The 57,671-nt window shown below is 45.7% G+C and carries 53 protein-coding genes and 1 other RNA gene (2 of these 54 only partly in view); 50 read left to right on the top strand and 4 right to left on the bottom strand.

Going from position 1 to position 57,671, the window contains the following annotated elements:
• The 31 genes from addA to rnpB all read left to right on the top strand — a co-directional run.
• On the top strand, positions 1-493 hold the end of the coding sequence (gene addA / locus OIU26_RS03710; RefSeq protein ID WP_264215962.1) for a helicase-exonuclease AddAB subunit AddA. The gene continues 3,527 nt to the left of window position 1, outside the view; 493 of the gene's 4,020 nt are visible here — the last part of the coding sequence; its start codon lies off the left edge, out of view; its stop codon occupies positions 491-493.
• Between the two features lie 30 nt (positions 494-523).
• Entirely contained in the window at positions 524-1,708 is a 1,185-nt protein-coding gene (locus OIU26_RS03705) for an exonuclease SbcCD subunit D (RefSeq protein WP_264215961.1), read from the top strand.
• Positions 1,705-5,094 (top strand): AAA family ATPase, encoded by a 3,390-nt coding sequence (locus OIU26_RS03700; protein ID WP_264215960.1) that lies wholly within the window; start codon positions 1,705-1,707, stop codon positions 5,092-5,094. The genes OIU26_RS03705 and OIU26_RS03700 overlap by 4 nt, the downstream gene beginning before the upstream one ends.
• 262 nt (positions 5,095-5,356) lie before the next feature.
• Entirely contained in the window at positions 5,357-5,770 is a 414-nt protein-coding gene (locus OIU26_RS03695; protein WP_013372154.1) for a hypothetical protein, read from the top strand.
• A gap of 348 nt (positions 5,771-6,118) precedes the next feature.
• The gene (locus tag OIU26_RS03690; RefSeq protein ID WP_264215959.1) at positions 6,119-7,462 is read left to right on the top strand and encodes a PLP-dependent aminotransferase family protein; all 1,344 of its coding nucleotides are present in this window, start codon (positions 6,119-6,121) and stop codon (positions 7,460-7,462) included.
• Positions 7,463-7,624: 162 nt separating this feature from the next.
• Positions 7,625-7,984 carry a histidine triad nucleotide-binding protein gene (locus OIU26_RS03685; protein ID WP_013372152.1) on the top strand — a complete coding sequence of 120 codons (360 nt, stop codon included), beginning with the start codon at positions 7,625-7,627 and terminating at the stop codon, positions 7,982-7,984.
• A gap of 170 nt (positions 7,985-8,154) precedes the next feature.
• Positions 8,155-8,328 carry a 30S ribosomal protein S21 gene (gene rpsU, locus OIU26_RS03680; RefSeq protein ID WP_005547957.1) on the top strand — a complete coding sequence of 58 codons (174 nt, stop codon included), beginning with the start codon at positions 8,155-8,157 and terminating at the stop codon, positions 8,326-8,328.
• A gap of 16 nt (positions 8,329-8,344) precedes the next feature.
• Positions 8,345-8,788, top strand: coding sequence for a GatB/YqeY domain-containing protein (locus tag OIU26_RS03675; RefSeq protein WP_013372151.1), 444 nt, complete (start codon positions 8,345-8,347; stop codon positions 8,786-8,788).
• A 281-nt stretch (positions 8,789-9,069) separates the two neighbouring features.
• Positions 9,070-10,437 carry an NfeD family protein gene (locus tag OIU26_RS03670; RefSeq protein WP_264215958.1) on the top strand — a complete coding sequence of 456 codons (1,368 nt, stop codon included), beginning with the start codon at positions 9,070-9,072 and terminating at the stop codon, positions 10,435-10,437.
• Between the two features lie 42 nt (positions 10,438-10,479).
• Positions 10,480-11,481, top strand: a complete 1,002-nt coding sequence (floA, locus tag OIU26_RS03665) for a flotillin-like protein FloA (protein ID WP_016821594.1) — start codon at positions 10,480-10,482, stop codon at positions 11,479-11,481.
• 43 nt (positions 11,482-11,524) lie between these two features.
• Positions 11,525-12,103: a hypothetical protein gene (locus OIU26_RS03660; RefSeq protein WP_264215957.1), complete on the top strand. Its 579-nt coding sequence runs from the start codon at positions 11,525-11,527 to the stop codon at positions 12,101-12,103.
• Between the two features lie 422 nt (positions 12,104-12,525).
• Positions 12,526-13,935, top strand: a complete 1,410-nt coding sequence (locus OIU26_RS03655) for an amino acid permease (RefSeq protein ID WP_165079578.1) — start codon at positions 12,526-12,528, stop codon at positions 13,933-13,935.
• 340 nt (positions 13,936-14,275) lie between these two features.
• Complete coding sequence (gene yqfC, locus OIU26_RS03650; RefSeq protein ID WP_025679631.1) at positions 14,276-14,569, top strand: sporulation protein YqfC; 294 nt, start codon at positions 14,276-14,278, stop codon at positions 14,567-14,569.
• Positions 14,566-15,759 carry a sporulation protein YqfD gene (gene yqfD / locus OIU26_RS03645; RefSeq protein WP_090738724.1) on the top strand — a complete coding sequence of 398 codons (1,194 nt, stop codon included), beginning with the start codon at positions 14,566-14,568 and terminating at the stop codon, positions 15,757-15,759. The genes yqfC and yqfD overlap by 4 nt, the downstream gene beginning before the upstream one ends.
• Before the next feature lie 6 nt (positions 15,760-15,765).
• Positions 15,766-16,737: a PhoH family protein gene (locus OIU26_RS03640; RefSeq protein ID WP_013372143.1), complete on the top strand. Its 972-nt coding sequence runs from the start codon at positions 15,766-15,768 to the stop codon at positions 16,735-16,737.
• 95 nt (positions 16,738-16,832) lie between these two features.
• On the top strand, positions 16,833-19,079 hold the full coding sequence (locus OIU26_RS03635) for an HD family phosphohydrolase (RefSeq protein ID WP_025679636.1): 2,247 nt from the start codon (positions 16,833-16,835) through the stop codon (positions 19,077-19,079).
• A 55-nt stretch (positions 19,080-19,134) separates the two neighbouring features.
• Entirely contained in the window at positions 19,135-19,632 is a 498-nt protein-coding gene (gene ybeY / locus OIU26_RS03630; RefSeq protein WP_013372141.1) for an rRNA maturation RNase YbeY, read from the top strand.
• The gene (locus OIU26_RS03625) at positions 19,632-20,006 is read left to right on the top strand and encodes a diacylglycerol kinase family protein (protein ID WP_016324558.1); all 375 of its coding nucleotides are present in this window, start codon (positions 19,632-19,634) and stop codon (positions 20,004-20,006) included. The genes ybeY and OIU26_RS03625 overlap by 1 nt, the downstream gene beginning before the upstream one ends.
• 45 nt (positions 20,007-20,051) lie before the next feature.
• Complete coding sequence (gene era / locus OIU26_RS03620; RefSeq protein WP_025679640.1) at positions 20,052-20,954, top strand: GTPase Era; 903 nt, start codon at positions 20,052-20,054, stop codon at positions 20,952-20,954.
• A 514-nt stretch (positions 20,955-21,468) separates the two neighbouring features.
• A complete protein-coding gene (locus OIU26_RS03615; RefSeq protein WP_013372137.1) occupies positions 21,469-21,606 on the top strand; it encodes a YqzL family protein in 138 nt (45 codons plus the stop codon).
• Between the two features lie 42 nt (positions 21,607-21,648).
• Positions 21,649-22,401 carry a DNA repair protein RecO gene (gene recO, locus OIU26_RS03610; protein ID WP_129549630.1) on the top strand — a complete coding sequence of 251 codons (753 nt, stop codon included), beginning with the start codon at positions 21,649-21,651 and terminating at the stop codon, positions 22,399-22,401.
• 403 nt (positions 22,402-22,804) lie between these two features.
• The gene (glyQ, locus tag OIU26_RS03605; RefSeq protein WP_013372135.1) at positions 22,805-23,692 is read left to right on the top strand and encodes a glycine--tRNA ligase subunit alpha; all 888 of its coding nucleotides are present in this window, start codon (positions 22,805-22,807) and stop codon (positions 23,690-23,692) included.
• Positions 23,685-25,760 (top strand): glycine--tRNA ligase subunit beta, encoded by a 2,076-nt coding sequence (gene glyS / locus OIU26_RS03600; RefSeq protein ID WP_264215956.1) that lies wholly within the window; start codon positions 23,685-23,687, stop codon positions 25,758-25,760. The genes glyQ and glyS overlap by 8 nt, the downstream gene beginning before the upstream one ends.
• A gap of 122 nt (positions 25,761-25,882) precedes the next feature.
• Positions 25,883-26,359, top strand: a complete 477-nt coding sequence (locus OIU26_RS03595; protein WP_264215955.1) for a YaiI/YqxD family protein — start codon at positions 25,883-25,885, stop codon at positions 26,357-26,359.
• Positions 26,352-28,226 (top strand): DNA primase, encoded by a 1,875-nt coding sequence (dnaG, locus tag OIU26_RS03590; protein ID WP_264215954.1) that lies wholly within the window; start codon positions 26,352-26,354, stop codon positions 28,224-28,226. Before OIU26_RS03595 ends, dnaG begins: the two co-directional genes overlap by 8 nt.
• A gap of 42 nt (positions 28,227-28,268) precedes the next feature.
• Positions 28,269-29,402, top strand: a complete 1,134-nt coding sequence (rpoD, locus tag OIU26_RS03585; RefSeq protein ID WP_007431230.1) for an RNA polymerase sigma factor RpoD — start codon at positions 28,269-28,271, stop codon at positions 29,400-29,402.
• Positions 29,403-29,489: 87 nt separating this feature from the next.
• On the top strand, positions 29,490-30,329 hold the full coding sequence (locus OIU26_RS03580; RefSeq protein ID WP_264215953.1) for a hypothetical protein: 840 nt from the start codon (positions 29,490-29,492) through the stop codon (positions 30,327-30,329).
• Positions 30,326-31,087: a tRNA (adenine(22)-N(1))-methyltransferase gene (locus OIU26_RS03575; protein ID WP_264215952.1), complete on the top strand. Its 762-nt coding sequence runs from the start codon at positions 30,326-30,328 to the stop codon at positions 31,085-31,087. The genes OIU26_RS03580 and OIU26_RS03575 overlap by 4 nt, the downstream gene beginning before the upstream one ends.
• Positions 31,063-32,178: a Nif3-like dinuclear metal center hexameric protein gene (locus OIU26_RS03570; RefSeq protein WP_264215951.1), complete on the top strand. Its 1,116-nt coding sequence runs from the start codon at positions 31,063-31,065 to the stop codon at positions 32,176-32,178. Before OIU26_RS03575 ends, OIU26_RS03570 begins: the two co-directional genes overlap by 25 nt.
• A 62-nt stretch (positions 32,179-32,240) precedes the next feature.
• Positions 32,241-32,807, top strand: coding sequence for a flavin reductase family protein (locus tag OIU26_RS03565; protein WP_025677683.1), 567 nt, complete (start codon positions 32,241-32,243; stop codon positions 32,805-32,807).
• 79 nt (positions 32,808-32,886) lie between these two features.
• Positions 32,887-33,285, top strand: an RNA gene (gene rnpB, locus OIU26_RS03560) — RNase P RNA component class A.
• Positions 33,286-33,562: 277 nt separating this feature from the next.
• Here the strand turns inward: rnpB and OIU26_RS03555 are convergent.
• The gene (locus tag OIU26_RS03555) at positions 33,563-34,783 is read right to left on the bottom strand and encodes a PLP-dependent aminotransferase family protein (protein ID WP_264215950.1); all 1,221 of its coding nucleotides are present in this window, start codon (positions 34,781-34,783) and stop codon (positions 33,563-33,565) included.
• A 116-nt stretch (positions 34,784-34,899) separates the two neighbouring features.
• On the opposite strand from OIU26_RS03555, the gene OIU26_RS03550 reads away from it, so the two are divergent.
• Both OIU26_RS03550 and OIU26_RS03545 read left to right on the top strand, forming a co-directional pair.
• Positions 34,900-36,375: a PLP-dependent aminotransferase family protein gene (locus OIU26_RS03550; protein WP_264215949.1), complete on the top strand. Its 1,476-nt coding sequence runs from the start codon at positions 34,900-34,902 to the stop codon at positions 36,373-36,375.
• A gap of 88 nt (positions 36,376-36,463) precedes the next feature.
• Positions 36,464-36,694 (top strand): hypothetical protein, encoded by a 231-nt coding sequence (locus tag OIU26_RS03545; protein WP_013372124.1) that lies wholly within the window; start codon positions 36,464-36,466, stop codon positions 36,692-36,694.
• A gap of 57 nt (positions 36,695-36,751) precedes the next feature.
• Here OIU26_RS03545 and OIU26_RS03540 read toward each other — a convergent pair whose 3' ends face one another.
• Complete coding sequence (locus OIU26_RS03540; protein ID WP_058829886.1) at positions 36,752-38,632, bottom strand: S8 family peptidase; 1,881 nt, start codon at positions 38,630-38,632, stop codon at positions 36,752-36,754.
• A gap of 186 nt (positions 38,633-38,818) precedes the next feature.
• Here OIU26_RS03540 and OIU26_RS03535 point away from each other — a divergent pair, with 186 nt between their 5' ends.
• The 6 genes from OIU26_RS03535 (at position 38,819) to thiI (ending at position 43,571) form a co-directional block, all read left to right on the top strand.
• Entirely contained in the window at positions 38,819-39,325 is a 507-nt protein-coding gene (locus tag OIU26_RS03535; RefSeq protein WP_025677687.1) for a YpuI family protein, read from the top strand.
• Positions 39,326-39,514: 189 nt separating this feature from the next.
• Complete coding sequence (locus OIU26_RS03530) at positions 39,515-39,742, top strand: DUF1540 domain-containing protein (RefSeq protein ID WP_013372120.1); 228 nt, start codon at positions 39,515-39,517, stop codon at positions 39,740-39,742.
• 41 nt (positions 39,743-39,783) lie between these two features.
• Complete coding sequence (locus OIU26_RS03525; protein WP_264215948.1) at positions 39,784-40,179, top strand: hypothetical protein; 396 nt, start codon at positions 39,784-39,786, stop codon at positions 40,177-40,179.
• A gap of 162 nt (positions 40,180-40,341) precedes the next feature.
• Positions 40,342-41,040: a lytic transglycosylase domain-containing protein gene (locus OIU26_RS03520; RefSeq protein WP_264215947.1), complete on the top strand. Its 699-nt coding sequence runs from the start codon at positions 40,342-40,344 to the stop codon at positions 41,038-41,040.
• A 155-nt stretch (positions 41,041-41,195) separates the two neighbouring features.
• A complete protein-coding gene (locus OIU26_RS03515) occupies positions 41,196-42,344 on the top strand; it encodes a cysteine desulfurase family protein (protein WP_264215946.1) in 1,149 nt (382 codons plus the stop codon).
• Positions 42,345-43,571, top strand: a complete 1,227-nt coding sequence (thiI, locus tag OIU26_RS03510) for a tRNA uracil 4-sulfurtransferase ThiI (RefSeq protein WP_264215945.1) — start codon at positions 42,345-42,347, stop codon at positions 43,569-43,571.
• Between the two features lie 71 nt (positions 43,572-43,642).
• On the opposite strand, the gene OIU26_RS03505 is transcribed toward thiI, so the two are convergent.
• The gene (locus tag OIU26_RS03505; protein ID WP_013372115.1) at positions 43,643-44,338 is read right to left on the bottom strand and encodes a TerC family protein; all 696 of its coding nucleotides are present in this window, start codon (positions 44,336-44,338) and stop codon (positions 43,643-43,645) included.
• Positions 44,339-44,554: 216 nt separating this feature from the next.
• On the opposite strand from OIU26_RS03505, the gene OIU26_RS03500 reads away from it, so the two are divergent.
• The 5 genes from OIU26_RS03500 (at position 44,555) to OIU26_RS03480 (ending at position 50,823) form a co-directional block, all read left to right on the top strand.
• The gene (locus OIU26_RS03500) at positions 44,555-45,214 is read left to right on the top strand and encodes a TerC family protein (RefSeq protein ID WP_137078889.1); all 660 of its coding nucleotides are present in this window, start codon (positions 44,555-44,557) and stop codon (positions 45,212-45,214) included.
• A gap of 162 nt (positions 45,215-45,376) precedes the next feature.
• Positions 45,377-45,868, top strand: a complete 492-nt coding sequence (locus OIU26_RS03495) for a hypothetical protein (protein WP_013372112.1) — start codon at positions 45,377-45,379, stop codon at positions 45,866-45,868.
• A 293-nt stretch (positions 45,869-46,161) separates the two neighbouring features.
• Positions 46,162-48,003, top strand: coding sequence for a translational GTPase TypA (gene typA / locus OIU26_RS03490; RefSeq protein WP_013372111.1), 1,842 nt, complete (start codon positions 46,162-46,164; stop codon positions 48,001-48,003).
• A gap of 125 nt (positions 48,004-48,128) precedes the next feature.
• Positions 48,129-49,190, top strand: a complete 1,062-nt coding sequence (locus OIU26_RS03485; RefSeq protein ID WP_013372110.1) for an LCP family protein — start codon at positions 48,129-48,131, stop codon at positions 49,188-49,190.
• 301 nt (positions 49,191-49,491) lie between these two features.
• A complete protein-coding gene (locus tag OIU26_RS03480; RefSeq protein WP_013372109.1) occupies positions 49,492-50,823 on the top strand; it encodes a PhoH family protein in 1,332 nt (443 codons plus the stop codon).
• Between the two features lie 58 nt (positions 50,824-50,881).
• On the opposite strand, the gene OIU26_RS03475 is transcribed toward OIU26_RS03480, so the two are convergent.
• Positions 50,882-51,967: a hypothetical protein gene (locus tag OIU26_RS03475; protein WP_264215944.1), complete on the bottom strand. Its 1,086-nt coding sequence runs from the start codon at positions 51,965-51,967 to the stop codon at positions 50,882-50,884.
• A gap of 296 nt (positions 51,968-52,263) precedes the next feature.
• Between OIU26_RS03475 and OIU26_RS03470 the strand changes: the two genes are divergently transcribed.
• The 6 genes from OIU26_RS03470 to OIU26_RS03445 all read left to right on the top strand — a co-directional run.
• Entirely contained in the window at positions 52,264-52,914 is a 651-nt protein-coding gene (locus OIU26_RS03470; RefSeq protein ID WP_264215943.1) for an RsfA family transcriptional regulator, read from the top strand.
• A gap of 103 nt (positions 52,915-53,017) precedes the next feature.
• Positions 53,018-53,998: a 2-dehydropantoate 2-reductase gene (locus tag OIU26_RS03465; RefSeq protein ID WP_264215942.1), complete on the top strand. Its 981-nt coding sequence runs from the start codon at positions 53,018-53,020 to the stop codon at positions 53,996-53,998.
• A gap of 4 nt (positions 53,999-54,002) precedes the next feature.
• The gene (locus OIU26_RS03460; protein ID WP_013372105.1) at positions 54,003-54,392 is read left to right on the top strand and encodes a DUF3397 domain-containing protein; all 390 of its coding nucleotides are present in this window, start codon (positions 54,003-54,005) and stop codon (positions 54,390-54,392) included.
• Positions 54,393-54,545: 153 nt separating this feature from the next.
• Entirely contained in the window at positions 54,546-56,246 is a 1,701-nt protein-coding gene (locus tag OIU26_RS03455) for a peptide ABC transporter substrate-binding protein (protein ID WP_040103323.1), read from the top strand.
• A gap of 197 nt (positions 56,247-56,443) precedes the next feature.
• Entirely contained in the window at positions 56,444-57,376 is a 933-nt protein-coding gene (locus OIU26_RS03450; RefSeq protein WP_016821554.1) for an ABC transporter permease, read from the top strand.
• A 4-nt stretch (positions 57,377-57,380) separates the two neighbouring features.
• Positions 57,381-57,671, top strand: partial view of an ABC transporter permease gene (locus OIU26_RS03445; RefSeq protein ID WP_016821553.1) — the beginning only. 660 nt of this gene lie beyond the right edge of the window; only the first 291 of its 951 coding nucleotides appear in the window; its start codon is at positions 57,381-57,383; its stop codon lies beyond the right edge, outside the window.

The raw sequence follows: 57,671 nt of genomic DNA, 5'->3' as shown, positions 1-57,671 counted from the left end.
CATGAGCGCTGAGGTTATCGAGGAAACAAAAGCTCGTTTGCTGAATCACCGCATCTTATTGGATGTTCATGCAGAGGCGTTGGATACGGATAAAATATTAAGATTTTTCTCAAGTGAGCTGGGGAGCAGAATGTTGCGTTCATCCCGTATTCAGCGTGAGCTTCCGTTTACTTATACCATGCGGGCAACCGATTACTGGAATCACAGTTTACCTGTGATGCTGTCAGAACAGAAGACAGTTACGGAAGGCGGGCAGGACGATAAAGTGCTGATGAACGGGATCATTGATTGTCTGTTCGAAACTCCCGAAGGACTGGTGCTGCTGGATTATAAAACAGACCAGGTCTCCGAATATCGTACGCTTTCACATTTAACGGACCAATATCGTTTTCAATTGGAGCTGTATGCCCGTGTGATTGAAGAGATTACAGGCAATAAGGTTGCTGAGAAATGGTTGTGTTTTATAGAAGCTGAAGAGAGTGTGCGGTTGTAGTTATATATAGATAGGGAGAGGGGGAATAGCATGCGGATTTTGCATACAGGTGATTGGCATTTGGGTCGCACGTTGGAAGGGCGAAGCCGCCTGAAGGAGCAGGAGGCGTTTTTGGAAGAATTGGTGAAAATGGCTGACGACCAGCAGGCTGATTTGATTATGATGGCTGGAGATGTGTACGACTCAGTCAATCCTTCGGCCGCCGCAGAGCAATTGTTTTATGAAGCATCTGCGCGTCTTACGGCTGGAGGAAGACCGCTAGTCGTCATTGCCGGCAATCATGATCAGCCGGAAAGGGTAGCCTCGGTCACCCCGCTGGTGAGCGGGCGTGGAATTACATTGCTGGGACTGCCTCATGGGGAAGCAGTACGCGTTCGTACACCGCGAACGGGCGAAATGGCATGTATTGCAGCCTTGCCATATCCCTCCGAGTCTCGTTTGAATGAGCTATTGTCTGAAGACGGAGATGAAACCATATTACGCGAGGCATATAGCCGCCGTGTAGGGATGCTGATGTCGCAGTTAGGTACAGCGTTTCAGCCCGATACCGTTAATTTGTCGATGAGCCATATTTATGTACTTGGCGGGCTGGAGTCGGATTCGGAACGCCCGATTCAGGTCGGGGGAGCTTATACCGTAGATCCGTCTGCTTTGAGCATTGGAGCGCAGTATACGGCTCTGGGTCATTTGCATCGTCCCCAATATGTGAAGGGCGATGGGCTGATGCGTTATAGTGGCTCTCCGCTGGCTTATAGCTTTTCCGAAGCTGGACAAGCCAAATCGGTTACGTTAATTGACGTGATTGCCGGCAAGCCAGCACAGGTTGAGGAATTGTATATTACCAGTGGACGACCATTAGTGAGGTGGCGAGCACGGGGAGGTCTGGAAGAGGTATATCGCTGGCTGGATGAAGGACTGGATGCTGATGCCTTTATTGACCTGGAAATTATGCTGGATGAAGCGATGTCAATGGGAGATATTCAACGGTTGCGCAAAAGCCGTGAAGGCATCATTCATATTCGTCCCGTGTACCCAGAAATGGCTGCGGCACAGTTGGAACAGCAACGTTCAGAACTGCCGGTTCATGAGCTGTTCCGGGCGTTTTACCAACGACAGACGGGCGGAGCACAGCCGGATGACGGATTAGTACAGTTGTTTCTGGAATTGGTAGAACAGGATGATGCAAGAGACCAAGCTGAGGAGGATGAGGTATGAAGCCGATCCTTCTGAAACTGGCAGGATTGCAAAGCTACCGGGAGTCGCAAGAAATTCGCTTTGACGATTTGACCGAAACGGGACTGTTCGGAATTTTTGGTCCAACGGGTAGTGGTAAATCAACGTTGCTGGATGCCATTACGTTGGCTATGTACGGTAAAGTGGAGCGGGCGGTGAATGGTACACAAGGCATTATGAATCATGCCGAGGATACGTTGTCTGTAGCATTTACGTTTGAATTAATGTCAGCTCAAGGACCTCGCCGTTACCGTGTAGAACGACGTTTCAAACGTGCAGGAGGCGTATCGGTTAATAATACGCTTAGCCGTTTTATTGCGTATACAGAAGACGGCGAGGAAGTGCTTGCCGACAAGGTACAGGATGTGACACGCTGTGTGGAGGAGTATATCGGCCTGAAAATGGACGATTTTACGCGCGCTGTCGTATTACCGCAGGGGAAGTTTGCGGAGTTTTTATCCTTAAAGGGCAGTGAACGCAGACAGATGCTGCAGCGTTTGTTCCATCTGGAGAAGTACGGAGATCAACTTGCACAGAAGCTGAGCCGCCGTGTGAAGGACAACGACATCGCCCTGAAATCGTTGGAAGCGGAGCAGCAAGGGCTGGGAGATGCGAGTGCTGAAGCGCTTGAGCTTGTAAAACTGCGTCTTAAAGAAGCGATTGACCATGCAGAAGCTTCGCGCCGCGAGCTAGAGCGTGTTTCACGGGAAGCGGAGGCGCTGAACAAAACACGGGAACTGGTCATTGAGCTTCGCCAAAGAGTGAACGAGCTGGAGGAGATGGCAAGACAGGAACCAGGCATTGCTTTGCTGGAGCGCAAGCTGCGGCAAGCATCTGCAGCGGAGGCGTTGCTGCCTGCACTGACGGATTGGAAAGAAGCCGTTGTCGAAGCAGAAAAACGACAGAGGAATGCTGAACAAATGGCAGTCCTGGCTGCCTCCGCAGCGGAGGCGGCGCTTGTATCTGTGCAAGCAGACGAGCAGGCTCGGCAAGCACTCAGTGCGGAAGAACCAAAGCTGTTGCTTCGGATCGACCAACTGGAGCAGGCACTTCAACTGGAACGTGATACGGAAGTGCTGCGGACTGAACGGGAACGTTTGGCGGTCGAGCTGGCGCATAGCGAACAAACCCTTGCTGAGCATGCCGCAGGTCTCGTAAAGGAACAAGAGTTACAGACACGAGGTTTGAAGCGGCAGCAGGAGATTCAACAGGAGTTGAAGCAAAATGAAGTGCGGGCAGATGAGCGGCGTATGCTGCAAGAGGCTGTGCAGCGGCTGCAACAGCTGGAGACAGCGAATGAGCAATGGCGTGAAGCTGAACAGGAGTATTCCACTCAGGAGAAACGGCTTGCGCTAGCAGACGAACGTTTAAAGCTAATGGAGCAGGAGTCACAGGAGACGGAGGCACGGCGTTCTATTCTTGCTGCACAAGTGGCTGAAGGCATTGAGGCGTTCCTGGCGCTGGAGGCGGAAATTACAGCCGACGTGTCGGCACTGGCTGCCGAGGAGGAGCAGCTGCGTCACGAGCTCCGTGCCGAGGAGCTCGGACGTCTCGCGCAGCACCTCGCTGCCGAGCTGCGCGAAGGAGAGCCATGCGCAGTGTGTGGCTCTCTGCATCACCCTGCGCCTGCTGCTGTTGTGGCCCATGGGGCGGATTCCTCTGCGCCGGATGAGCTGCATCGCCTGCGGCTCGGCCTACAGGAGCTGCGCCTCACGCTGCGCCAGCAGTTGCACGAGCAGCGCAGCCTGCTTGCGCAGCCCGCCGCTGCAGACAGCGGCGCTGCCGCCACAGGCGAGCCTTTTACGCCTGCGGCTGCTATGCCTCGCGGTGTCGCCGTATGGGCGGAGCGCTGTACAGCGCTGGAGCGTGCTGCGGCTGAGCTGGCAGCTCGTGCGCATACGCTGCCTGCCGAGGCACAGGCACTGCGTGAGGCGGACGCCGCCGGACAGCAGCGGCGTATCCGTGCAGCCGCCGAGCACGAGGCGGCGGTTGCAGCACTGGCGCAGGCGCGCAGCAAGCGTGAGGTATGCACCACACGCAGCGAAGGGCTGCGCGCCAAATGGGCGGCGCAGCTGCCGGATGTCGGCCCGGACCAAGCTGCGGAGCGTTATCGCGCCATGCAGGAGCGCGACCGGCGTGCGGAGGAGCTGCGATCTCGACTGGAGACGAGCGTGACTTTCCTCGAAGAAAAGGCAGCGCGTGTACAGCAGATACAGCAAAGCATTATCGAGGAAGACAAAATCATTATTGCCCGTCGTACAGGGCTGCAAAGTAAAGATGATTTGCTGCGTGAAAAGCTAGAACAGCTACGGAAGTGGGTTGGAGAAGGCCAAGCAGCCTCATTGCTGGAAGAAGCGACCTCACGCTTGTTGGGACTGAAAAACGGAGCCGAAGCCGCTGCACGCCGCCGTACCGAAGCGGAAGAACGTAAGCAGCAGGCCGTTCATGCTTCACTGATAGCGCGACAGGCCTCCGACTCGGCAGAAGAAAGACGGCAGACGGCAGAATCCCGTTGGGGTATCCGTCTGGAAGCTTCCTCTTTTGCTACGGAAGCAGAGGTCATGGAATGCTGCTTGGGACCGGAAGAAGCTGCACGTTATGAGCGTGAAGTAAGTTTGCACCGAGAACGGGAGAAGGAGCTGTCTTCCCGCTTAAAGCATGTCGAAGAGCAGTTGAATGGAGCAACAGTAACAGAGGAACAGTGGGAAACGACCACTGCGAGGCTGCGTGATTGCCGTGCACGCGACGAAGAGGCGCTTCAGAATCGCGCCAAGGCTGAGCGTGATTTAGAGGACTTGCAGCGTCGGCACGTCCGCTGGATGGAGCTGGAGTCCAATCGCTTACACCTGCGTAGCGAGGCGGAAAAAATGTCCAAGCTCCAGTCTGTTTTTCGAGGTAATGCCTTCGTTGAATATATTGCCGAAGAGCAGCTCATGCAGGTCAGCCAATCTGCTTCACGCCGCCTGCGTTTTCTGACTAAGCAGCGCTATGCGCTAGAAGTAGATTCCAGCGGTGGTTTTGTTATTAGTGATGATGCCAACGGTGGAGTCAAACGTCCGGTATCGACCTTGTCCGGCGGCGAAACGTTCCTGACCTCTTTGTCGCTTGCGCTTGCGCTGTCAGCTCAAATTCAATTGCGGGGCCAATACCCTCTTCAATTTTTCTTTCTGGATGAAGGCTTTGGAACGTTGGACCCTGAACTGCTTGACACAGTAATTACCTCGCTAGAAAAGCTGCATCACGATCAATTATCTGTTGGTGTGATTAGTCATGTGCCTGAATTGCGGGCCCGGCTCCCACGCAAGCTAGTTGTTCTTCCCGCAGAGCAGGCTGGTGGAGGCTCTCGTGTGGTTATGGAAACATTTTGAAGCAATGTGATACGGATCACAGATACAGTTTCAAACTGTTGTTATAATACAGCTAAGCCGACAAGTTAATCATACAGCACCCCGGCGGACGTATGCTGCGGAAGAAATCTTCCCGTCATACGTCCGTTCAGAGGGGCTCTGCCAAGAGCTCCCGGGGTGCTTCTTTTTTTTTGTAAGCCGGAATTCGCCCAATTTGATGTAGCACATAGCCCGTTTTTGAATAACATACGGTATACATGCAAGAGCCTAGGAGGAAACAACCATGGAAAAAAGCATGACAACCGAAAATGTTACAGCATCGCAACAGATGGATGCTAAAACACTATGTCAACAGCATATGCATCGTTATGTATGCGTATGGGTAAAGGACGGGACAATGTATGACGGAATTGTAGAGCATGTGGATGATGAAAAGATATACTTAGCTGTTCCTATGGGTGGAGAAGAAATGGAGAATGTTAATCTCCCCTATCCGCCTAACAATTGTGGATGCGGCTCTCGTGCTTATGGCGGCTATGCATCTTATCCTCCGTACCCTCCGTATCCTTATCCGTACCCTTACCCGGTCCCAGTACCCGCCTATGCGTACGGATTCCCATACGGACGTCGCCGCTTTAATCGTTTGATTCTGCCACTTGCTGCGTTGACAGCGATTAGCTTACTGCCTTACTACTAATCCGATCTCCTTCGTTGCCTAACCATCGTATACTCTCTCCCGCCTACAGCTCTTGTAAAGTACAAGTGGCTAGATAGGCGTATCCATACATCATCACTAAGTAAGGCTGTTTCTTCCAGTATGAAGAAACAGCCTCTTTTTCACATCTACCGTCTCTATATACAAATGAGCTATAAGGTTACAGCCTTTGGCGAGGTTACAATGATTTATGGATGACAACTGTATGGGTACAGTTTAATGAAAAGAGGTATCCTGTTTATCTATAAACCATGTTAACATCAAGCATGTACAGAAACATAAGAAGGAATAAGCATGTAAAAGGATGTACAGAACAGGCAGGAGGATATCGTGAAAAAATATGTTTCGATTTTATTAGATATAGAGCTTAAAATTCGCGAGGGACAATATAGATCTGGTTACAAGCTACCATCGGTCCGTGATGCTTCGGAGCTATACAAGTGCAGCAAAAGTACAATTCTGCGAGCTTATGCTGAACTTGAAAGGAAGCATGCCATTTATTCCATACCGCAAAGCGGATACTATGTAGTGGAAAATCCCAGCGACGTACACCATAGCGATATTTCAGACTGCGTTGATTTTGCTTCAGCGTCCCCGGATTTAAATGTTTTTCCCTATCTGGATTTTCAGCATTGTCTAAATCAGGCTATTGATACCTACAAATATCATCTGTTCACTTACGGGGATTCGCAAGGATTGGAAACATTACGACATACGCTCGTCTCCCATTTGGCTGATACTCAGGTATTTGCAAAAACAGATCGGATTATCGTTACTTCAGGTGTTCAACAGGCATTAGAGATACTCGCAAAAATGCCGTTTCCCAATGGCAAAGAAAAGATTTTGGTCGAGCAGCCCAGCTACGATATTTATTTGCGTTTTTTGGAGGAAGAGAGCATACCCGTCAATACGATTGCACGGACAGCGGAAGGTCTGGATTTTCATGAGTTGGAGAATCAATTTAAGCAGGAGAACATCAAATTTTTTTATACGATGTCAAGGCATCATAATCCTCTAGGTATCTCATATAACACGGAGGAACGAAAAACGATAGCTGCCTTGGCCGCCAAATATGATGTGTACATCGTAGAAGATGACTATATGGCTGATTTGGGAGTTGATCATCTTGTTGATCCCATTTATGCATACGATCAGACAGAGCACACTATTTACTTGAAAAGCTTCTCCAAAATCATTTTCCCTGGCTTGCGATTAGGGGTTGCGGTACTGCCAGAAAGCCTATTAAAGGCGTTCAGTAGCTATAAACGATATGTTGACACATCGATTTTGTCTCAGGCAGCACTTGATATCTATATTAAAAATGGAATGTATGAACGCCATAAACACACGATATCCAAACTATATTCGGAGCGCGTTCGTATTTTGAACAAGGCGGTGGAGCGATACAATCAGACTGGGTACATCCAAACTCCAGCTGCAACCTCAGGCGTTTATATGCAGTTTAAGCTGCCGAGGACGGTGAATTTGGAACGTTTGGTACACAGCCTTAACGCCAGAAACATCCAGGTTGTAGCTGGCAAAGGCTTTTATTTATCAAGCTACAGGGAACAAGAAAAATTTTTGCGCATAAGTATCTCGCGTGCACAGCCAGACCAAATTGATCAAGGGGTTAAATCTATAATAGAGGAAGTTAGTAAGGGAAACTGGTATTAAGCCCCATTTTCCGTTATGATACATATAGAAACACAGGCATAACCAATTATGATTGATTATGTTTCTGTTTGGTGTGAAAAATACATAACTTTGAATGCCGACAGCAAGGACTGCTTGTGTATAATTGCTGATGATCGGCTCACTGCCAAAGGAGGGTTTTGAATGGACGATCTGTTTTTGAAAATTGTAGATGGAAGCATCCCCAGCAAAAAGGTGTTGGAAACCGACAATGTGCTCGCATTTCATGACATCCAGCCTGCGGCGCCAGTACACGTGCTCATTATTCCAAAAAAATACATTCCTTCAATGAATGCTGTAACGGAGGAGGATCTTCCTCTTATCGCGGAGATCCATCGTGTTGCGGTTGAGGTTGCGAAAAAGTTAGGAATTGCTGAGTCTGGTTATCGGTTGATTAACAACTGTGGCCCGGATAGTGGACAAGCGGTAGGGCATCTGCATTATCACTTGCTGGGCGGCGCCAAATTAGGTGCCTTGACAGGTATTTCGGACTCGCATTCTTAAAAATGACAGAGCTAGTCTTTTCAGTAATGCGGAACTGACGGGAAAAAAGGTTCCTTCTATGTACTCATTTTTTCTTATAGGTTGACACCTGGTTTCCGTTTCACCTATAATAAAATTTGATGAACCGTGTTATTGCTCTTGGACGGTCTGGTCGGAGGGAGGGAAAACTGGTGTCTGAAACTAAAGTTCGCAAAAACGAGACAATTGATGCTGCACTTCGTCGCTTTAAACGTTCCATTGCTAAGGATGGCGTATTGGCTGAGGTGAAGAAACGCAAGCATTATGAAAAGCCAAGCGTAAAGCGCAAGAAAAAGTCCGAGGCTGCTCGTAAGAGAAAGTTCTAGGAGGATCTAAGTAATCATGAATTTGAGCGAACGATTGAACGAAGATATGAAGCAAGCAATGAAGAGTAAGGACAAGTTCAAACTCTCCACCATTCGAATGGTTCGTTCTACGATTAAAAATCTTGAAATAGATTTGAAACGGAATTTGGACGACAACGAAGTGCTTGATATTCTGAGTCGTGAGATCAAACAGCGAAAAGATGCCCTCCATGAGTTTGAAAAAGCCGGTCGTGATGAACTTGCGACAAGCACTAAAGCAGAAATAGAGATCATCGCTCAGTACCTTCCTGAACAACTTTCTGAAGAAGAAATTAAAGTTATTGTACAGCAGACCATCCAGGAAACCGGTGCTTCTTCGAAAGCCGAGATGGGGAAAGTAATGACGGCCTTAATGCCTAAGGTAAAAGGTCGTGCTGACGGTAAGCTCGTGAACCAGGCGGTTCAGCAATTTCTGCAATAAACCCTGCGACAAACAGGAAAATACAACACCCTCTGTTTACAGAGGGTGTTATTTCTATATGTGTGATGCCTGCCATAAAAGAGAATGGTGAAAACTCCTTTTTTTGAAAGCGCTTCCTGTAATTGTGTGAAACGTGATGCCTGTTAGGGGCGTAAAGTATTTGACAGGCGTCAGGATTAGCAATATACCCAATAATTTCACATTAAATCCTGAAAACTGTATAGTTTGTCTAACAAAGTTTGGTATGCTGTAACAAGGAGAGATTGAAAGGGGGGAAAGAAATGCATAGAGAACATCACCACTCCAGCCGCAAATTGATCTTTTTAACGTTGTGGATTATGATATCAGTTCTGTTGTTACCCTTAGTTTATTCTGGATCAGCGGTGGCTCAAACAAAGGGTGGAGCTGTGTTTGTTATACCAGTTGATCAGGAAATTGAACAGGGTCTGGGCAAATTTATGGAGCGTGGATTTGCAGAAGCAGTTGATTCTAAAGCAGGTCTGATTTTACTGGATATTAACACACCTGGCGGACGGGTAGATACAGCGGAGAAGCTGGGCAAACTGATTAAAGACAGTCCTATTCCGACCGTAGCCTATATAAAAGGTGAAGCGGCCTCAGCGGGTAGCTATATTGCGTTGAGTGCTAACAAGATTGCTATGAAACCGGGGAGTATTATCGGAGCAGCGGCGTTAGTAGACGGCAGGGGGAATGCTATTACAGACCCCAAAACGATAGCTTGGTGGAAGAGTAGCATGGCATCTGCCGCAGAAGCTGGCGGACGCAATCCTGATATCGCTAGAGGCATGGTCGACTCCAAAACGACTGTATCTATCCCGGAGATGAACTTTAATAAGGAAAATGGCCAGATCATTTCTTTAACCAGTGAGGAAGCGCTGAAATTGGGGTACGCGGATCACATCGCGTCTTCGGAACAAGAAGTTATCCAGTGGATGGGCTACAGTACAGATGATGTAATCCATGTGGAGCGCACATGGGCTGAAAAAGCAGCCGAGATATTGACCAACCCGATCGTGCAGACATTGCTTTTATTTGTTGGTATCACGGGTGTAGTTATTGAACTGCTTGTACCTGGCTTTGGTGTACCGGGAATTTTAGGTGTACTTGGATTTGGTTTGTATTTCTTTGGTAATTATATCGCTGGCTTTGCAGGTTCGGAGACGTGGCTGTTGTTCATTATCGGTCTGGCACTGCTTATACTTGAAATGTTCATTCCAAGCTTTGGCATTCTGGGTATTTTGGGTTCCATCAGCCTTGTCGCGGGTGTAGTCCGTGCTGCATACAACATGCAGCATGCGTTTATATCGTTGGGGATTGCTTTTGCAGCGGCTGTTGCCGTGGTGGCGATCATCGCGGTTGTCTTTAAGGACCGAGGGATATGGAACCGTTTTATACTTCAGGAACGTTTAACGGCTGACCAAGGGTTTTCTTCGGTTGTGAATCGGGAAACGTTACTAGGTCAGAGGGGTGTCAGTCTGACCCCATTACGTCCAGCTGGAACGGTGCTAATCGCTGACGAGCGAGTGGATGTCGTAACGAATGGGGAGTTTATCGCCCCGGATATGCCGATTATCGTATCCAAAGTAGAAGGCGGGCGAATTGTAGTCAAGGCAGACGCGAGCGTCTAGCAAGCTAACAACGAAGAATTAGATTAATGGAGGATGATGCGAGTGTTCGAATCGGGTATTGTCAGTATTTTGCTGATTGCCGTAGTAGTGATTATTGTATTGAGTGTGTTTTTTAGTTTCTTCCCGGTGATGCTGTGGATTTCGGCGCTGGCTTCGGGTGTGCGGATCGGTATCATTACGCTAGTAGCTATGCGGTTGCGGCGCGTCACGCCAAGCCGAATTGTCAATCCCCTCATTAAGGCTACCAAAGCTGGTCTGGGCTTGAATATCAATCAGCTGGAAAGTCATTTTCTCGCAGGGGGGAATGTAGACCGAGTGATCAATGCGTTGATTGCCGCGCAGCGCGCTAACATTCCGCTTGAATTTGAACGTGCGGCTGCGATTGATCTTGCGGGACGGGATGTTCTGCAAGCGGTCCAAATGAGCGTTAATCCGCGTGTTATTGAGACGCCTATTGTTGCTGCGGTCGCCAAGGATGGTATCGAAGTAAAGGTTAAAGCTCGTGTTACGGTACGTGCCAACATTGATCGACTCGTCGGCGGTGCAGGAGAAGAAACGATTATTGCTCGGGTTGGTGAAGGTATCGTAACAACGGTTGGTTCCAGTAACTCGCATAAAGACGTGCTGGAAAACCCAGATTCCATTTCGAGAACCGTATTATCCAAAGGTTTGGATGCAGGGACAGCATTTGAGATTCTATCGATTGATATTGCAGATGTTGATGTAGGTAAAAATATCGGTGCCTTCCTGCAAACAGAGCAGGCGGAAGCCGACAAACGTATTGCGCAGGCAAAAGCCGAAGAACGGCGTGCGATGGCTGTAGCGCAAGAACAGGAAATGAAGGCACGTGTTGTAGAAATGAGAGCGCGCGTGGTGGAATCTGAATCCGAAGTGCCTCTGGCAATGGCTGAAGCGCTGCGTAGCGGTAAACTTGGCGTCATGGACTATATGAATTTAAAAAATATTGAGGCAGATACGCAAATGCGTAGTTCCTTAGGCAAACCGAATGAGAACTCGGGGAATGATAACAAGAACCGGGATTAACTAACGGACGGGCCGATGAACTATAGCAGTTAGGCGGTGAGTAATGAATTTTATCAGCTGGATCTTTGACCATTTGTATATCTTGATCGTGATTGGCTTTGCACTGGTGTCCTTTTTGGGGAAAAGCATTCAAGGTGGAGATCGGAAATCTCCCCCGCGGCAAGGTATGCCTACCTTTGGTGGTGATCATGATTCGCGCGGGTCCTCGACGTCGTCCAGACCTTTCACAACGGAACCTGAGATAGAGCGACGTCAGCAAGATGTTACTGGAGAGCTGCAACGTCAATTTCCTAATGAGCGACGGGCGGTGATGGAAGCTCGTCGTATAGAAGAAGTGGGAGACGGGCTGAAAAAGGAAGAACAGATGGACCAAGATTCATTAGATAACGGTACGACTCTAGAGGATCGGATTCGTATTATGGAAGAAGAGCGAAGGATGGTTTTAGCCCGACTCGATCGTATATCCAATGCGAGTGATTCGGAGGAAATTACAGATGGGCTAGAGCAAACTTCGCAAGAGAGTGGTACAGTGAATGCAGCTGACCTACGCAGAGGTGTAATTTGGGCAGAGATATTAGGGCCTCCGCGTTCCAAGCGTTACATGGGTGGAGGAAGACGCTAAAATAATCGTAGATCCGTCACGGCTTTGGCTGTGGCGGATCTTTTTTTACGATGTTTTTAGCGATACATAAACATGCTGGAATAAAAAAAGACTTAACGGCAAATGCTCTAATTACCTGACAGCGAATGTGAAGATCTCATATATGCTACATTTTTCTCACATTTACTGTCATCTAAAAAGACGGCATTTTGTCTAATTTGGAATCCGATTTGTGAAAATATATTCGTGAAAAATGATCAAATGTAACAATGTGAACGAAGCTTACCAAAAGTCGTTTTCATTTTTTCTTTTTTATATATAATGTTCACAACGATAGAACTTATGAAAATTTACCCCATATTTAGCTAAAATTTGATTTATATCGAGGTGATATTACAGGGTTATACAAAAAGTAAAAATTTATGTTTAGGAGGATGGGATGGATGGGGAATAGCTTGTTCAGAAAGAAGAACATTGATCAGCTGATCGCCGCTACACGGGGAGAAAAGGCGCTTAAAAGGGAATTGGGTGCGTTCGATTTAACAATGCTTGGGATTGGAGCCATTATTGGAACGGGGATTTTTGTTTTGACAGGTACGGGAGCAGTTACGGCTGGACCGGGCTTGGTATTGTCTTTTGTGATCGCGGGGCTCGCTTGTTTATTCGCCGCACTGGCTTATGCCGAGTTTGCTTCCACTGTTCCAGTATCCGGTTCTGTTTACACTTTTACATATGCTACGATGGGAGAGCTATTGGCTTTTATAATCGGATGGGATTTAATTTTGGAATATATGTTGGCCGCCAGCGCTGTTTCTGCAGGTTGGTCGGGTTATTTTGTATCCTTTTTGAAAGGAATTGGTCTTCATATCCCGATTGAATTCACTGCTGCGCCAGGAGCTTTAAAAGACCGAGCTACTTATTTTAATCTTCCAGCTTTTTTAATTTTGATGGCTATCACGTTCTTGCTTTATTTTGGGATAAAAGAATCCAAACGAATTAACAATATCATGGTTATTGTTAAAATTGTTGTCGTTTTATTGTTTATCATTGTTGCTATTAAATATGTAAAGCCAGACAACTGGACACCGTTTATGCCATTTGGGTTCAGTGGGGTGTTTGGAGCCGCAGCCCTTGTGTTTTTCGCTTTCATTGGCTTTGATGCCGTTTCATCAGCCGCTGAAGAAACCAAAAATCCAGCTCGTGATTTACCGCGTGGCATTATTTTCTCACTTGCTATCTGTACGCTTTTGTACGTGATCGTTAGCGCGATTATGACAGGTATTGTGCCGTATATGCAATTTGAAGGTATCTCCCATCCTGTGTCATTGGTTTTGCAGGTTGCCGGTCAGAACTGGGTGGCGGGTATTGTGGATATCGGAGCCATCTTGGGGATGACAACGGTCATGCTGGTAATGCTATATGGTCAAACTCGTATTATGTTTGCGATGTCACGTGACGGCTTAGTTCCTAAAGTATTGTCAAAGGTTCATTCCAAATATAAAACGCCCTATATTAACACCTTGTTTTTTGGTACTTTATCTGCATTAATGGGTGGGTTGATCCCGCTGGATGAGTTAGCAAGCTTGGTGAACATTGGAACCTTATCAGCATTTATTCTGATTTCGGTCGCTGTCATAGTGATGAGAAAAACACAACCCGATTTGCCAAGAGCTTTCCGATGTCCTGGGGTTCCATTTATTCCAATTCTGGCTATCATTTCATGTGGGGTGCTTATTCTTAATCTGAATGGTCAAACGTTTATTCGTTTTATCATTTGGCTTGTTATTGGTATTGCCGTTTACTTTTTATACTCCAGAAAAAACTCGCTTTTGAATCAGGATTCCGAAAACTAACCATTTCATACTGTGAAATTAAAAAGACAACCTTGTTTTGATATGAAAACGAGGTTGTCTTTTTTTTATGTGAATTTTAGAAAGTACGGTCTTTTTCCTCTTTAATATTGCAGTTGCTACGAATTGTAAGTTTAGCCTCATAAATGCGATGACTGGATCATAAAATGTACAGTACAGATATCTGTGACGCTGGTACAACAGCATCCAGTGATGATCGAGATATAGGATGAAACCGATTGGTAATAACAAGCGATTAAAAAAAGCAGCATAGCTGCCATCAAAATAATTATTAGCCGTTGGATAACAGTTATTTTGATGACAGGAAAGGAGATTTCGCCGTATGAGCCGGATGAGCCGCAAACTGCGTAAGTGGGCCAGCGAGACGCTGGAGCTTCCGCAGGACATTCTATTTGATCTGCCGCGGTTAACCCTCATCGGCAGCCGCCAGCTTTATGTAGAGAATCACCGGGGTGTGGTGGATTTCACGCCAGATCAACTCGTACTTGCACTTGCGCAAGGCAGGCTAAGGGTGTCAGGCCATAATCTAATCATTACGTCTATCCTGCCAGACCAGGTGAGTGTAGAGGGACATATTACGGATATTCAAATGGAAGGAACGGAGGAAGGCTCGTGAAACATCCCGCTTTAGCAAAGCTGCGTGGCACGGTTACCCTAGCTGTCGAGGGCGAAAGTGTGGAAGCTTTCATTAATTTACTCACTGATCATCATATACCTGTTTGGAACGTGCGGCCAATGGGTACTAGACATGCAGAAATGAACCTTCTGCTGCCGCACGTCTTCCTGTTGCGTCCGCTTTTGAGAAGGACAGGCTGCAAAATGCATGTTCTCAAGCGTCAAGGACTTCCCTTCACTGCAGTACGACTCGCCAAACGCAAATTTTTTCTTGCAGGACTGGCCTTGTTCTGGATAGGCCTCCTGCTGATGTCATCGCTCATCTGGGACATTGAAGTAAAGGGGAATGATAAGCTCCCAACGGAATCCATTCTGAAAGCAGCCCGACAGGAGGGGCTTTATCCGTTTCAATGGAGCTTTCGTCTTTCCAGCCAGGACAAGCTTTCGCGCGCACTCATGCAGAAGCTTCCGGAGGCATCCTGGATCGGTGTGGAAAGGCAGGGGACCTTGGTGACAATTCAGGTTGTTGAAGCTTCACAGCCTACTCCCCCGTCGCTCTACAGTCCACGTCATCTTATCAGCAAGGCGGACGCGGTGGTCACTGAAATTTTTGCCGAACAAGGTCGTCCTGTTGTGCATAAAAATACGCGGGTCAAAAAAGGAGCAATTCTCATTTCAGGAACGCTTGGAGATGAGGAGAATCAGCAACAGGTCGTAGCCAAAGGAGAGATTAAGGGGCTTGTGTGGCATGAATATGAAATTAGTAGTCCCATGGTACGACGCAGCAGCACATATACAGGTAATAGTCACGATCGCTTGTATCTGGTGCTAGGCAACCGTGCGATACAATTGTGGGGCTATGGAAAAATACCTTATTCTACACATAAAACAACCGTTGAGCATGATCCGCTAACATGGCGTTCTTACAAACTTCCGATGGGTTGGATGAATGAAAGTGTGAGGGAGACAAAGATACAAGAGCAGAAGTTAACGGAAACAGAAGCCAAAATGTCAGGAATAGAAGGCGCACGCGCGGATATTTTAGCTAAATACGGCAAAGGAACGAAAATAATGAGCCAAAAAATTTTGCATGAGAAGAGAGAGAATGGTAAAGTTTATATGAAAGTACTTTTTGAAGTGGAACAGGATATTGCGGAAGAACTTCCGTTAGTTCATAACCAAGGAGAATGAGGCTATTTGGCAGAACAACAACGCAGCATACAAATTGCATTGAACAGTGCGGGAGAAGGTCAGGCGTTATTCGGCCCGCAGGATTCCTTTTTAAAATTGATCGAAGCAGCTATTCCTGCAAAAATAGCATCTCGTGAGGCGGAAATTAATGTTTTTGGTGATGCTCACGAAGTAGAAGTGCTCGAACAATTGTTCGATGTTTTGCTCCAGTTAATTCGTAATGGGTATATACTGACCGAAAGGGATGTCCATTATGCGATTGAGCTGGCAAAAGATCTGCGCGCTGATCAGTTGCTTGATTTGTTCAAGGGAGAAATTACGACGACGTTTCGGGGCAAACCGATTCGTGTCAAAACAATTGGACAGAAGCACTATGTAACCACGATTAAGAAACGCGATATTGTATTTGGGATTGGCCCAGCGGGTACTGGTAAAACCTATCTGGCTGTAGTGCTGGCCGTAGCTGCTCTGAAGGAAGGTTCAGTCAAGCGTATTGTACTGACTCGTCCTGCGGTGGAAGCTGGTGAGAACTTGGGCTTTTTGCCTGGGGATTTACAGGAAAAGGTTGATCCATATTTACGCCCGCTGTATGATGCTCTATACGATGTGATGGGGCCAGAACAGACGGCGAAAGCGCTGGAGCGCGGGTTGATAGAAATTGCGCCACTGGCTTATATGCGGGGTCGTACGCTGGATGACTCATTTATTATTTTGGATGAAGCCCAAAACACTACACCGGAGCAAATGAAAATGTTTTTGACTCGACTTGGCTTTGGTTCCAAAATGGTTATTACCGGCGATGTTACGCAAATTGATTTACCTCGTGGCAAGAAATCCGGTTTGATTGAAGCAAATGCGATTTTAAAAGGGATTGACGAAATAGGCTTTGTCCAGTTTGCGGAAGAGGATGTTGTTCGTCATTCCCTGGTTCAAAAAATCATCGTCGCTTATGACCGTGTTGCTGAAAATCAAGCATAAGCCCTTAAGCACGAGTATAGTGTGTATGATCAGAAAACGAATACAATGAGCAGCATAGCTGCCTTGAAAAAGATGATGGAGAGGGATTGTTTTAGATGACCTCGAAGGAATTATCTAAAGGAAAAACGTTCCAGCATAGAATGAATGGATGGAAGTATAGCGTGGCGACACGCTATCTTCTGTTTTTATTTTTGGTGGTTCTTTTTTATGTGGGTTTTGCATCCAAGCTGCTTCCCGAACGCTATGACATCCGGGTGAATCAACCGAGTGAAAAGGAAATTGTCGCTCCAATGCAGCTTCCTAACAGTAAGGCGACTTTGAAGGCCCAAGAGGAATCAGCTGAGCGCGTGCAGCCCATGTATACCATTGTACCGATCCGCAACGATAACCTGATTACCGGTATTTTGGATCGAATTGAACGACTAAATCAGGATGATCAGGTCTCCAGAGCGGACAAGATTTCGATTTATAAGGATGAGATTCCTCAACGTGCACGGGAATTCGTGCAAAATTTTGTGAACAACAGCCGTAATGCGGATGCCTATCCAGATAAGTTGCTGGATGAGGTGCTGGAAAAAACGAAAGAGCAAACGTACCGAATCCCAGAGGAGACATACATCAAAATTCCGCGACTTACATCTGAGGATATTGCCGAAATGCGGCCTGTAGCCCGTGAGATTGTGACAGGGTTGATGAATGATCAAATTACGGATGCCCAGACTGCCCGAGCCAAGGTAGCTGAGCGCGTGAGTACAAGCTCGCTTACCAAACGTACCTCCCGGGAGGTTGTTCAGGAACTTGCACGGCTTGTGATTACAGCCAACAAGTTTTATGATGATACAGCTACGAAGGACGCTAAAGTACAGGCTCGTGAAGATACACCGACAGTTTACATTAAACAGGGTGAAGTGCTCGTTAAAAAGGGTGAGATTATTACCCAGGAAATCTATACACTGCTTGATGAGAACGAGCTGCTCAAGGATAAAATCAACTATTGGCCACAATTCGGCCTGCTGATGTTGTCTATGATGCTGGCATTGGGTCTGTTTATGTATATTCGTCAATTTCAATCACGAACACGAAACTTCAAGTATAATAATGCACAGTTGCTCATGCTGGTGTTAATCTTTGTGATTACAGTGGGGGCGATGCTGTTAATTTCTATACTGCAGACTAGTGAACGATCCTATCTCGGCTATCTGGCGCCTATCGCGCTTGGAGCTATGCTTGTAACGCTGTTGCTTGACATGTCGCTGGCATTCGTATGTGCCGTTATATTCAGTATATTGGCAAGTGTTATTTTGAATGTCCGTCAGGGACAGATTTTTGATTTTAATTTTGGATTTTTTGCCCTTGTGGTCTGTCTGGCGTCGATTTTTTCCACCCACCGGGCCAGCCAGCGTTCAACGCTGTTCAAGGGAGCTATCATGGTATGCCTGTTCGGGGCTCTGGCTGTTTTTTCTCTGGCTCTGATTGACCAAGGGAACTGGACTCAAACAACGACACTCTATGGGGTAGCCTTTGCCTTTGCAGGCGGTCTGGTTACAGCGATCCTTGTTATAGGGCTAATGCCATTTTTTGAATCCACCTTTGGCATCTTGTCTGCACTGAAGCTTGTTGAATTGTCAAATCCCAATCACCCATTGCTCCGCAAGCTGCTTACCGAGACTCCTGGCACATATCATCATAGCGTAATGGTAGGTAATCTGTCGGAGGCTGCAGCGGAGGCTATTGGAGCAAATGGGTTGTTGTGCCGGGTTGGTTCGTATTATCATGATATTGGTAAAACCAAAAGGCCTTCGTACTTCATTGAAAATCAAAATGGGATGGAAAATCCGCATGATACAATAGAGCCGAAGCTGAGTAAATCCATCATTATAGCCCATGCTCGTGACGGTGTGGAAATGCAATTGGATTACAAGCTACCCAAGCCGATTCGTGATATAGCCGAACAACACCACGGAACGACATTCCTGCACTATTTTTACCACAAGGCATTGCGTGAGGCGGAAGAGCGGGGAGTGGAGCCTGACTTCACGGAGGATGATTTCCGTTATCCGGGACCGAAGGCTCAGTCGAAAGAGGCTGCTGTAGTAGGAATTGCTGATAGCGTGGAAGCAGCAGTTCGTTCCTTGCGAAAACCTACGGTGGAGCAGGTAGAATCCATGATTGAGAAAATTATTAAGAGCCGTCTTGATGATCACCAGTTTAACGACTGTGAACTGACCATGAGGGAGCTTGATATCGTGGCCCAAACTCTCAAGGAAACAGTAATGGGGATTTTTCATTCCCGTATTGAATATCCAGAGGAAAGACCTAAGCCCGAAAGTGGAAAAGCTTAGTATTACTTGTGCATGAAGCACAGCTAAAGCATTAGAATTAAAAGGAGCGGTTGGCATGGGCCTTCAATTAGCTTGGAATAATGAACAAAACGATATGGTAATTAACGAATCGTTGATCACGCTGCTGAACACCTTATTAGAGCAGGCTGGCAAAGCGGAAGGGGTTACAGACGGTGAGGTTGCCCTTACTTTCGTGAATGATGATCAAATTCATGAGTTGAACAGGGATTATCGCGGTATTGATCGTCCCACTGATGTGTTGTCTTTTGCTATGAAGGAAACACTGGATGAAGAGCTTGAAATTATCTACGAACCGACGGAAGATAATCCATTAAATGATGTACCGGATGTTCTGGGGGATATTATTATCTCTGTACAGACAGCGCAAGCTCAAAGCGAAGAGTATGGACATTCAATTGAGCGTGAAATCGGGTTTTTGTTTGTCCACGGTTTTCTGCATCTGTTAGGTTATGATCATCAGGACGATGCAAGTGAGGCTGAAATGATGGGTAAGCAGGAAGCTGTGCTGGCTCAAGTGGGGTTGACACGGTAATGAGACGTCAGCCTTGGAGAATGACCTTTCGCTATGCTGCAGAAGGCGTGATATACGCCCTGCGTACGCAAGTAAATATGCGGATACATGTGGTTGTGGCGCTTCTTGTCATTGTAGCAGGTCTAACTCTGCGCATCTCCCGGCTCGACTGGTTATTCGTGTGCTTGGCCATTGCCATAGTCATTGTAGCCGAACTGATCAACACCGCTGTTGAAGCAGCGGTGGATCTAATCTCACCTGATATTCATCCGCTGGCCAAAGCGGCTAAAGACACCGCCGCCGGAGCCGTGCTCCTGGCAGCGGTTTTTGCTGTAATTATTGGCATATTTGTATTTTATAGACCCTTGTTGACGTTAATGAGTCAGCTGCTTTAATGAAAAAATAAAAATTAGGTGCTTAATCGCGCTGGAGGAAATAAAATGGCTAAGAAACACTTTAAATCTGGCTTTGTCGCAATTGTTGGCAGACCCAATGTCGGAAAATCAACATTGATGAACCATGTCATTGGGCAGAAGATTGCCATTATGTCAGACAAGCCCCAAACGACACGGAATAAAATTCACGGCGTATATACCACAGAGGACACACAAATTGTATTTTTGGATACACCGGGGATTCACAAGCGCCAGTCAAAGCTAGGCGATTATATGAATCAGACCGCTTTTAATACGTTGGGTGAAGTAGAGGCGGTACTTTTTCTTATTGATGCTGCTGAAGGTTTAGGCGGAGGCGACCGTTTTATTGCGGAACAGCTTAAACAAGTAAAAACACCAGTTATATTGGTATTGAATAAAATTGACCGTATAGAGCCGGAAGCGTTGTTGCCCCTAATTGAGCAGTATCGCAAGTTGTATGACTTTGCGGAAATTGTACCGATCTCGGCCAAAATGGGTAATAATGTAAATACCCTGTTGGATCAGGTTCAAAAATACTTGCCAGAAGGTCCGCAATATTACCCTGATGACCAAATTACCGACCATCCAGAGCAGTTTGTTATTGCCGAGCTGGTACGGGAAAAGATTTTGCACATGACACGTGAGGAAGTACCCCATTCTATTGCGGTTATGATTGAAGACATGAAAGTGCAGGATAATGGTGTAGTGCATATTATGGCGGTTATTTTTGTAGAGCGTGATTCCCAGAAGGGAATCATTATCGGCAAACAGGGAGCCATGCTCAAAGAGGTAGGCAAACAAGCCCGTCAAGATATCCAAAACTTGCTAGGATCCAAAATTTTCCTGGAACTTTGGGTTAAGGTCAAAAAAGACTGGCGTAACCAGGAACGTGTCCTTCGTGACTTGGGCTTCCATCGCGACGCCTAAAAGTAGATATCATATCTACGATCACTTTGGTCCAAAGGTTTATACAGACTAAAATTGATATCAATCAATATGTATAATTGTTGTATGCATCATAAAAAAAGCCGTCCGACTCTACCACTGACGTATGAATTAAATCTTTCGGTCATTCCAAGCGCCGCTCTTGTGCGGCGCTTAACTTCTCGCTATACCTACCCTTTTCTTCCAGTGATGAAATAAGGAGTGCTTTTAAAAGAGTTATTATAACTGCGGACACGTTGTAGCGGAGCGAAGGATTTGAATCTGAAGAAGCGTCAGCGTTCGCCTTTACCCCTGAATTTACTCCTTTTCTCATTGGATAAAATAAATTCAGGGGTAACAGCGATCGTAAGATCAAATCATTTGCGAAGCGGTGTCCAGACCGTACACAGTAGCCTTTTTCAACGTAATCCATTTATTTCATCGCATACTTCCCCTCTCTTCGCATCATCCTATTTTTGAGATGCAGACGTCATTTCCTAAGAAAGGATGAATACGATTGCGAGATTTTTCGTGGAAGTATTTTGCGATGACTGGAGATGTCGGTGCGTATCTGTTATACAGGGAGAGCGCCGTGACAAGGGAGCAAGACACGGATGAAGGAGAGTCGGACGAGCATGAAGAAGCCCGTGAATAATACGAACCACTGGCTTCTTCGCGAATGTTTGGGGGAAGAAGCATGCTTTACAGGATGGAAGGAATCGTCATCCGCAGCATGGATTACGGTGAGGGGAACAAAATTATTACGCTTTGCACCGAAAGCGGAGGCAAAGTAGGTGTGCTAGTCAGAGGCGCGAAAAAATCCAAAAGCCGTCATGCCGCTTTAACGCAGCCGTTTACGTACGGTGAATTTGTTTTTTTTCGCAACACTGGCTTAGGCACGTTGAATGCCGGTGAAATTATCCAATCCCACCATACACTGCGCGAGGATATTACAAAGGCTGCTTACGCTTCCTATGCTTGTGAATTGCTCGATCGGGTGTTACAGGATGAGGAAACAGGTGCATTTTGGTTTAAGCAGCTTAAAGCCTGCTTGGAGGCACTGGAGAGTGGCAAAGATCCGCTGATCGTCATGAGTATTTATGAATTTAAAATATTGCAGGCGGCCGGATATGCACCTCAGCTTGATGCTTGTATTTCAAGCGGTCAACGATGTGCTGATGAGGATATGTTTATCAGTCCGAGGTTAGGTGGGGTTTTGTGTCGGGGTTACAAGCATTTTGATCCGGCTGCGTTAAGTGTTGCTCCGCGTACATTGAAGTTGCTGCGCTTGTTCGCCCAAATAGATTTGAATCGACTCGGCAATATCGACGTGAAGGACTCCACCAAGCTGGAGATCAAACATGTCATGCGTCAGTTCATGGATATGCAGTTGGAGGTCAAGCTGAAATCCCGTAATTTCCTGGATCAGCTTGACAAGTACGACATGTGAAATGTGGTGTTCTCTTGACTGTATCACTGAAAACGTGTAATATCTTACTATATATCTCCTTTGGGAGCAGATGCATTGAACGAGAAAGTAACGAGACGTATTCTCTGTAGTTAGCGAGTTGGGGATGGTGTAAGCCCGGCGGGAATTGTTCGTGAACATGGCACTCGGGAGCGTCTGAATGGACACGGAAAAGAGGATTACGATCTGACTGGTGATGTAGGGTCGCAATCAAGTAGGGTGGAACCGCGGGAGTTAGCTCTCGTCCCTACGTCTGTACAGGCGTAGAGGCGGGGGCTTTTTGCTGTCTCTAGCAAGGCTTATGGAATAAATTGGCCCTGTACATATGAGTTTAAGGATTAGAAATCACCAACATTTTAGGGAATTGGAAAGGAAGCGTGTGCCCATGAATTTTCAGCAGATGATTTTAACGCTGCAACAATTTTGGTCTGAACACAACTGTATTATTGTACAGCCTTATGATACGGAAAAAGGGGCAGGCACGATGAACCCGATGACGTATTTACGTTCAATTGGACCTGAGCCGTGGAACGTAGCTTACGTTGAGCCTTCTCGCCGTCCGTCTGACGGACGTTATGGTGAGAACCCGAATCGCTTGTATCAGCATCATCAGTTTCAGGTGGTTTTGAAGCCTTCACCTGATAACATTCAGGAGTTGTATCTGGAGAGTTTGAGCCGTTTGGGCATTAACCCACTGGAGCATGATATTCGTTTTGTTGAAGACAACTGGGAAGCACCGACGCTGGGAGCCTGGGGATTAGGTTGGGAAGTATGGCTGGACGGTATGGAAATTACCCAATTCACGTACTTCCAGCAAGTGGGCGGTATTGATGCCAGTCCGGTTGCGGTTGAAATTACGTACGGTATGGAGCGTCTTGCTTCCTACATCCAGGACAAAGAAAATGTGTTTGATTTGGAATGGGTTAATGGAATCTCGTACGGTGATGTTTTCCACCAACCAGAATTTGAGCATTCCAAATATACGTTCGAAGTATCTGATGTCAAAATGCTATTTACTCTTTTTAATATGTATGAAGAAGAGGCGAATAAAGCGATGGCGCAGCATCTTGTATTTCCAGCCTATGATTATGTGCTGAAATGCTCTCACACGTTCAACTTGCTGGACGCTCGCGGAGCCATCAGTGTAACGGAACGGACAGGTTTTATTATACGAGTGCGTAATTTGGCGCGCCAGGTCGCTGCGACCTATCTGGAGGAGCGCGAGAAGCTGGGCTTCCCGCTGTTGAAGAAAGGAGGTGCGGCAAATGTCTAAGGATCTATTGTTTGAGATCGGGCTGGAAGAAGTGCCTGCACGTTTTATCCCGAATGCGATTCAGCAGTTGAAGGAACGTATGACGGCGTGGCTGGACAGCTCGCGTATTGCTTACAGTGCTGTAGAGGCTTATGCTACACCTCGTCGTTTGGCGGTACTTGTTAAGGAAGTAGCGGAGAAGCAGGAAGATATTAACGAAGAAGTTAAAGGACCTTCCCGCAAAATCGCACTTGATGAAGCCGGTAACTGGAGTAAGGCTGCTCTAGGCTTTGCCCGTAGCCAAGGTGTTGATCCTGAACAGTTCACGTTCAAAGAACTTGGAGGCGTGGAATATATTTACGCGACCAAGAGCAGCATAGGTGTACCAACGGCAGATGTGCTGTCCGAAGGGTTACTACACATTTTACATGCCATGACATTCCCTAAATTTATGCGCTGGGCAAGTTATGACTTTAAATTTGTTCGTCCAATCCGCTGGTTGGTAGCCTTGTTTGGTAGCGATATTGTTAATTTGGAGATTGCTGGCGTACACTCAGGGAATGTGACAAGAGGACATCGCTTCCTTGGACAGGAGGCCGTTGTAGAAAGTCCAGCGGACTATGTCGAAGTACTTCGCAAGCAGCATGTCATTGTGGACATTGAGGAACGTCAGTCGCTTATTGTGAAGCAGATTGAAGCACTTGCAGCCGAAAAAGATTGGACGATTGCGGTCAAGGATGATTTGCTGGAAGAAGTGCTGTATTTGGTGGAAACTCCAACAGTACTATTCGGTGGCTTTGACCCTGCGTTCTTGAACATTCCGAAGGATGTACTGATTACTTCCATGCGTGAACACCAACGCTATTTCCCAGTGCTGGATCGCACAGGAAAGCTGCTGCCATACTTTGTTACGGTACGTAATGGTGGCAGTCAATCGCTGGAAGTCATTGCAAAAGGAAACGAAAAAGTATTGCGCGCGCGGTTGTCTGATGCCAAATTCTTCTATGAAGAAGATCAGAAGCTGGAAATTAAGGATGCACTCTCCAAGCTGGAAAGTATCGTTTTCCACGAAGAGCTGGGAACAGTTGGAGACAAAGTGCGTCGAATTCGCCGCATTGCTGATGCTCTGGCAGAGAAGCTACGTATTTCCCCAGATACACAGGAATCGGTTAGCCGAGCAGCAGATATTTGTAAATTTGACCTTGTAACACAAATGGTCTATGAGTTTCCGGAATTGCAAGGGGTTATGGGCGAGGATTATGCCCGTAAGGCTGGAGAGAAGGAAGAAGTGGCAAGAGCGGTGTTTGAGCATTACCAGCCGCGATTCGCAGGAGAAACGGTTCCTTCAACGAACGCTGGAGCGATTGTAAGTATCGCAGACAAGATAGATACCATTACAGGCTGCTTCTCCATCGGTATTATTCCGACAGGTTCACAGGACCCTTACGCGCTTCGTCGCCAGGCAGCAGGTATCGTGCAGATCCTGTTGGATCGTAAGCTTTCGGCTACGTTGTCTGATGTGTTCAATATCGCGCTTGATGTGCACAGCAACTTTGGAAATATGAAACGTTCCGCAGATGAAATACGTAAAGAATTACATGAGTTTTTCGGATTACGCGTGAAGAAACTATTGTCCGAGACACTTCGTTATGACGTTGTAGATGCTGTGCTTTCAGCTGGATATGACGATGTTGCTTCTGTGGTTAACCGCGGGGCTGCATTAATGACTGCTGTACAAACGGGTGATGTCTTCAAGGCAACAGTGGAGTCTTTTAATCGCGTAGGTAATTTGGCTGCTAAAGCAGTTCACAAGTCAGTGAATACGGGTGAATTTACGGAACAGGGCGAGAAAAACTTATACGAAGCATGGTATGGCGCCTATGAGTCTTATTGTACAGCCTTACAGGAAGGTGATGCGACACAAGCATTGGCGCTTGCTTCATCCATTACTCCTGCGGTGACGGCGTTCTTTGACTCCGTTATGGTTATGGCTGAGGATGATGCTGTACGTAATAATCGTTTGGCATTGCTGGCTGCTATTGACTCAGAATTGAAGCGTTTTGCTGATTTTTCCAAGCTTGTAGTTTAAACGTCGGTTGTGGTAGTATGAACAACTTGAAAAAATGGGTATAAATATACGGAACGGTGTAAGAGTGATCTTGCAGCCGTTCCGTATTTTACTCGAATGCGGATACGAGATGGGGGATGATCATGGGAGAGTCTGGAAATTTCCCGGGTGTACGGATCGTTGTTGACGGGGACGCTTGTCCTGTTAAAAGTGAAATTGCAGAGACAGCTTCCCGTTTTCATATTGACGTTATTATGGTATCTTCGTATGATCATCTCATTCAGGGTAGCAAAGGCGTAAGCGTTGTTAAAGTAGACCGAAGCGACCAGAGTGCCGATCTCTATATTGCCAATCATATCCGCCGCGGAGATATTGTAACAACCAACGATTATGGTCTTGCTGCACTCGCCTTGGCAAAAGGTTGTGAAGTGATGTCTTTTCGCGGAACGATTTATCGAAACGATTCGATAGACTTCATGCTTGACCGACGCCACACTTCTGCCAAAGAACGGAAAAAAGGACGTTATGGAAAAGGTCCTAAACCGTTTACATTAGAGGATCGTGAAGTTTTTCAACATAAACTGACAAAACTTTTACTTCGCTTGCAGGAGAATGAGTAACGGTATCGAATTATATTTACGTGCTAAAGAGATGAAGGTGGTTAATATGAGTGCCGGACAAGGTAACATACCGGACGATATCATCGAGTCAGTTTTACAACATCATGATATTGTAGATACGGTAAGCAAGTACGTGCATTTGACCAAGCAGGGGAAATATATGAAAGGCCTCTGTCCTTTTCATTCCGAAAAAACCCCTTCATTCACCGTGACACCGGATCGTCAGATTTTTTACTGCTACGGCTGCGGCGCGGGAGGCAATGCCATCAAGTTTATGATGGAAATCGAAGGACTATCCTTTCCCGAAGCTGTCAGGACAATGGCAGAAGAAAGTCATATTCCGCTCGGCGAATGGCAGGGACGTGATTCATCGCATCAGCATCCTGAGTTGGACAGGCTGTTGCAAGCGTATGAACTAACTTCTAAGATGTACCATTTTTTACTTAAAAATACGGAGCACGGCAAACCAGCCATGGAATATTTGCGTTCACGGGGATTCAGTGACAAGATCATTGACCAATTCCAAATTGGCTATGCACCCAACCGATGGGATACGATCGTTCAGTTTCTAGAGAAGCGTTCTTTTGATCCTGTCGAGATGGAAAAGGGAGGACTCATTTCTCCCCGACATGAGGGTGATGGATATGTAGATCGATTCAGAGATCGTATCATGTTTCCCATTTGGAATCGAAACGGAAAAGTTATTGCCTTTGCAGGCCGTATACTTGGCGAGGGGCAGCCGAAGTATTTGAACTCGCCGGAGACCAAGCTATTTAACAAAAGCCGAACGCTGTACAATCTCCATCATGCTAAGATCTCAATTCGCAAGCTTCGTCAAAGTGTTCTTTTTGAAGGCTATGGCGATGTCATCTCGGCATGGGAAGCTGGCGTACAAAATGGAGTGGCCGCCATGGGGACTGCTCTAACGGAGCATCATGCTACGATGTTAAAGGGACTGTGCGACGAGGTTATTATTTGTTATGATGGTGACCGGGCAGGACAAGCGGCAGCGCTTAAAAATTTTCCGCTGTTGGAAAATGCGGGACTTCACGTAAAAGTAGCGTTGGTTAGCGATGGTATGGACCCGGATGATTTTATCCGGCAATACGGCGCTGAACGTTTCCAGCGCCAAATTATCGAAAGTGCTGTTTCAACGGTGAAATTTAAGCTTATATATCTGAAAAAAAACCATATACTGCAAGAGGAAGAAGGAAGAATCGCGTATTCCCGCGAAGCATTAAATGTCATTGCACCTCTGTCATCCCCGACTGAGCGGGAAGTGTATCTGCGCGAAGTATCTGCCGAAGTCAAGGTGGATTTTGAAACCTTAAAGCAGGAATGCAATTTACTCCGTCAATCCCTGCAAAAAAAACAGAACTTTGGGGATAATAACGAAAATGGGTGGAATAATGGTAGGCATAAAAAAGGGCAGATCTCTACGCCCAATCTGTTGCCGGCTTACCATGTGGCTGAACGCAGGCTGCTTCACTGGATGATGCAGGATTTAGAAGCTGCAGAGTATGTAGAAAAGCATCTGGGGGACGCCTTTAATATTGAGGATCATGCAGCAATTGCTGCTTATCTATATGCCTATTACGCGCAAGGGAAGTTACCGGATACAAGCCGTTTTATTTCATCTTTGCAAGACGACCGACTGGAGAAGAACGTAAGTTCGATCATGATGATGGATGCTCCAGGCGTATGGGCACCGCACATTTTGGATGATTATATTCGTCAAGTGCGAAAATTTCCATTGCAGGAGCAACTGGATTTGAAGAGGGAAGAAATGAGAACCGCTGAGCGCTCAGGTGATTTTTTGCGTGCAGCACAAATTGCAAGCGAGATTATAGCCCTAGAGAGACAATGAACACACAGAGGTCGGATGTTTCTAGGAGGAGGGAGTCGAAAGATGGCGAATGATCAGCATACTGAACTGGAGACGGAATTAACACTGGATCAGGTTAAAGATCAACTGATTGAGTTGGGTAAAAAAAGTTCCTCTCTGAACTACAAAGATATCATGGAAAAACTGTCGCCGTTTGATCAGGACCCCGAGCAAATGGATGAGTTTTATGAGCAGCTGGGTGACTTGGGGATTGAGGTTGTGAATGACAACGACGAAGAAGTTACCAGATTGCGTCAAAATGACGACCCGGAAAACAATGACGGGGATGATTTTAATTTCGATGACGATCTGAGCCTGCCTCCCGGTATTAAAATTAATGACCCGGTCCGGATGTACTTGAAGGAAATTGGTCGTGTACCGCTGCTTTCTGCTGATGATGAGGTGGAGCTTGCCAAACGGATCAATAACGGTGATGAAGAAGCTAAGCGTCGGTTGGCTGAAGCAAACTTGCGTCTGGTTGTAAGTATTGCCAAACGTTATGTTGGTCGCGGCATGCTTTTCCTGGATCTAATTCAAGAAGGTAATATGGGTTTGATTAAGGCAGTAGAAAAATTTGATTACGAAAAAGGCTTTAAATTCAGTACGTACGCAACCTGGTGGATTCGTCAGGCGATTACGCGCGCAATTGCCGATCAGGCAAGAACGATCCGTATTCCAGTGCATATGGTGGAAACGATCAACAAGCTGATTCGCGTATCGCGTCAACTGTTGCAAGAGCTGGGGCGTGAACCTACGCCGGAAGAAGTGGCTGCCGAGATGGAGCTAAGCGTGGAAAAAGTACGGGAAATTATGAAAATTGCCCAAGAACCGGTTTCATTGGAAACACCAATTGGTGAAGAGGATGACTCACATCTAGGGGATTTCATTGAGGATCAGGAAGCGTTGGCGCCTGCAGATGCAGCAGCCTATGAGCTTCTGAAGGAACAACTCGAGGATGTACTGGATACGTTGACCGAACGGGAAGAGAATGTTTTGCGTCTCCGTTTTGGTTTGGACGACGGAAGAACCAGAACTCTTGAAGAAGTGGGTAAAGTGTTCGGTGTTACACGTGAACGTATTCGTCAGATTGAGGCCAAAGCGCTGCGTAAGTTGCGCCATCCAAGCCGCAGTAAGCGACTGAAGGATTTCCTCGAATAGAAGCGTAACATTGCGGACCTTCTGCGGCTTGAAGCGCGCAGAAGGTCTTTTTTTATCTCATGGCAGCCTTGGTGGAGGGGAAGAAGCTTGGACCAGGAGAAAAAACGGACAATACTGTTACATGAAATTGAGCATTGGCGGCAAAGTCGGCTGCTCCCTGAGCAATATTGCGATTTTCTGTCCAACCTGTATCGGGAAGATGAAAACCCGGCACAAAGCCAGAACCGTAACAACACCGGGCTGCTTACATATCTTCGACATGGGCATGGGATCGCCTGGCTTCTTGGTTTTGTCATTATTTCCTTCATTTGTTTGATCGGTTTTTATTTTACCGCTTTTCCGTTGGCAATGCAAATATGCTCGGCAAGTGCAGTTACTGCGATTTGCTATGGGATGGCCGCGGTTTGGCGGTCTTCCGAAAAGAGTATGAGTGCAATGTTGAGCACTTTAGGCAGTGCAATTATGCTGGGTTCAGGTGTCTGGATCATTCAGCTTCACCAAGGTGAAGCTAAGGTTTGGTTTTTAGTGCTGGTGGGTCTATGCGGTTTGATATGGTGTCTTGTGGGATTAACTTTGCGCATCAGCTTGCTTCATTACTGTGGTCTTGCTGGGCTGCTTTTAGTGTATGCGGTCCTTATAGGCCGCTATTGGCCTACAGCTACTTTAGCGATGCTTGAGGTATTTTGGATTTTACACGCAGTATTGTTGATTGGGTTAAGCTGGTGGGTACATCGCCGCTTTCCACGTTTCGCGTTGGTTTATTTTGCTATAGGCTTGACCCTAGTGTTTATGGCGGAAGCAGACACGATCGTCCTGCGCCATCAAGCAGCAGGGGAAGTGATTTTTTTTAGCATATTGAAGTTGGCTTTTGTTGTAGGAATTTTATTTTGGACTCGAAAAAAATGGATTACGTGGGTGACGTCATGAAACTTTCTCAGCGATTACAATATATTTTGGAACAAATTCCTGCCGGTAGCAGACTGGCTGATATTGGCTCTGATCACGGACTACTCCCTGTGGCTGCAGTGCGCTCCGGCAGAGTATCGCAAGCTGTAGCGGGTGAGGTCAACGATGGACCATTGCGTGCGGCTCAAAAGCAGGTGGCTGAAGCAGGTCTTACAGATCGCATTGCGGTTAGAAAAGGGGACGGCTTGGCTGTAATCAAGGCCAATGAGGTAGATGTTATTACGATAGCGGGTATGGGCGGAGCCTTGATCGCTTCTATTTTGGAGCAAGGAAAAGACAAGCTTGTTTCAGTGAAACAGCTTGTTTTACAGCCCAACGTGGGCGAGGATATTTTACGGCGCTGGCTAATCAAGCATCAATGGGTATTAACAAATGAACATATCATGGAAGAAGATGGTAAAATATATGAAGTTCTGACGGCAGTACCTGCTTCGGAAAGTTCACTGAAACAGGATGACCTGTATCGGCCATGGGAACTTCCTGGTAGTTCGCTGGTACTGACAGAGGATTTGCTGATACAACTCGGACCGTTATTGGTCAAAGCACCAAATGAAATCTTTTTTTCGAAATGGCAATTGGAGATTCGCAAGCTTCAGGATGTGCGGGCACAAGTGGCTCGGTCAGATCAGGAATCTGCGCAGCATAAGCAGGAGCAATTGCGCAAGCAAATTGAACAGCTGGAGGAGGTACTTGCATGTTTGCCAAAGGACAGACAGTAATTAGCTACATGGAGCAATTGGCTCCGAAATACTTGGCAGTTCCAGACGATAGAATTGGGCTTCAACTGGGTAGTCTGCAAAAGGAAATAAAAAGCATTTTAGTAGCCCTGGATGTCAATGATGAGGTTGTTGAAGAAGCAATCCGCATAAAAGCTGATCTCATTATTGCGCATCATGCGATTATATTCCGCCCACTAAAAGCTTTGAACACGGACCAGCCTGCAGGCAGATTGTATGAAAAGCTGATCAAGAATGATATTGCTGTCTACATCAGTCATACGAATCTGGATACGGCTGAGGACGGCATGAATGATTGGATGGCAGAAGCACTGGGGATTCAAAGTGAGGGTACGTTGGAGGATGTTCACACCGAGCAATTATTCAAGCTTGTCGTTTTCGTACCCAAAACACATCATCAACGTGTACTGGATGCCATACTGAATGCGGGAGCTGGACATATCGGCAACTACAGCCATTGCAGCTTTAACATTGATGGTTATGGAACTTTTGTACCGGGTGAAGGCACACAGCCGTTTTTGGGTGAGCCAGGTAAAATGGAACGTAGTGAAGAGGTCCGCATTGAGACCATTGTACCGCAGGGTGTACGCAATAAAGTTGTCCAAGCGATGCTGAAGGCTCATCCTTATGAAGAGGTGGCTTATGACCTGTACCCTATGGATTTGAAAGGCCGTACCTTTGGTTTGGGACGAGTAGGCAAGCTCAAGGAAGCCCGCACGTTACGAGAGTTTGTAGATGTTGTGAAAAAAGGTCTCAACGTTGAGCATGTACGTGTGGTGGGTGACTTGGATCGTATGATCAAAAAAGCAGCCGTGCTTGGGGGCTCTGGCAGCCGTTATGTGAATAAGTCGCTTTTTAAAGGCGCTGACGTATTAGTGACGGGGGATATCGACTATCACACGGCTCACGATGCCCTGATGGCAGGCATTGCTATTATTGACCCTGGACATAACGCAGAAAAGATTATGAAGCCTAAAACCGCAGATTGGATGCGCAGACGCTTGGCAGAAGGTCGATACTCAACGGAAGTATACGTATCTGAAGTGGACACTGAGCCATTTCAATTTTTGTAAAACCTTCACATCTATGAGAAAATAAAGGTGAACTATTACATTTTTTCGTAGGGAGAGGTTGTATGCGAAAGTTGATAGCCGATTCTGTGATTCATGCCTATCCAGGGATGGTTGCAGTTGTTACTTCCCGCTATGAGGGAGTAAATAATGTCATGGCCTCAGGCTGGCATACATATATCGGATCATCACCGGGCATGTATGGCATTTCATTGAGGAAGGAAACGTATTCTTACGGACTGATTAAGAAAAGCGGAGGCTTTGGTGTTCAGTTTTTGCCTGCGCACAGATCGGAATGGATTCAGGCTGTAGGTACCTTTAGTGGTAAAGATGTAGATAAATTTCAGCAGTTTGGGATTGCATATGAGGACGGAATTTCAGTGGATGTGCCTATATTGCTGGAAGCGTATCTCGCTTATGAGTGTAAAGTCGTGGATATTCATACCTATGGAGATCATGATTGGATCGTCGGTGAAATACAGCAGACCTACCGGGATGATGAACTATTCCTAGATGAGGACGTTCCTGATTTTAGTAAGCTTTCAATTCCGTTATACGTGGGAAGGTCCGCTTATTACGTGGCAGATAATTCATTACAGAGAAAGGTACATCCGTTTTATTTGAGCAAGTAAAGAGAGAACTCTATAATTTACAATATTTTCAGGGTTGTATCATGCACGCGTTCCCTGTATACTATGTAATGTTGTTCGGAAAGTTTGACAGACAATCGCTGGTGGCATAAGCCACGAGAGGAAAGTCCGGGCTCCATAGGGCAGGATGCTGGATAACGTCCAGTCAGCGCGAGTTGAAGGATAGTGCCACAGAAATGGACCGCCGATGGCCGCTTGCGGCACAGGCAAGGATGGAACCGAGGTGTAAGAGACCCCGAGGAACGCTGGTGACTTCGTTCCTGGTAAACCCCATCTGGAGCAAGACCTAAAGGGACACAGCTTCTTCGCGAAGCAGCCTTAGCCCGAGGCGTGTCTAGGTTGGTCGCTGGAGCTGGATAGCAATGTTCGGCCTAGATAGATGATTGTCGCTTTTAGTGGGAGGGTAGTTCCCGTCTGTACCACGAATAGCACAGAACCCGGCTTACGGAAAACTTTCCCCACTGCAACACCTTAAAATGTATGAATCTATTTTATTAATGACCTGTTTGCATGAGAAATCTTTAATCCAAATGTATTTATTGCATTAAAAAGGGTGCGTCATATTCCTGTGGGAATGATGAAGCACCCTTTTTAATGTACAGCCGGATTGCGCAAAATCCGTACATTTATAGAATGAAGCCCCCAGCATAGCGCTGGAGGCTTCATTCTGTTTTTTTTGACTTACAAATCCTGTGTCGTATAAACGTGCGAGGATGAGACTTGCAATCAGCACTCTATTAACGCGCGTTTCTTACTACATTTTCCTCCATATACATCTTCAACGCCCGATCCAATCGGTCAACTGCTTTTGGAAGCAGGCTTGGATCGGTATGCGTGAAGTTGATTCGCATATGGTTGCTGCCGCTCAGGTCAGCATAGAAAACTTGTCCAGGGACAAATGCGACCCCTTCCTGAATCGCGAGTTGCAGCAACTGATCAGAACGGAAGCCTTCAGGTAAGGTAACCCACATAAACATGCCACCAAGTGCATCATTCCAAGTGATTCCTTCCCATTGACGTTCTCTCATTAACGATGTAAGACGCAACATCCGAGTGTGATACTCAGCGGACACGGTACGTATATGTCCCTCCAAATCAAAGAAGTCCAACAGCTCATTCAAAGCACGCTGGTCAATACTGCTGGAGTGCAGATCGGCAGATTGTTTGGCATTTGCGGTCTTAACGACGATGGCTTGATCGGCTACCAACCATCCAGAGCGAACACCTGGAGCGACAGTTTTAGAGAATGTAGAAGTGTACATTACATGACCGTCGCCACCTAGCTGTTGATCAATAGAAAATAGGGATGGGAAGTTAAGGTTTTCATCAAATTTGAGCCGTCCGTAAGGATCGTCTTCAAAAATCAAAGTCCCGTATTTACGGCATAGCTCAACAACGCCTGTTCTGCGTTCCATACTCCATACACTTCCTGCTGGGTTGGAGAAGGTAGGGATGACATACACGAATTTTGGCTGATGCAGTTTGATTTTGGCCTCAAGATCATCTAATTGCATACCGTTAGCGTCTGTATTTACACTTACAATGTTAGCGCCATAGGAATTGAATACCTGAAGAGCTGCCAAATAAGTAGGGGACTCCACCAATACTGTATCCTGCGGATCAAGCAACACACGTGAAACTAGATCAATGGTCTGCTGCGAGCCTGTTGTCATGAGGATGTTATCTCTGGTGACGGAGATGCCTTGGGATGACATGATTGCTGCCAGACGTTCCCGTAGAGGAATGTATCCCTCGGTTAGGCCGTATTGAAGTGCGGTAGTACCGCCGAGGCGGAATACCCGCTCATAGGCTTTAGCAACCGCTTCGACGGGAAAGAAGGCATCGGCCGGAAGGCCACCTGCGAGAGATAATACATCTGTTCCCTGTGTCAGCTTCAAAATGTCCCTTACCATGGACGAGCCCTGAGTACGAGCCATACCCGAAAATTTGTATTCCAATCCAATCATCTCCTGTGTTCTATACTGTGCTAAGAAATTTGTTGTATTATATCGATAATGAAGTATAACAGTAAACGTCTAAATGTAACAGTTGATTTTTGGAGGGAAGGGTTCCGATGCATATTGATCTCAGCCGCAACAGCAGTGTCAAGTTATATTTACAGATTACCAAAACATTAGCGGATCGCATTCAGTCAGGGCTACTACCTCAGGGTACCAAGCTTCCCTCTATCCGTCATTTGTCCAGTCTGCTTGCGGTGAGTCCTGTAACTGTAAGCAAGGCGTATGCCGAGCTGGAGTCCATGAATCTGGTTACGTGTACACAGGGAAAAGGTTGCTATGTGGCGGAAGCTTCAGTACCGATTTATCATGAGGGGACGCAGGATTTGTCTTGGCAGATGTCGCTAATCGATTATTTGCCGCGCGCGCAGTTATGGAGAAACTTTAACCATAGCCGAAAGGCTACCTATTCTTTTCATATAGCGGCAATACAGCCGGAGCTTCTTCCCACGCGCGAAATCATCGCAGATACTCAACGTTTATCCTCTGGAAATTCCGATGTAATGGCTGCATATGGGACTTTTGAAGGTGATTTAGAACTAAGAGAAGTGTTCGCAGACCACTTGAGTGAACGCGGTATACCTATAGTGGCAGAGCAACTGCTTGTGACCAGCGGAGCTCAACAGGGGATTGACCTGGTGGCGCGTACGTTTGTTGGCCCGGGAGATGTGGTCTACATGGAAGCTCCTACCTATACTGGGGCCATTGATGTGTTCACTAGTCGTGGTGCCAAAGTAATTATGATTCCGATGGACGAGGAGGGTATGCGGATTGATATTTTGACACGTCTCTGTGATACCCATCCCCCAAAATTGATCTATACCATACCTACCTTTCATAATCCTACCGGCGTAACTTTGACGATGGCCAGACGCATGCAATTACTGGATCTGGCTCAAAGTTATCACTGTCTCATTGTTGAGGATGATCCATTTTCCGATCTGTATTACAAAACTAAACCCCCACTCTCTATCAAGGCGCATGATCAGTCCGGGCATGTTGTCTATATCAAAAGTTTCAGCAAAACCGTTGCTCCTGGTTGCCGCATAGCTTGTGTAGCGGCAACTGGGAGTGTAATGGATCGTTTGGTGGCTGCCAAGTCAACTACGGATTTAGGAAGTCCTCTATTAACGCAGAAAACACTGCTACCTTTTCTCAGGAATCGACTTGACCAGCATTTTGTTTCATTGCGAGAACAAATTCGAGATCGTCTAACTGTCGCATTGAATACACTCCAGCGCTATGCTCCGCCAGAAGTTACCTGGTATGCTCCTGAAGGTGGTCTCAATGTATGGATTAAACTTCCCTCTATGGTGGATATTCCAGAATTGGAGCGGGTAGCTGACCGTGAAGGCATTTCCTTTTTGCCTGGTGCGGTGTGCTATGCAGGTGGTATGGATAGTAATCATATCCGTATTTCTTTTTCGTATACGGACAAGGAAACACTTAAATCAGGTCTGCGCAAGCTATGTAATTTGTTGGGCGATATTCTTGATCATTCGGTCATTGTGGAACGAAAGCCTATTTTATAAGGGATAATTGTATTAGGGGTTAAACATCCAAGCACAGCATACGCCTCCTTAATATGCTGTACTAATTCACCGAAAGGAGTTGCACATTATGAGTCATTGTCATTACGACCCGGTCGTGTGCCCGCCGATCCAATTTGTAAATCATCAATTTTACCCACAGGTGGTACCTGTTGTTCATCCGATTGAGATCATCAATCAGGCGCATGTTATACCTGTGCCCCACCACGTATTTCCGGTGGTTGTCAAGGATCCTGGTGACCCATGCTGTCATACACGCAGTCATGGAAAGCGACCTGTCCGTACCAGTTCCAAACGTTAAGAAAGCCTAAAAAAGCAGCCATGGAGCAACATGGCTGCTTTTTCCAAAAGGGGTATCCTAGGCTTCCAGTTTCTTTAATATGGATTTCAACTTGTCACTGAAATGCTGTGGATAGAATTGCAGGGGAACATAGGGACGCTGTGCTGCTTTCAATGCTTTATACACGTCGATTTGACCATACCCAAAATATTTGTCATGCCCTGGTGTGCCCAAATCAATTACGCTGTCTCTCATTAAATCCATTACCTCTTTATTGGTTAGATCAGGGTTAACGGATCGAATCAGGGCAGCTAACGCTGATACATGTGGACTGGCCATTGAAGTACCCGATAGTGCAGCATATTGATTCCCAGGATACGTACTGGCAATACTTGCACCTGGAGCCATGACGTCCACATAATCGCCGTAGTTAGAAAAGGATGCGCGGTGCATAGAAGAGTCTGTAGCGGAAACGGCAAATACTTCAGGGTACGCTGCTGGATAACCAGGTCGCTCCGTATTATCATTGCCTGTGGCTGCAACTAATACAACATCTTTGTCATAGGCATATTTGATCGCATCATGTAAAAATGAAGCTTGTGCATAGTTGCCGAGACTCAAATTGATGACCTTGGCCCCGTGATCAGCTGCCCATATAATACCTTCTGCAACCGAGTAAGTTGTACCGGAGCCAGATTGGTCAAGTACCTTGATCGGCATGACCTTGTTGTACCACGTCATACCGGCGACTCCCTCACCATTATTAACGAGCGCAGAAATGATGCCGGCGACATGCGTTCCGTGACCGACGTCATCATAAGGCTTTTCAGACGGGTTTACCACGTTATGCCCAGAAAGAATTTGGCCTTTTAGATCAGGGTGATCCAAATCCACTCCTGTATCTACAACCGCGACAATTACATCTTTGCTGCCTTTGCTTAGTTTCCAGCCTCTGTTGGTTTCGGTAGCAGGCAGGTTCCATTGATAGCGAGAAAAGAGCAGATCATTAGGAATAGAGCTGTCGGCATTGATAGGTGCTTTCTCATTGGTCAGATACATATAGTGAGGCTCAGCATAAAGCGGGTTCCACTTTTGTGAAAAGTATTGCTTTAGCTCTTTGAAGTTCATTTTATCCGAATGAAATACATAAGTATAACCAAGCTTACGGCCTGGTTCACAGTGCAAATCTGCTGCAATTTCCTTCAATTGTCGTGAATCAGGATTGTGACGGAAGCGAACGACAATTTCGTTTTCAAAATAATGGCTTGCATTTTCGTTGTCGTGACCCGTTTTGACCGTGATATCGTGCAATGTGTCGGGATGTACGGATTCGATTTTGTAGCTACCTTCTTTTGGATAGGGAATTAAACGCAAATTTTTGCGCTGATGCTTCTCCACGTCACGCAATACTTGCTGACTGACCAGGGCAGCAACGCCGCATGTTCCATCAGCCGATGGTTCAGCCATGATGAAATATTTACCGCCCTCAACTTGAAAAGCAGCCGATTCATAGGATTTATTTTGCATGACGGAACGACGAGCCGCAGCCAAGCTGCTTTGAATTTGAGGGTGGTTCAGCAGACTTGTCTGTGCTTTGTTGCCTGTGTAGGTGTTAGTCTTTCCGTCCCTAATGTGAATCCACTGGAGCGTATGAAGATGACTGTGTGATTGCTGCAATGTGTGGGTGAACTGTCTTTTCTGATTGGCAGTTTTACCATTCAGCTCCCGCATTACGTATTGAATATCTTGTCTTGCGTCCATCCGTGTGAGGGTATCCGTAGCGGACAGGTCCAAAGCCAACATTCCTTTTTTAAGCTGCTTCTCCTGCTGTGGTACCATCTTGGTCGTATATTCGGGCTGTGGTGTTTGGCGGTGATCGCGTGAAGGTAGCATCAGTGTGATCAGAAGCACCCCGGCAGCTGCTCCGAGCAGGGGTTTTAACCATTTTGGCCGAGACATGAAACCGTCCTCCTTGAGTATTCATAAATTTATGGTTTAGCGTGAGGAGATTGGCATGTTTTTATACCTTTCAATGCTTATTTGTGGTAGGATAAATACTGAAAATTACAGCTCTTTCGGTTAGAAGGGACTATTTTCGGGTAACCAAATTGATGAACAAGCAACAAATAAGGGGGAGCTGCCTTGATGTCAGCAGTCAACGTACAAAAATTATGTGAGTCGGCGCAGGAAAGACTGAAAACTGCCGTGAAACGTGTGGAAACATTCCTCAATGAGCATGCTCTGCCGCAACTGGCTGTGGATGGTAATGAGGAGTCCGTGCTTTTTTACAAAGGTTTTTTGTCGGATCTCCGCCATGTCCTTGTTTTTTCCGAAGTATCCTATGAAAAGCTGGGTGTGGCTTTGCGCCGTGCCAACTTTGACGTCGATTTTGCGGAAAAGGCATTGTATAACGTATACCATGACTGCGTGAACAGCTTTTTTTATCCCAAAAATGAAACTTACGCAGAGGACGGACGCTATGCTTATACGGGACAAGATGCTATCCGCTTCCGTAAAACGCCAGTGCCAGCCGCCCGCGAAGTGATCATGGACATTACGAAAAACTTTGAAGAATTGCGTGATGATCTGACTTATTATGAAAGTGATTATTTGACACAGCGCCGGATGCAGACTCGTCGTACTCATGCCTAAAGCATTCAATCCAAGAAATTCATTTCTAATCAAAAACTAAAACAAGACAAGCAAGCCGTTTTCTACTTGTTTCCTGCCAGTTTGGAGGAGGCGAAGGGAAGCGGCTTTTTTCGTATGTCACCAACTGCCATATGCCATGAACGCATAGGTGCAGGGGAGCGGGGGGACAATGAATCCGAGGTGATGATCATGAGCCAAGAGGCCAAGCCAATCGTAAAGTGCAGCGTAGCCAATTGCCATTATTGGGGAGAAAACAACTTTTGCAAGGCAGATTTGATCATGATTGAAGTAGATGGTCATGCCGGGAAAAAATTTAAAGAAGAATATGCGGGGGAAAGCTTTAGTTCAGATGAACGTGATAAGGCTGCAACGTCTGCCGCAACCTGTTGCCACACCTTTAAGCCGAAGTCTCTGTAAATGTATAACACGATTCATTTCCATTTGGAGGTGCAGTTATTATGGAAGATCATAAAAACGATAAGCATAAAAATGAAGAGCATGTTAGCCGTGAACGTGTAGATTATCCTCGTCACGTTCAGGAGCGCTCTGCTAAGCGCCGCCATCATCGTGAGGAATATGCCGCAGAGGTTGCTCCTGGCTCGCCAGTGGTGACCAAACATGAGAACAAGGGTGAAGAGCAGGTTATTAACAATAGTGGTCGTATTTCCGGCTATATTGGGCTGGCTGCTGGTATTGCATCATTGTTTATGTGGTCTATTGTGCTGGGACCCATTGCGGCAGTTTTAGGATTTTTTGCTTATGTAAATGGCAGTAAAACAACAGGTATTTGGTCGATTGGTCTTGGCGCATTGGCAACATTGAGTTATTTTGCTTTTATCCCGTTTGTGCGCTAACCCTGTTGGGTAAAGGTCCGTTATCTAAGCTCCGCTGTCTTTTCGACAGAAACGGAGCTTTTTTTCATTAAAAAGTATGGAAGTACATAGTAAAAAGTTGTATCATAGCAATAACGACAAGCTATTTGGGATATAACAACTATAGAAAGTTGGGAACACCACATGCAAATTGATCCGCGCGTGTCCAAATCCATGTTAGACATGCAGCTGTTAAATAATATGAGTGCTACGACCCAGACGGGTACAGCGGATGCTTTTTCTGGATTGCTGGAACAAGTAGGTCAGCTGGAAACAGATGATGCTGTCACTCAAGAAAATTCAGGCGATGTTACCAGAGATGAAAACGGCTTGCTCTGGCTTCAACTGGGACCTTCGAGGGGAACGGCTTCGCCATTGGTAGTCTATCCAGCTTCTCCCAATACGGCAACGGACGGACCTACAAAAGCTACAGCGTATGATAGTTTGATTAATGAGGCAAGTCAGAAATACGGCGTTCCGGTAGCTTTGATTAAGGCAGTTATTGATACGGAATCTTCATTTAATCCATCGGTTACTTCTTCGGCCGGAGCCAAAGGACTTATGCAGTTGATGGATGCTACAGCTCAAGGTCTGGGAGTTAGTGACCCCTATGATCCTGCACAAAATATTGATGCTGGCGTACGCTATTTGTCTTACCAGATTAAACGTTTTAACGGACAGGAAAATATGGCGCTGGCTGCGTACAACGCAGGTCCCGGACGGGTGCAGCGGCTTGGCGTAAGTAGTGATGAGCAGTTGATGTCTGTACTGGACAAGCTTCCGGTAGAAACGCAAAGATATATTTCCAAAATTCAAAATGCACGTGAAAAATATACCATCTAAGCCCTATAGCTTATAGCATAAAAGTGCGTAATTTCAATTCGATTAGGTCCGCAGACAGGATCAATATGGGGAAAGGGTGTCGCTGTAATGAAGCGACCTTTCCCTATTTTGGTCTTTTTTTGTTGTAGCAGTTGTGGGGCAGAAAGGGGAGTTTGATGAAATATTTTGATTATGCTGCGACAACTCCGCCTTTTGAAGAGGTGATTACAACCGTTGCCGAGGTAATGAGACGCCATTATGGCAATCCGTCTTCCATGCATCGGTATGGAGAGGACGCGGATAAGTTGATTAAGCGCTCGCGCGAAGTATGCGCTGCAGCTCTGGGAGTATCTCCTTCGGAGATTGTCTTCACATCCGGGGCAACGGAAAGTAATAATCTTGCCGTTAAGGGAGCAGCTTTGCAGTATCAGACCAGAGGCAAACATATCGTGACTGTATCGACAGAGCACCCGTCTGTGTATGAAGCTTGCAAACAGCTGACAAATTTGGGTTTTGAGGTTACTTTTTTACCTGTGGATGAGGAAGGTCATGTTAGTGCCGAACAGGTTTGCGCAGCTGTTCGTAAAGATACGATTTTAGTCAGTATCATGCATGTCAATAATGAGACAGGAAGGGTGCAACCGTTGCGAGATATCGGAGCTACACTGAAGAAGCGCTTCCCCCGTGTCCTATTTCATGTTGACGGTGTACAGGGGTTTGGAAAGTTGCCGGTTGATATCCGGGGCTGGCAGGCTGACCTGTACAGCCTTTCGGCGCATAAGCTGCGTGGACCCAAAGGTGCTGGATTGTTATTCGTCCGGGAAGGCCTAGAGCTTTTCCCATTGCTTAGTGGTGGCTCTCAGGAGCAAGGGGTTCGTGCGGGCACCGAAAATGTACCACTGCTTGTCGGTATGTCCAAGGCAGTACGGCTGGCGGGCGAACGACAAGCAGAGACTGCACGGCGCATGATCGAGTGGAGAGAACGGGTGGCCGCAGAAGTGAAAACAATCCCACAACTGCGGCTGAACAGTGGGAAAGAAGCGCCGCATATTGTCCACTTTTCGTATCCGGGCATGAAGGCCGAGGTACTGCTGCATACGCTGGAGCAATTGGGTGTGGCGGTGTCCACCAAATCGGCTTGCTCTTCAAAATTAGCCGAGCCCAGCCGGGTACTGTTGGCGATGGGCCGCAATGAGGCAGAAGCAGCTGGCGGCATTCGTATCAGCTTTGGTGATGAACATACGGAACAGGATATCGACGAGCTCATACTTGCGCTTCGACAGGCTGTAGCCAAGCTGGAATCCCTTGAAAGGTGGAAACGTTAAATGCACTATGATATGCTGTTACTTCGCTTCGGCGAATTTACATTAAAAGGGAAGAATCGCGCTCGTTTTGAAAAAGCTGTACTGAAACACGTAAAGCTGCTGCTTAAGCCTTTTCCAGGTGCTTCGTTGCGCAAGGAATTTGGACGGATTTATGTAGTTCTCGGAGGAGAGCCCTATGAACAGATCATTCAAGTGTTGCAAAAGGTGTTTGGCATCACGACGATTAGTCCTGTCAAAATGGCTCCTGTTGAGTTGGATGCTATCATTGAGACGGCTGTAGCTTTAATGCATGAGCTGAACGTAGACGAGGGAACGACATTCAAGGTAAATGCCCGCAGAGTATGGAAGGAGTTTCCCCATTCTTCACAAGAGATGAACCATTTAATTGGTTCTCCTATATTGCGGAGTTTTCCGGCGCTGAGAGTCGATGTACGTCAACCTAATATCGAGCTGCGTGTGGAGGTAAGAGAGCAGGCGGCATATATTTTTAGTGATGTTATTATGGCTGTAGGGGGCTTTCCGTTAGGAACGAACGGCAAAGCTATGCTGCTGCTGTCCGGTGGAATTGACAGTCCGGTAGCAGGATGGTCATCCATGCGTAGAGGCTTGGAAATCGAATGTGTACATTTTTATAGCTATCCATTTACAAGTGAGCGTGCGAAAGAAAAGGTTATTGATTTGGCAAAAGTATTAGCAGGCTACGCGGGCCGAATCAAAATCCACCTTGTACCGTTTACAGAGGTGCAGACGGCCTTTACTCGCACTGGGCAGGATAATTTGATTATTACGCTAATGAGGCGGTCTATGCTGCGAATTGCAACAATGCTGGCAGAGCGTGAAGGAGCACTGGCACTCGTGACGGGCGACAGTCTGGGTCAAGTTGCTAGTCAAACGCTATCCAGCATGAATGTGATTGGTCGTTCGACGGAACTCCCCTTGCTGCGACCTCTCGTTATGATGGATAAGCAGGAGATCACAGAAATCGCTAAGCAAATTGGCACCTACGATTTATCCATTCTCCCGTATGAGGATTGCTGTACATTGTTTGTTCCCAAATCTCCCACGACCAATCCGAACTTGTGGGTAGTGCAGAAGATTGAAGCTTCTATTCGGGATTTAAATGCTTTGATCGATCAGGCTGTAGCTACAACGGAGACGGTTGTCCTTGAGGCAGGTGGAGCTGTAGAGGGGCGTAAAGAGGAAGTTATACAGGAAGATTGGTTTTAATAAAAAAGGCAGACCCGCAACAATGTTGGGGTCTGCCTTTTTATTTGGGTGGGGTCCTTTTGAAACCTCTTTTAGACAGCTTTTTCTCGACGGGATACTGCTCTGCGATTTTGAAGATACCCTGTGAGCAAAATGCCAGCCATAACGGTGGCAATAAACAAGATACGCAGCGCCGGATGCTCCGTAAAGTATGGTGCCAGCTTACGTTCTTCAGTGATCATATTAGAGGCCGTATAACCAAGCACCGCCGATCCTAAATAGATAATCCAGGGGAATTTATTGATCAGCTTGATAAAAAGAGTGCTTCCCCATACAACGATCGGCACACTGATTAACAGGCCCAGCACTACAAGTAGCAAATGCTGCTGGGCCGCGCCAGCAACAGCAATAACGTTGTCCAGACCCATTGCTGCATCGGCGACAATAATGGTGCGGATAGCCCCCCATAGAGTTGTTCCTGCTTTAACTTCGGCATGATCCTCTTGGTCCACGAGCAACTTATACGCGATCCAGACTAGCATTACACCCCCGATGAGTAACAACCACGGTACTTGAAGTAACCAGAGGACTACAATAGTGGCTGCTATGCGGATGAGCAGGGCACCCCCGGTGCCGTATAGTATCGCTTTTTTTTGCGTTGCAGGAGGCAGCTTTCTGGCGGCAAGCCCAATTACAATCGCATTATCTCCTGCGAGCAGAAGGTCAATAAATATCACATTAAGAAGTAGCCAAAAGAACTGAAGTACGGACATGTCAATCGTTCTCATCTCCCTGATTAAACATCCTCAAAACATTGCATGTTGTTTATGTTAATACCCGTTTTTCGGAAATACGATTCATTATATTGCTGTTTGTTATTGAATTCAAGGTTTATACTCAACCAAATTGCCATTAGTTATTACTAAATTATGACTTATTCGAAAAGCTTGCAAGCATAGCCTCGTCCGATTTCGCATACATGTAGGATGGGGGTGTTTGTACATATGGAGCATGTCATTTTGCTATTGAAAATATTAATGATTAATTTGGTACTAAGCGGTGATAATGCAGTTGTTATAGCCATGGCGAGCAAAAACTTGCCTGCAAGGCAAAGAAGTCAAGCGATATGGTGGGGGGCTGTCGGCGCGGTCCTGCTGCGCTGTGTGTTGACTTTTGTAGCTGTCATTTTGCTAGGCATACCCTTTATTCAGGCGGCGGGCGGTTTACTTCTGTTATGGATTGCGTTTAAGCTGCTGTATGAGAATGATGATCATGTGGGAGTAAGAGCGGAAACAACCATATGGAAGGCAATACAAGTGATACTATTAGCAGACTTTGTGATGAGTCTAGATAACGTATTAGCTATTGCAGCTCTAGCCAATGGGGACATTGCTATTATAGTCATTGGTATTGCAATTAGTATTCCGATTGTCGTCTGGGGCAGCAACGTGATAGCAATCTGGCTTCATCGGTTCCCGATCCTTGTTCTGCTGGGATCTGCCATCCTGGCCTTTACGGCGGGAGAAATGCTACTGCGTGATCCCAAATTGGGCCTATGGTTAGCAGACTTGGGTGAGGTTATACATGCATGGTTACCGGTCTTGTTGGCAGCAGCAGTTGTCATTGCAGGAATATATCGGCAGCTACGACCCCGTCATATTTGAACATGGTTTTTTTGGAAAACATCGGCTAAACTAGACATAGGGTTTTGCAGATGCCGAGGATTCAGCTCGGTTTTTGTAAAAATTCTATATTCATAAAAGTGTACTTGAAAACAACTACATTTAATGACTCAAAAACAAATCCAGCAAACAAAGGAGACCACGATGAATTCCGGAAAAGAGCGTATGATCGGAGTAGGCATTGTTGCCGTAGGACTGATTATTTTGTTGGGGAAATTGGGGATGTTCTCCTTCTTGGGACGCAACCTTTGGCCCTTGCTGATTTTAATACCTGGAATCGTGCTACATGCAATGTATATGATGCGTAAAGTATCACCCTTTATGTTGCTGCCGGCAGGGATTTTGTCGGTATATGGCTTCCTCTTTTTTCTCTGCAATACTTGGGGATGGCATTTAATGGGCTACTTATGGCCTTTGTTTCTTCTAGGTGTGGCGATTGGATTATGGGAGTATGCCATTAATGATATTTCGCTTTCTCGTAATGTATATACAGGGAGCGTACTATTAGGCTTGATATCGGTGCTATTATTGATCATTACCTTGCTAAGTACAGGCATCATGTATATTATTGCCGTTTTACTGATCGGAGCTGGAATCTGGTTGGTCATAAACAACCGTAGCAAACGCAACTGGTAAACCGACAAGCTGTGCAGATTTCATGACGGTAAATTACGGAACGGGCAATAATGTCTTGCTTTATGACATATTTCTACTATAATATAATGGATATGAAAAGAGCGTCGGAATGATTTCTGACGCTTATTTTAAGGTTTTCACGCGAATCGGAGAGAGAAGCTGTCTGTATAAAGCCTGAAACATATAGAAGGCTGGCAGGGAGTGGGCCTAAAGAACGATTGTTAGCCTTGAATGAGCATTGCTTCAGGATAGAGACACTATTTTGATATACGGAAAGGATATGGATACAAACCATGCATGCAAGAGAGAACATTCGCAATATTGCGATTATTGCCCACGTCGACCACGGAAAAACGACACTTGTCGATAAGTTGCTTCAACAGTCCGGAACATTTAGAGAACACGAGGCTGTTCAGGAGCGCGCCATGGACTCCAACGATCTGGAACGTGAACGCGGTATTACGATTTTGGCTAAAAATACAGCTATCACTTACAAAGATTACCTGATTAACATTGTAGATACACCGGGACACGCCGACTTTGGTGGTGAAGTGGAACGGATTATGAAAATGGTTGACGGCGTTTTGCTGGTCGTTGATGCTTACGAAGGTTGCATGCCGCAAACGAAATTCGTACTGCGTAAAGCGCTGGAACAAAATCTGACGCCTATCGTTGTAGTAAATAAAATTGACCGTCCGGCAGCTCGTCCGGCAGAAGTCATTGACGAAGTACTGGATCTGTTCATCGAGCTGGGTGCAAATGATGAGCAATTAGAATTCCCTGTTGTGTACGCTTCAGCACTGAACGGAACTTCCAGCATGGATGCTGAAAAGCAAGATGACAACATGCAAGCATTGTATGAAACAGTGGTAGAGCATATTCCAGCTCCAACTGAGAAAGTAGATGAGCCTCTTCAATTCCTCGTAACACTGATGGACTATAACGAATACCTGGGCCGAATTGCAGTAGGTCGGGTGAACCGCGGTATCATCAAGCAGGGACAAGCGGTCACAGTTATCCAGCGTGATGGCAGCAGTAAATCAGCGCGTATTGAGAAGTTGTTCGGCTTCCAAGGACTGAAACGGATTGAAACCGATCAAGCAGGCGCGGGTGACATTGTGGCGATTGCGGGGATTAAGGACATCAACATTGGTGAAACCATTGCCGATCCAAATCATCCTGAAGCATTGCCTGTACTGAAAATTGATGAGCCTACACTGCAAATGACCTTCTTGGTTAACAACAGTCCATTCGCAGGTCGCGATGGTAAGTGGGTAACATCACGTAAATTGCGTGAGCGTCTTCTGAAAGAACTCGAAACAGATGTCAGCTTACGTGTTGATGAAACGGATAGCCCGGATGCCTTTATTGTATCTGGACGTGGTGAATTGCATTTGGGAATCCTGATTGAAAACATGCGTCGTGAAGGTTACGAACTGCAAGTGTCCAAACCGGAAGTTATCGTTAAGGAAATTGACGGTAAAAAAATGGAGCCAATCGAACGTCTTCTCATCGATATTCCAGAAGAAAGCATGGGCGCAGTTATGGAAAGTCTGGGCTCCCGTAAAGCCGAAATGGTCAACATGATTAATAACGGTACTGGACAGGTTCGCTTGGAATTCCTGATCCCTGCACGTGGTTTGATCGGTTACACTACAAACTTCCTGACTTTGACTCGTGGCTACGGTGTAATGAACCATGCATTTGACAGCTATGGACCATTTGTTGGCGGTCAAGTGGGTGGACGTCATCAAGGTGTACTCGTGTCCACGGAAAACGGCACCTCTACATTTTATGGTATGCTGGGCGTAGAAGATCGCGGTATTTTGTTCTTGGAGCCAGGGACTGAAATTTATGAGGGTATGATCGTTGGTGAGCACACACGTGATAACGACATTGTCGTTAACATCTGTAAGGAAAAACAATTGACAAACGTTCGCTCCGCAACAAAAGATGATACGGTTAAATTGAAAACACCTGTTATCTTCTCTCTGGAGCAGGCGCTTGAATACCTGAATGATGATGAGTATTGTGAAATCACTCCAAAATCCATTCGTTTGCGTAAAAAGATCCTGAACAAAGGTGAGCGCGAGCGTGCGGAGAAACAACGTAAAACAGCACAAGCAAATATGTAATTCATAGGATTGGTCTTCGGCCACAGCGGCGACGCCCGGAAACGGGATGCGCCGCTGTATGTGTTTTAGGATTGTAAACTTGGAGAAAGCTATATTTCTCAAAACGCAGGAAAAGGTGTTGAAGCATGAGTAATCTTTCGAATGGATTGCCTCCCCGGACACAAAGCGGGAAAAAATCCGCCAAACCGAAAAAAACGAAAAAGAAAAAAAGCTTTTTCAGATCGTTTATGAAGTTTGTCTTATTTCTACTCATTATAGGTATCTTGGCAGCAGGTGGTTATACCTACTATATTTACAATCAGGTAGAGGAAGTTTTGGATACTGGAATCAACAAGGAAGTGCCCAAAACGCAATTGGCTGAGGCTAAGCCTTTGACTATCTTATTGCTTGGAACCGACTATCGCCCTGACCATCCGACTTATTTGTCAGACGTTATTATGGTAGCTACATTGAACCCTAATACAAAATCGTCTACCATTGTGTCTTTGCCTCGTGATACGCGTCTAGAAATGGATGGGTATAAGCCACGCAAGCTGAATGAGTATTATCCGGTATTTAAGGCTAGAGAGAAAGAATCTGGCGAAGTTGCTGAAGAGCAAATGAAGAAGATGATCGGCAAATATCTAAATATTAATATTGATTATGTAACGGTTATTAACTTCCAGGGCTTCAGAGATGTTGTAGATAATCTAGGTGGCGTAGATGTTACGGTTGATAAAAATATGTGTTACCGAGACCGTGCTGATGGCACCGATATTAACCTGACAGCTGGGGCCAAGCATTTGAATGGTGACCAAGCTCTTGATTTTGTTCGCTACCGCAAGTCGAATTGTCGTCCGAGAACAGCTGAATCTGACGACTTTGATCGCAATCGTCGACAAAATCAGGTGCTTCATTCCCTAATTGACCAAATGCAAACCTTTAACGCTTTGACCAAGTTTAGTGCAATTATTAAATCGGTTGATAAGAATATGATGACTGATATTGAGTCACAGCAAATGAAAAATATCGTACAAACCTATTGGAATATTTCCAAGCAAAATGTAAAATACAATCCTGTAGCAGGAACATGGCGTAGTCCTTATGTGTACATTGATGAGCAACAGCTCGATTTAGCTAAACAAGCGCTACAAGAGGAATTAGCCAAAAAAGCAAGCGACAGCACTGAAGCTTCTTCCAATTCCTGAGTATGTATCTTTTTCCCCGCTTATGTTATACTCGCAGCGAGTAAAGCTCTTATATAGCATAAGGGGGTTGAGGTATGTCTAAATGTAAAGTGAACCCAGTCTAGGTCCAGTGAGCAATCACTGGGCCTTTTGTGTCTAATTTTAAAAATGTACAGGCTCTGAGGCTATCTTCAGCTACACTTTTCGTTGCATTATGCTGCTTTGGGGTTCTTTTTTCAGGGAATCAGCAAGTATTGGGTAGCCGGTGAATAGGTATAGGTATGAAACATGAGATTGTCCACGCCGCTTTGGAGGGGATTTAATGAAGAAAATTTTTGTGCTGGATACGAATGTGCTGCTGCATGATCCGAAAGCCATTTTTACCTTCAAAGAACATGAAGTTGTTATTCCAGCTGTTGTTCTGGAAGAAATCGACTCCAAAAAACGAAACGCGGATGAGATTGGACGGAATGCCCGTAATGTATCGCGATTGTTGGACGGGTTGAGAGAAGTGGGGCATCTTCACAGTGGCGTTCCACTTCCCCAAGGGGGAAGGCTTAAGGTTGAGTTAAACCACCGGAGTTTTTTGAAAGTTCAGGAGATGTTCGGGGAGGTTTCGAACGATAACCGGATTTTGGCAGTCGCCTTAAATTATCATTTGGAAGAGCAGGAGCAATCTGAACCGCGTTCAGTGGTGTTGGTTAGTAAAGACGTATTAGTCAGAATCAAGGCAGATGTATTGGGGCTGCTGACTGAAGACTACCTATCCGATAGAACAGGCGATCCAAGTGAGTTGTACCCTGGATACTCGGCGATACAGGTGCATCCGTCCATCATAGATGAATTTTACTCTAACCGTTTTTTGCCAATCAAACCACTGAAGCTACCTTATACGCTGTATCCACATGAATTTGTTATTTTGAAAGATGAAATGGGCACTGGAAAATCAGCACTGTTGAAAGTAAATCAGGAGGCAGAGCGATTAGAGCCTTTGTACTTAAGTAACGAATCGGTGTGGGGAATCAGCGCGCGTAATGCTCAGCAGCGAATGGCATTGGAACTTTTGCTTAATGACGATATCCCACTTGTGACCATTACTGGAAAAGCAGGTACAGGCAAAACGCTGCTGGCGCTAGCGGCGGGGTTGCTTAAAGTAGAGGATGAGCATCGATTTAAGAAACTGTTAATTGCTCGACCTGTTGTTCCTATGGGCAAGGATATCGGTTATTTGCCGGGAGAAAAAGATGAAAAGCTTCGCCCCTGGATGCAACCAATCTACGACAATCTAGAGTATCTGTTTGATGCCAAAAAATCAGGCGATATCGACAAAATTTTGATGGGCTTGGGCAGTATTCAGGTGGAGGCGCTCACTTATATTCGCGGACGTTCGATACCTGGGCAATTTATTATTGTCGATGAGGCGCAAAACTTATCCCGACATGAGATCAAAACGATTGTGTCTCGGGTAGGTGAGGGGAGTAAAATCATTCTGATGGGAGATCCGGAGCAGATTGATCACCCTTACCTGGATGCAGCCAGTAATGGCTTGACCTATGTGGTGGAGCGTTTTAAGCAAGAAGGGATTAGCGGGCATATTATGCTGGAAAAAGGAGAACGCTCCAAGCTCGCGCAGTTGGCAGCTGATCTGTTATAACTCCTGATCGTTATTACAAATAATTAAGACCTCGGGAACATCCCGAGGTCTTTTGTTTTTACTTAAAGCTTAATTCGAGCTTAACTTCAAGAATACCTTTTAAAGCATGTACTTCTGTGGCTTTGACATATGAAATAAGCTGCTGTGGGTAGAAGCCGAGATCAAAATCTTCTTCCAGCTTGTTGCGAGTCGTGTCCGGCAGTTCCAGCCCGTTAAATATCAGTCGATCTACATGAAATAGAATTGCATTTTTCGGTTCATTCTCTACCGTATAGTGACCTTCTACCCTCAATTTCATCGTTCCTTGTTGACCTTCTACCACAATCCGATCCTGCACAAAGGAGAAATTGAAGTGATTAAACAATTCATTCTCTGACTTTAAAAAGCGGTTAAATTCCTCTTCACGAATGCTTATCGTGATGATTTTTCCATTTGTAACCATGGCCCCTTGCTGTTGTTGAATGAATTGGGGCAGATCCTGCATCGCTTGAGCTAATGCTTTAAAGTGTTTATTTACCTCGTATACCCCTACATTCTCCCAGTAAGCTGTCATTTCGCCAATTAGCTTGCGTAGAGTTTCAGGGTTATCGCTGGCGTTAACGCCGTCATCTACACGCGACTGGAGTTGGAGAATCCGTTTACGTTGTGCCAGTAGGTTTGTTTTAACCGTCTCCAGTTCCGTAGTTGCTTGAGCGACTTGCTGCTCTGTTTTGCGCATAAATTGATAATTGGATTCGTATTCCTGAAGCACATCCTGATCGTGACTAATCAATAATAAGTAATAATCGTACAAAGAGAGAAGTTGCTTTATACTTTTAGCCCCTAGCACTACACTCAGCAGCTTGTCCCTTTCTCCCATATAATAAGATCGCAGTACAGAACCTGCACGCTTCCGTTGTAAGTTCATTTGCTCCTGTTGATCAGCTAGACTACTACGCAGTTCCTGCTGACGCTGTAAAAGAGCCTGCTGCTCCTGACTAATTCGCTCGATTTCATGGTCGATCTCCACGATAGACAGACTATCTTGTAAAATCTGATTTTCTTCAGGAGTGGGAGCGGCCAAAGTAGAACCTACATATATGGTAGTCAGCGTCATAATGAGGGCCAGCAGGGTGCAGATCGCGATTTTTATTCGTTTATTCATTTAGTTTCCCCTTTTATGTATTCCAGAAAAAGACTAATGGTAATGTATATGATCCTTTTTTATTCTTTAACCATTCATTTTATTGTACAGCAGTCAGAGCATGCTTGAAACCCGAAACTGTTTACTTCACGTATGAGTTCTGGCAGAAATGGAAATACAATTTAGTATCAAATAGATTCTATGAACTCTACGAGAGGCATAGGAATGAATAAACAGCTTTTATACCCTATTCAAATACCGGCAAGATCGGTTCATGAAGACGGTTATTTCAGGATGTTGTTAGGAGGGCTAGAGGCATGACTGCAATAAGACAAGATGCATGGAGTGCGGAAGATGACTTGATATTGGCGGAGGTGACATTGCGGCATATCCGGGAAGGTGGAACACAGCTCGCTGCGTTTGAGGAGGTTGGACAAAAAATAGGTAGAACCTCTGCAGCATGCGGCTTTCGTTGGAATAGCTGCGTGCGCAAACGTTACGATGAAGCGATTGGCATTGCCAAAGCACAGCGCCAGAAGCGCAGTTATATTCGTAAGCAGAGCCCGGTAGGTGTATCGCAAGTGGCGGCCTTTGCCACGCTCGATCCAGTCGAAGGGGGATACAGAACAGATGGAACGAGTGAAGATACGTTATCTATTGATGCAGTAATTCGCTTCTTGCGTCAATGGAAGGGATCTATGCAGGAGACGAATCGGCAGGTTAAGATGCTGGAGAAAGATTTGCGGGAAAAGGAAGAAGAATTAAATCAGCTTCGCTCCATTAATGACCGGCTGTCCAAAGAAGTGAATGATGTGCAGACTGACTATCGTGTTGTAAATGATGATTATAAAGCTCTGATTCAGATTATGGACCGTGCCCGGCGATTAGCTTTAATCACTGAAGATGAGGAAGAGCTTAAATCCAGGTTCAAAATGGACGCTAATGGGAATCTGGAGCGCATTGAGTAACAAGATTACAATAGCTATCTAAATAAAACGTCAACTATCGTTTGTCCGTAGTTGGCGTTTTTTGTTATTTCATTGGAGTGCATATGATATAGTAGAAAAAAAGATGGAAGCGAGACGATACAAAGTGATTGATATTATTGGAGCGGGTTCGCTGGGATTGCTGTTTGCCGGGAGATTATCGGCCACGGGTGCTACAGTAAGGCTGTGGACACGAACACTTGAACAGGCACACATCATTGCTCGTGAAGGGATTACTGTGCTTGATAATGAGGGGCAGGTGGTTGTTCATGTGGCGGGGGAGCAATTAAAGGTAGCGCCATTGGCAGATTGGCAACGGTTAAATTCACAGGCTCCGGCACGGTGGATTATGTTTTTGACCAAACAGGGGGCGATAGGAGAAGTACTGGAACAGATCCAGCCTGTGGCTCAAACGGAAACAGATCCAGGGATTATTTGTTTGCAAAATGGAATCGGTCATATAGAACGCATCAGGCAGGCGTGGCCTAAAGCTGTAGTATACCCTGCTGTGACAACCGAAGGAGCCAAGAAACAGGGGGCAGCATCCATTGTACATGCAGGATCGGGCGTGACTGAAATTGGATTTTCGGAGGAAGGAGAGGGGGAGCACAACAATCAATTCAAACAATGTGTGCTAAATCGGCTGCTTGCAGCAGGATTTGACGTTTGCTTGTCGAAAGAAATCGAGAAAGGGATTTATCGCAAGTTGTTGATTAACGCTGTGATCAATCCACTGACAGCCGTATGGCGAGTTCGAAATGGCGAGCTGCTATTGGAGCCTGTTCGAATACATATGATGCGTAAGCTATATGATGAAGGAATTCAAGTGTATGAAGCTCATGGTATCCGCTGGGAAAGTTCATGGTGGGATCAAATTATGGATGTTTGCCGGGCAACGGCAGAGAATCACTCGTCTATGCTAGCTGATGTACTTGCACAGTCCATGACCGAAGTTGCTTCCATTAACGGGCAATTGGTGCAGATGGCAAAGCGAGCTGGGATTAGTGCACCAACTCATGAGGTATTGTGGCAATTAATTGAAGGAATGCGGCTAAAAGAGGGGTGATCAGTTGAGTCTTATACAAGGTACTATTATCACTTTCAGTATTCTTCCCTTTTTTCCGTTTTTGATCGTGTTTGCGGTATGTCGCTACATTCTTAAAATGGAAAAGAAGAAATCATTGCTTACTTCTATGGATATTACCACTTTTTTTCTGATATTTTCCGTCGCAGCACTCTTTAATGTACTATTTACATCCCGATTTGGTTTTTATTTGATTCTACTGCTCTTGTTACTGGCATTGGGTTTAATTGGAGGAGCTCAAAACCGAATAAAAGGAAAGGTTGATGGTAAAAGATTATGTAGAGCGGTCTGGAGATTAACTTTTATGGCTATGACATTGGCGTATACTTTGTTGACTGTTGTTGGTATATTTAAAAATATATTCAACTCTATGTGATGAAATATGACATGGAATGATGAAAAAATATGAATTAATCATGTTTTTTTGAAAAAAAAGCTCAATTTGAAGAAATGTAATGTAGATTTTTTTGACCGCTGGTTGTATAATCTATAAACATATACCACTTTAGAACTAGGGGGAAAACGCTAGATGAAAAGGAAAAGCTTTTTAGTCCTTTTGACACTCGTTCTTGCAGTTGGCGCACTGCTCGCAGGTTGCGGCGGCAAGAATGATACCAATGGTAAGGGCGCACAAGAAAACACCTCGACTACGCCGGCCCCGGCCGACAAGCAAATTTTGCGCGTTAACCTTTCTTCCGAGCCGCCAACCTTCGATCCGGCACAAGCTCAGGATAGTCAAACCAACGCGGTTCTGAAAACTTTGTATGAAGGTCTCGTACGTATGGGTCCTGACGGCAAAGAAATCCCTGGCGTTGCTGAATCTTGGAAAATCTCTGATGACGGCAAAACCTACACGTTCAAGCTTCGTGATACTGCAAAATGGAGTAATGGCGACCCAGTCAAAGCAAGTGACTTCGTATTCGCTTGGCAACGGGTATTGGACCCTTCGACGGCCCCTGCACCTCCATATGCTTACCAATTGTACTATATCAAAAATGCTGAGGGCTACAACCTGAGCACTTCGAAATCTTATAAAGGAACAAAAATTACAGACTTTAAAGATGTAGGTGTCAAAGCTGTTGATGACCATACATTGCAAGTAGAACTGGAACACCCAACTCCTTACTTCCTGGGATTGACTTCTTTCTACACTTTCTATCCTGTAAATCCTTCTATTAAAGGTAATGACAAGTGGGCAGTTCAGAAAGATAGCATGATTACTAACGGACCTTTCACATTAACGGCTTGGGATAGCGGTCAAAAGATCGAAGTTTCCAAGAACGAAAACTACTGGGGTAAAGACGAAATCAAGTTGAGCAAGATTACAATGTCCCTTGTAAATAGTGGTGCAACTGAACTGGCTTCGTACAGAAGTGGACAACTTGATTATTCAGGTATGCCAAACGGCGAAATCCCTACTGATCAAATTACAGCTGTGAAAAACGAATTGCCTAATGAATTTAAGGCTAAAGGAATTGCAAGTACGTACTACTATCTGTTTAATGTAACAGAAAAACCATTTAATAATGCTAAAATCCGTAAAGCGTTTGCGATGGCTATTCAACGCCAACCGATCGTTGAACGTGTAACAATGGGCGGTCAAATTCCTGCTTACGGCTTTGTACCTCCAGGCATCAAAGGAGTTTCTCAAGAATTCCGTAGTGAGCATAAAGATGATTTCTTCAAAGAAGATTTCACTGAAGCGAAAAAATTGCTTCAAGAAGGTATGAAAGAAGAAGGAATGACTACGCTTCCTACAATAACAATGCTGTACAACTCCAGTGAAAGTCACCAAAAGATTGCTTTGGCAGTAGCTGATATGTGGAAGAAAAACCTTGGTGTAGATGTTAAAACTCAAAACCAAGAGTGGGGCGTATTTATCCAAACACGTAACAAGCTGAATTTCCAAATCGCTCGTGGTGGTTGGTCTGCTGACTATAATGATCCGATGACATTCCTGGATATGTGGACAACAGGCAATGGTAACAACAACTCAGGTTACGCTAACCCTGCGTATGATGAATTGATTAAAGCTGCCAAAACAGAAACTGATCCAGCTAAACGCATGGAAGATTTCGCGAAGGCAGAGAAAATTCTGGTTCAAGATGATATGGTAATGCTTCCGATCTATTACTATTCAAATGTTTCTTTAACGAAACAGAATGTAAAAGACATCGCGCTTGACTTTAGTGGAGCAATTGATTTCACAAGAGCGTATATTACACAGTAACTGAAGCTTAATTCTGAAGTTTGATAGTTACTTCGGGATATATATGTGGATTGAACCATATATATCCCGTTTTTTTTGTGTGTCCTAGTCTTTTCCATCATCATGTAACCATGCAAATAAGTAGATTGGACAGTCCAATTCTATTTCGATAAAATCGAATGGTGTCGAAAAAAATTTATGGGGGGTGTAAACGGGCAATGACGCGTTATTTGATCAGTAAATTCTTTTATATGTTGCTGTCTTTGTTCATTCTGATCTCTGCGACGTTTTTTCTCATGAAAGCAATTCCGGGTAACCCCTTCATGAGTGAAAAAGCGACTTCTCCTGAGATTCAAGCCCGGTTAATGGAACAATATGGGCTGGATAAGCCTGTATATGTCCAATATTTTAAATACTTAGGTGATATTGCTTCAGGTGATTTTGGTATTTCTATGAAAAAACTGAATCAAAGTGTAACTGACATTATCGGACAAACGTTTACTGTTTCCCTCAAACTCGGTTTTGTTGCCATAATCGTGTCGATAATTGTCGGTATCTTGCTAGGAATGCTAGCAGCTTTGTATCATCGTAGGCTCATAGATAACGTCGCTATGGTATTAGCTATTATGGGGATTGCGGTTCCCAGCTTCGTTCTGGCATCGTTAATTCAATTTTTCTTTGCTCAACAATTAGGCTGGTTTAATGTTATGGGTTTTGAAGGCCCGATGGATTACTTCTTGCCAGTTGCGGCTTTATCTGCTTCTCCGATTGCATTTATCGCTCGACTAACGCGTTCCAGTATGTTGGAAGTGCTTCATGCAGATTACATTAAGACTGCCAAGGCTAAAGGCTTGAAATCCATTACAATTATGTTCAAACACGTTATACGTAATGCTATTCTGCCGGTTGTTACCTATGTAGGACCAATGACAGCCAATATTATTACGGGTTCGGTTGTTATTGAACGAATCTTCGGGATTGGCGGTATCGGTAAGGTGTTCGTAGATAGTATTACAACCCGTGATTATACGATGATTATGGGAGTTACTATTTTTTACGGTATTTTGCTGATGGTGGCACGTTTTATTACGGATATTGCATATGGATTTATTGATCCGCGGATTAAGCTTACTGGCGGGAAGGAGGGATAACTTTATGTCTGTTAAAGATAATGCTGTGAACTTGGATAAACTTCAGGTGAAACCGGAAGATTTCCAGAGGGTCGGAGCGGATGAAAAGCAGTCTGAAGTTATTCAGCGTGAAAGCTTATCCGCTTGGCGAGATGCTTGGGAACGACTTCGTAAAAATAAATTGGCTATGACGAGCTTAAGCGTTTTGGTTCTCATTGTGCTTGCTTCAATTATTGGTCCGATGCTGTCGCCATACGATGACCGCACGAATGATTTGTTGAGCACCAATCTTCCTCCATCGGCGGAACATTGGTTC

The organism is Paenibacillus sp. BT-177 (genome assembly GCF_025846815.2).
Lineage (GTDB): Bacteria > Bacillota > Bacilli > Paenibacillales > Paenibacillaceae > Paenibacillus > Paenibacillus polymyxa_C.
This window is presented reverse-complemented; position numbering and strand designations above follow the sequence as displayed.

Excerpts from the sequence above, each read along its gene's own strand:
- OIU26_RS03505 (WP_013372115.1), bottom strand. The coding sequence starts at position 44,338 with ATGAGAACGATTGACATGTCCGTACTTCAGTTCTTTTGGCTACTTCTT.
- OIU26_RS03660 (WP_264215957.1), top strand. The coding sequence starts at position 11,525 with ATGAATTTTATCAGCTGGATCTTTGACCATTTGTATATCTTGATCGTG.
- recO (WP_129549630.1), top strand. The coding sequence starts at position 21,649 with ATGCTTTACAGGATGGAAGGAATCGTCATCCGCAGCATGGATTACGGT.
- OIU26_RS03540 (WP_058829886.1), bottom strand. The coding sequence starts at position 38,632 with ATGTCTCGGCCAAAATGGTTAAAACCCCTGCTCGGAGCAGCTGCCGGG.
- OIU26_RS03675 (WP_013372151.1), top strand. The coding sequence starts at position 8,345 with ATGAATTTGAGCGAACGATTGAACGAAGATATGAAGCAAGCAATGAAG.
- OIU26_RS03525 (WP_264215948.1), top strand. The coding sequence starts at position 39,784 with ATGGAAGATCATAAAAACGATAAGCATAAAAATGAAGAGCATGTTAGC.
- OIU26_RS03685 (WP_013372152.1), top strand. The coding sequence starts at position 7,625 with ATGGACGATCTGTTTTTGAAAATTGTAGATGGAAGCATCCCCAGCAAA.
- OIU26_RS03470 (WP_264215943.1), top strand. The coding sequence starts at position 52,264 with ATGACTGCAATAAGACAAGATGCATGGAGTGCGGAAGATGACTTGATA.
- ybeY (WP_013372141.1), top strand. The coding sequence starts at position 19,135 with ATGGGCCTTCAATTAGCTTGGAATAATGAACAAAACGATATGGTAATT.
- OIU26_RS03530 (WP_013372120.1), top strand. The coding sequence starts at position 39,515 with ATGAGCCAAGAGGCCAAGCCAATCGTAAAGTGCAGCGTAGCCAATTGC.
- OIU26_RS03570 (WP_264215951.1), top strand. The coding sequence starts at position 31,063 with ATGTTTGCCAAAGGACAGACAGTAATTAGCTACATGGAGCAATTGGCT.
- OIU26_RS03475 (WP_264215944.1), bottom strand. The coding sequence starts at position 51,967 with ATGAATAAACGAATAAAAATCGCGATCTGCACCCTGCTGGCCCTCATT.
- OIU26_RS03485 (WP_013372110.1), top strand. The coding sequence starts at position 48,129 with ATGAGTAATCTTTCGAATGGATTGCCTCCCCGGACACAAAGCGGGAAA.
- OIU26_RS03695 (WP_013372154.1), top strand. The coding sequence starts at position 5,357 with ATGGAAAAAAGCATGACAACCGAAAATGTTACAGCATCGCAACAGATG.
- OIU26_RS03625 (WP_016324558.1), top strand. The coding sequence starts at position 19,632 with ATGAGACGTCAGCCTTGGAGAATGACCTTTCGCTATGCTGCAGAAGGC.
- OIU26_RS03545 (WP_013372124.1), top strand. The coding sequence starts at position 36,464 with ATGAGTCATTGTCATTACGACCCGGTCGTGTGCCCGCCGATCCAATTT.
- OIU26_RS03500 (WP_137078889.1), top strand. The coding sequence starts at position 44,555 with ATGGAGCATGTCATTTTGCTATTGAAAATATTAATGATTAATTTGGTA.
- OIU26_RS03635 (WP_025679636.1), top strand. The coding sequence starts at position 16,833 with ATGACCTCGAAGGAATTATCTAAAGGAAAAACGTTCCAGCATAGAATG.
- dnaG (WP_264215954.1), top strand. The coding sequence starts at position 26,352 with ATGAGTAACGGTATCGAATTATATTTACGTGCTAAAGAGATGAAGGTG.
- OIU26_RS03700 (WP_264215960.1), top strand. The coding sequence starts at position 1,705 with ATGAAGCCGATCCTTCTGAAACTGGCAGGATTGCAAAGCTACCGGGAG.
- thiI (WP_264215945.1), top strand. The coding sequence starts at position 42,345 with ATGCACTATGATATGCTGTTACTTCGCTTCGGCGAATTTACATTAAAA.
- OIU26_RS03595 (WP_264215955.1), top strand. The coding sequence starts at position 25,883 with ATGGGAGAGTCTGGAAATTTCCCGGGTGTACGGATCGTTGTTGACGGG.
- era (WP_025679640.1), top strand. The coding sequence starts at position 20,052 with ATGGCTAAGAAACACTTTAAATCTGGCTTTGTCGCAATTGTTGGCAGA.
- OIU26_RS03450 (WP_016821554.1), top strand. The coding sequence starts at position 56,444 with ATGACGCGTTATTTGATCAGTAAATTCTTTTATATGTTGCTGTCTTTG.
- glyQ (WP_013372135.1), top strand. The coding sequence starts at position 22,805 with ATGAATTTTCAGCAGATGATTTTAACGCTGCAACAATTTTGGTCTGAA.
- glyS (WP_264215956.1), top strand. The coding sequence starts at position 23,685 with ATGTCTAAGGATCTATTGTTTGAGATCGGGCTGGAAGAAGTGCCTGCA.
- OIU26_RS03455 (WP_040103323.1), top strand. The coding sequence starts at position 54,546 with ATGAAAAGGAAAAGCTTTTTAGTCCTTTTGACACTCGTTCTTGCAGTT.
- OIU26_RS03535 (WP_025677687.1), top strand. The coding sequence starts at position 38,819 with ATGTCAGCAGTCAACGTACAAAAATTATGTGAGTCGGCGCAGGAAAGA.
- yqfC (WP_025679631.1), top strand. The coding sequence starts at position 14,276 with ATGAGCCGGATGAGCCGCAAACTGCGTAAGTGGGCCAGCGAGACGCTG.
- OIU26_RS03520 (WP_264215947.1), top strand. The coding sequence starts at position 40,342 with ATGCAAATTGATCCGCGCGTGTCCAAATCCATGTTAGACATGCAGCTG.
- typA (WP_013372111.1), top strand. The coding sequence starts at position 46,162 with ATGCATGCAAGAGAGAACATTCGCAATATTGCGATTATTGCCCACGTC.
- OIU26_RS03480 (WP_013372109.1), top strand. The coding sequence starts at position 49,492 with ATGAAGAAAATTTTTGTGCTGGATACGAATGTGCTGCTGCATGATCCG.
- OIU26_RS03670 (WP_264215958.1), top strand. The coding sequence starts at position 9,070 with ATGCATAGAGAACATCACCACTCCAGCCGCAAATTGATCTTTTTAACG.
- OIU26_RS03495 (WP_013372112.1), top strand. The coding sequence starts at position 45,377 with ATGAATTCCGGAAAAGAGCGTATGATCGGAGTAGGCATTGTTGCCGTA.
- OIU26_RS03565 (WP_025677683.1), top strand. The coding sequence starts at position 32,241 with ATGCGAAAGTTGATAGCCGATTCTGTGATTCATGCCTATCCAGGGATG.
- rpoD (WP_007431230.1), top strand. The coding sequence starts at position 28,269 with ATGGCGAATGATCAGCATACTGAACTGGAGACGGAATTAACACTGGAT.
- OIU26_RS03705 (WP_264215961.1), top strand. The coding sequence starts at position 524 with ATGCGGATTTTGCATACAGGTGATTGGCATTTGGGTCGCACGTTGGAA.
- OIU26_RS03655 (WP_165079578.1), top strand. The coding sequence starts at position 12,526 with ATGGGGAATAGCTTGTTCAGAAAGAAGAACATTGATCAGCTGATCGCC.
- OIU26_RS03575 (WP_264215952.1), top strand. The coding sequence starts at position 30,326 with ATGAAACTTTCTCAGCGATTACAATATATTTTGGAACAAATTCCTGCC.
- OIU26_RS03550 (WP_264215949.1), top strand. The coding sequence starts at position 34,900 with ATGCATATTGATCTCAGCCGCAACAGCAGTGTCAAGTTATATTTACAG.
- OIU26_RS03465 (WP_264215942.1), top strand. The coding sequence starts at position 53,018 with ATGGAAGCGAGACGATACAAAGTGATTGATATTATTGGAGCGGGTTCG.
- OIU26_RS03515 (WP_264215946.1), top strand. The coding sequence starts at position 41,196 with ATGAAATATTTTGATTATGCTGCGACAACTCCGCCTTTTGAAGAGGTG.